This window comes from Streptomyces sp. NPDC029292 (assembly GCF_055569295.1).
This window is the reverse complement of the sequence record NZ_JBVHXR010000012.1, coordinates 1-56,196: the sequence shown is the minus strand read 5'-3', so window position 1 is coordinate 56,196 and position 56,196 is coordinate 1. Positions and strand designations below refer to the sequence as shown.

Below are 56,196 nucleotides of genomic sequence, written 5' to 3'. Positions count from 1 at the left end.
CCGGCTCCGCATCCGGCGAGCGGCCGTCCGGGGGACCGGAATTCCTACGTCGACGCCGCTACGAAGGTGTGGGCCGCCTTGTCGTGCCAGCACTGGCGCCACGGCTTGTCGAACAGGCACCACAGGACGCCGATGACACCGACCCCGAGGACGCCCGGGACGCTGTAGACCAGCCAGCGGCGCAGGGCCAGGCCGAAGGACGGGGGTTCGTGGCCCTCGATGTCGCGCACCTCGATGCCGCACAGCTTCTTGCCGAGGGTGCGGCCCCACTTGGCGGTGGGCAGCGCGTCGTACAGGACGCCGAACAGGAGCAGGACGGCGAGGACGATCCCGAGGTAGCCCGCCGTCGTGCCGTCGAGCAGCCACACCGTGACGGTCTCGCCGGAGAGCTTCGCCGCGTCGATCTTGTCGTTGATGTGGTCGAGCGCCTTGGTGCCCAGCGGCACGGCGGCCGCGGCGGTGACACCGGCGATGACGACGGTGTCCACGAGCCGGGCCGCCAGCCGCTTGCCGAGGCCCGCGGGACGCGCCGCGGACTGCCTGCGCGCGGCCGCCTGGAACACATCGTCGACCGGCGGCTTCCACGGCGTGACGGGCTGCCCCTCGTCGGCCGGGGCACCCGCGAGCCGGTGCACCTGCTGGGCCCAGGAGGGCTGTCCGCCGCCGGGGCCGGTGGTCATGGGGGTGGAGCCGCCGCCCTGTTGGGGGACTGCGGGGGTGGAGGGCACGGAGGGGGCCTGAGCGGCGGCTGCCTGGGCCGCTGCGGCTTGGGCAGCCTGCCCGGCGCCGAAGCCGCCCGCAGCCGGTGCGCCGGATGCGGCGGCCGGGCCCGTGCTCCCGCCCTGCGCCCCGCGCTGCTGCGCCGTGCGCGGGGAGAGCGCACGGAAGGCCATGGTGCCCTCGGAGGCGAGGGGGTCCTGGGCGCCGGGGGTGCGGGTGGGGTGACCGGCGCCCGCGGCCGGGCCCGTGCCCGTGGGGCGGCCGGTGGCGGCGGGGTGCCCCGCACCCGCGGCAGCTCCGGTTCCGGGCGCGCCGCCCGGTCCCGCGGCTCCGGCGGGACCGGTGCCCGCGGACGAGCCCCTGCCGGTGGGGCCGCCCGCGACGGCGGAGTGCCCGACGCCCCCGGTTCCGGGCGCGCCCGTGGCCCCGGCGGACCCCGTGTTCGCTGTGCCGTCCGCGCTCTCCGGTCCTGCCGGCCGCACCGGGCCCGTGGGGCGGCGGAACACCACGGTGCCGCCGGACGCGGGCGGCTGCGGGCCGTTGCCGGAGTCCGTGGGCGGGATCGTCGCGGTGCCGTCCGTGCGGGAGGACTCGCCGTCGGGCTGGACGACGTCGTCGACCGGTTGCGCCGCGCGCGGGATGCGCGGGTCGGCGCCCTGGGGCGCGCCCCAGGACACGTGGCGGTCCTGTTCGCCGCCGAAGCCGGACTGCTGGGAGCGGTCGGCGCCCCACGCGGTCGCGGGCTCGGGCCTGCTGCCGTGCTGGGCCTCGGCGGGGTTCACCCGGGGCTGGGGGTCCTCGTCGAAGAAGTGGGGGCCCGTCTCCTCCGCCGGAGCGGGCGCCGGAGCGGGCACGTGTGCGGTGCGCACGCCGGGCGGCGGCGCGAGCGGTTCGCCGTCGGACGGCGCCGGCCGGCTCGTACCCGGTACCCAGGCGGCACCGTTCCAGTACCGGACATATCCAGGAATGGAGGGATCCGGGTAATACCCTTCGCGGGGCCTGTCGTCACCGGGTGCCGGGGTTGGGGCGCTCATGTCCGTCGTCCCGTATCTGCTCGGGGGTCGTGTTGAGCCTCCACATCTATCAGACCGGCGCACCGGTCACTGCCGCTCCCGCCGTACCCACCCCTTTCGAGCAAGGTTCCGCCACCTCTTGCGGGCCCAGTTGCGGGGCTGTCCGAGAAGGGGCGGAACCCGCTTCGAAAAATATTCTCCGAACCCGCGTAATGGTTCCGGAGCAACGCGCTCTCCACTTGCACGGGCCCGCCCACAGGGCCCCGTACCGGAAAGGAAGCGCACCGACATGCACACCGTGGTGGAACGCGAGCTCAAGTTCAAACTCGTCCTGTCGCCCGAACGCAGCATCCCCGTCCCGGCGCGGCTCAGCTACCGCACCGACGACCCGTACGCCGTCCACATCACCTTCCACATCGGCTCCGACCATCCCGTCAGCTGGACCTTCGCCCGCGAACTGCTGGTGGAGGGGGTGTTCCGGCCGTGCGGGCACGGTGATGTGCGGGTGTGGCCGACGAAGGTCGCGGGCCGCAGCGTCGTGCTGATGGCGCTGAGCTCGCCCGCCGGCGACGCGCTGCTCGAGGCGCCCGCCGCGCAGGTGTCGGCCTGGCTGGAGCGCACCGTGCGGGCGGTCCCCCCGGGCTCCGAGGCCGAGCAGCTCGGCATAGACGACGGCCTCGCCGAGCTGCTCGCGCCGACTCCGGCCGACGGTCTGTGGCTGCTCGATCCGTGGCCGTCGGACGAGTCCAAGGACGGGGAGTAGGCCTGGGTCGGTCCTCGGGTGTCAGAAGATCTTGCCCGGGTTCAGGAGCCCCAGCGGGTCGAACGCCGTCTTGATCGCCCGCTGCATCTCCACGCCCACCGGGCCGATCTCGCGCGCCAGCCACTCCTTCTTCAGGACGCCCACGCCGTGCTCGCCGGTGATCGTGCCGCCGAGTTCCAGGCCGAGGGCCATGATCTCGTCGAAGGACTCGCGGGCGCGCCGGGACTCGTCGGGGTCCAACGCGTCGAAGCAGACCGTGGGGTGGGTGTTGCCGTCGCCGGCGTGCGCGCAGACCCCGATGGTCAGGGAGTACTTGTCGGCGACGCGCTCGATGCCTTCGAGCATGTCGCCGAGCCGGGAGCGCGGCACGCACACGTCGTCGATCATCGTCGTGCCCTTGACCGCTTCGAGCGCGGTAAGCGACAACCGCCGTGCCTGGAGGAGGAGTTCGGACTCGGCCGCATCCTCCGCCGGGACCACCTGCGTGGCGCCCGCGGCCTCGCACAGGGCGCCGACCGCGGCGAGGTCGGCCGCCGGGTCGTGGGTGTCGAAGGCGGCGAGGAGGAGGGCCTCGGTGGTCTCCGGGAGGCCCATGTGGGCCAGGTCGTTGACGGCCTTGACCGTCGTACGGTCCATGAGTTCGAGGAGGGAGGGGACGTGGCCGCCCTCCATGATCCGGCAGACGGCGTCGCAGGCGGCCCGCGCCGACCCGAACTCGGCGGCCAGCACCAGCTGCTGGGGCGGCTGCGGCTTGAGGGCCAGGATCGCCCGTACGACGATGCCGAGCGAGCCCTCCGATCCCACGAACAGGCGCGTGAGGTCGTACCCGGCGACGCCCTTCGCCGTACGGCGGCCGGTGGACATGAGCCGCCCGTCGGCCAGCACCACATCCAGACCGAGGACGTACTCGGCCGTCACCCCGTACTTGACGCAGCACAGGCCACCCGAGGCCGTGCCGATGTTGCCGCCGATCGTGCACATCTCCCAGCTGGAGGGGTCCGGCGGGTAGTACAGGCCGTGTTCGTTCACGGCGCGGGAGAGCGTGGCGTTGATGACGCCGGGCTCGACGACGGCGATGCGGTCGACGGGACTGATCTCAAGGATCCGGTCCATCTTCACCAGGGACAGCACGATGCAGTCGTCGGAGGCGTTGGCGGCGCCGGACAGGCCGGTGCGGGCGCCCTGCGGGACGACGGGGACGCGCAGCTCGGTGGCGGTGCGCATGACGTGCTGGACCTGTTCGACGGTGCGCGGAAGGACGACGACGGCCGGGGTGCCCGCCTCGCAGAAGCTCGCCATGTCGTTCGCGTACGAGGCCGTGATGTCCGGGTCGGTGAGGACGGCTTCGGCCGGCAGGCCGCTCAGCAGGCGGTCCACGAGGTTTCCGGTGGCTTCGTCGCGCGGGGCTTCGATACGACTCATGATCACAGCGTCGCACCCGGGGCCATCGGTGTGAACCCCGTCCGCGGAACCCTTCGCGTGCCGGGATGTGGTCGTCGTATTGACGCACAGTGAGCGGCATGGAGATCGAAGAGCGACAGCCGGTTCTCAGCGGGCTGCATCCCCAGGAGCCTTCCGGGCCGCGCCGCTCCCGCGTCCTGAAGCGCGCGCTGATCGGCGTGGTCGCGGGCTGTGTCGTACTCGGTGGTGTGCTGGTGCTGCTGCCCTCGGTGCCGGAGACCGCGGCGCCGCCCGCGCCGCCCGCGCCGCCCGCGCTGGGCCCGCTCGCCCAGACGAAGACGGCGGTGAGCGCCATGGTGCCCGTCGCGCTGCCCGATCTGGCGGCGCTCATCAAGGACCATGAGGCCCATCTGCGGGCCCATCCGCGTGACGGGCAGGCGTGGGCGGTGCTCGGTACGGCGTACGTGCAGCAGGCGCAGCGGACCGCGACGCCCACGTACTACCCGAAGGCCGAGCAGGCGCTGCGTACGTCGCTGGACGCCCGGCCGGAGGGGAACGTGGAGGCGATGGAGGGCCTCGCGGCGCTCGCCGACGCGCGCGGGGACTTCCAGGCGGCCAAGGATTGGGGCGAGGAGGCCCTGGAACTGGCGCCGAAGCGGTGGACGACGTATCCGCTGCTGCTCGACGCGTACACCGGCCTCGGGGATTACAAGGCCACCCGCGAGACCCTCGACGACCTGCTGGAGCTGAACAAGGGGCCGACGGTGATGGCGCGGGCCTCTCAGGTCTACCGGGACCGCGGCTGGCGTGAGGACGCGGCGGCCGCGCTCACCGACGCGGCGGCGAGTGCGCGGACGCCGTCCGAGCAGGCGGCCCTTCTGCAGCAGGCCGGTGCGCTGGCGTGGGAGCGCGGGGATGCGGAGCAGTCGCTGCACTACTACGAGGCCGCGCTGCGCACCGCCCCCGACGAGCACGGGGCCCTCGCCGGGAAGGGGCGCGCGCTGGTGGCGCTCGGGCGAACGGCGCAGGCGCTGCGCGCGTACCGGTCGGCGCTCGCCGGGCGGCCCGAGCCGCGGTACGCGCTGGAGCTGGGTGAGCTGTACCAGAAGCTGGGGCGCGTCAAGGACGCGCGCGCGCAGTACGACCTGCTGCTGGAGCGGGTGCGGCAGGAGAGCGCCGGCGGTGTGGACGACGAGCTGATCCTCGGGCTCTTCGAGGCGGACCACGGCGACCCGATGGTGGCGGTGCAGCGGCTGCGCGCCGAGTGGGAGCAGCACCCCGGCATTCCCGTCGCGGACGCGCTGGGCTGGGCGCTGCACCGGGCCGGGGACAACGAGGAGGCGATCAAGTTCGCCACGAAGGCGATGGACACGGAGCACGGGGGCGGCGTCCGCAGCGCCCTGTACGCCTATCACCGGGGCCAGATCGAACGCGACCTGGAGCGCACCAGCTCGGCTCGCCGCCACCTCGCCGAGGCCCTCCGGATCAACCCGTACTTCTCCCCGCTTCTTGCTCCCTTGGCCAAGCAGGCGCTGACGGCACTGGGCGATCCTCCGGCGGTAGCGCCGGGTGAGGAGCCGGACGACTCCTCGGAGCAGGCCACGCCGGAGCAGCCGCAGCCACAGCCACAGCGCGCGCCGGCCCCCGCGCCGAGGCCCTCGGGGTCCCGTTGAGCGCGGGGGCGCGGCCCACGTTCAGACCGCCGCCGTTCCGATCAGTGCGTTGCGGGTGATCAGTTCCGCGAGTTCCGGCTCGGTCAGGGACTCCGTGTCCGCGGGGCGGCGCGGGAGGACCATGTAGCGGGTCTCGGCGCTGGAGTCCCAGACCGAGATGTCGGTGGTGGCCGGGAGGGTGAGGCCGAACTCGGCGAGGACGGTGCGGGGTTCGCGGACGACTCGGGAGCGGTAGGACTCGGATCTGTACCAGCTCGGGGACGGGCCGAGGAGACGGAGGGGGTAGCAGGAGCAGAGAGTGCAGACGACGACGTTGTGGAGCGACTCCGTGTTCTCCACGACGCGCAGCCGCTGGAACGAGCCCTCCATGAAGCCGAGTTCGCGGACCGCGGCCGTGCCGTCGGCCAGGAGGCGGGACTTGAAGGCCGGGTCCACCCAGGCGCGGGCCACGACGCGCGCCCCGTTCGCCGGGGACGAGCCCGCAAGGAACGCGTCGATCACCTCGTCCAGCGCCCCGCCCGAGATCACCCCCTTCTCCTCCAGGAGGGTCTCCAGGCGTCGCACCCTCCGGGAGATCAGCGCGTCGTCGTGGTGGTCACCGCTCATCCGCCCGGTCCTCTTCCAAATAGCTTTCCCACAGGTCCAGTACGACGTCGTGCTCGCCCTCGCCCCACAGCTCGCGCGCCGCGAACCGGACCGCGTACACCTGCTCGACGGGCGCGTCGCCGCGGCCGGCCGAGCTGACGTCCGCGAGCGGGGCCCGGCCCTCCGGTTCGACCACGACACCGCGCTTGCCGCGCGCGTAGCGCGGGAGACGTGTGTGGTGCGGCGGGTCGTGGCGGTACGTCCGCACGCGCGCGCCCGGCGCGAAGCGGTCAGTCATCGGATTCGCCCGCCACGAGGTCGAGTTCACCGGGCGCGATGACCCCCTTGCGTTCCAGCAGCGCGCAGATCGCGCGGAACCATCGCTCGTAGTACGACGCCGCGAGGTACTCCGCGGGCGGCATCGACTCGATGGCGTCCCGGAACTCGTTCGTGTTGAACAGCCCTTGCGCGCGCAGGGCGTTGAAGAGGCCGACGACCCGGGCCTCCCAGTCGGCGTGGAAGGGCTCGGTGTCGTCGGTGGTGTCGACGGCGCCAAAGCCCTGCATGCCGCCCACGTCGTTGATCCTGGCCATGCGGCCAGACTATGACTCCGGGGGCGTCCGCGGCTTGTAGTAGAGCGAGAACCTGCGGGCTCCCGCGTCGCCCGAGGCGAGCCCCAGGTACAGCCGGGGGCCGCCCTGGCGCCGGACCGCGAGGCCCTCGGGTTCGCGGTAGTCGAGCGAGTACCCGGCCTCGGTCCGCTCCTGCTGGAGCAGCTTGCCGGTGCGGATGTCGAGACAGGAGAGGTAGGCGTTGCCGTGGCCCGACCGCGGGTTGGTGGCGTCGTCGTACGCCGTGCCCGCGAGCTGGTAGAGGTGGTCGCCGTGCAGGGCGTAGCCCTGGAAGGGGACCTTGGAGTCCGGGTGGGCGCCGGTCTGCGGGAAGTCGGCGAGGTGGGTCGAGTAGTCGCCCGCGACGAAGGTGTCGAGGTCGTAGACGCGGTAGCGCGCCTTGCCCTTGAGGCGGTGGCGGACGGCGATGCGGTTGCTCGCCATGCAGACGGACGGCTGGTTGTTGATGGAGCCCGGGATCGGGAGGCGCACCTTGACCTTGTCGAGGGTGCGGGTGACGCCGTCGACGAAGCGGAAGCGGGTGACGCCCTTGCCGTATCCGTTCACCGCCCGCGCCTCGGTCCAGATCCAGACCGTGCCGTCGGAGGCGTTCTGGACGCCGATGCTCACGCCGTGCCCGAAGCGCGGCAGGTACATGTGGCCGAGCCGGTTGCCCTCGTAGTCGAGCCTGGTCAGGCACAGGTTGCCCTGTTCCCTGCCGCCCGGCGCGACCTGAAGGACGTACAGCCGCTTGTTCACCTCGTCGAAGGCGAAGGACTGCAGAACCGTCCCCTCCTGGAGCGTGGCCTTCTTCCACAGCCGGCGGACGGCCGGTGTGGCGAGGTCTATGTGCCCCTCGGCGGTGGTGGTGCCGGCCGGTGTCTCCCCCATGAGGCCCTGTCCTCCCATGTCCTGTGGGCGCCCGGACGGCGTCCACAGGACCTGAGAGTCCCAACCGGCCTTCTACGGTTGCAAGTTCAGCGCGCCGAAGCGCGCTGATCCACAGCTGACCTACAGGTTGCCCCGCTTCTCCTGCTCCCGCTCGATCGCCTCGAACAGCGCCTTGAAGTTGCCCTTGCCGAAGCCCATCGAGCCGTGCCGTTCGATGATCTCGAAGAAGACGGTGGGACGGTCCTGGACCGGCTTGGTGAAGATCTGGAGCAGGTAGCCGTCCTCGTCGCGGTCGGCGAGGATCTTCAGCCCGCGGAGCGTTTCGACGGGGACCCGGGTGTCGCCGACCCACTCCCCCAGGGTGTCGTAGTACGAGTCGGGCGTGTCCAGGAACTTCACCCCGGCCGCGCGCATGGTGCGTACGGTCTCGACGATGTCGTTCGTGTTCAGCGCGATGTGCTGGACGCCCGCGCCGCCGTAGAACTCCAGGTACTCGTCGATCTGGGACTTCTTCTTGGCGATGGCGGGCTCGTTGATCGGGAACTTGACCTTCAGGGTCCCGTCGGCGACGACCTTCGACATCAGCGCGCTGTACTCGGTCGCGATGTCGTCGCCCACGAACTCCTTCATGTTCGTGAAGCCCATGACCTTGTTGTAGAAGGCGACCCATTCGTTCATGCGGCCGAGCTCGACGTTGCCGACGCAGTGGTCGATGGCCTGGAAGGTGCGGTGGGCGGGCGGCTCGACGATCGGCTGGGCGGGCACGAAGCCGGGGAGGTAGGGGCCGTCGTAGCCGGTCCGCTCGACCAGGGTGTGGCGGGTCCTGCCGTACGTGGCGATCGCCGCGAGGACGACCGTGCCGTGCTCGTCCTTCAGCTCGTACGGCTCGGCGAGCGAGCGGGCGCCGTGCTCGACGGCGTACGCGTACGCGGCGCGCGCGTCCGGGACCTCGATGGCGAGGTCGACGACGCCGTCGCCGTGCTCGGCCACGTGCTCGGCAAGGAAGTGGCCCCAGGCGGTGGCGGCCTTGATGACGGAGGTGAAGACGAAGCGCGCCGAGCCGTTCTCGAGGACGTACGACGCGGTCTCGCGGCTGCCGTTCTCCGGTCCGGAGTAGGCGACCAGCCGCATGCCGAAGGCGGTGGAGTAGTAGTGCGCGGCCTGCTTGGCGTTGCCGACGGCGAAGACGACCGCGTCCATTCCCTTGACCGGGAAGGGGTCTGCCTGCCGGGCGGTGTCGGGAGTGTGGTGGGTGGTCTGAGTCATGGCGGCAGGCTCCCTCCGTTCCGCAAGGTGCGCAATAGTTTGGAAATCAGCTGGGCAATGTGCTCAGCGTGAGGCCCGTCCCTCCGGGCTTTCTGTACAGGATGACCATCTCGGAGACCCGTATGGCGATCGATCATTTGGATGCCCGGCTCATCGTGCTGCTCGCCGAGGAGCCGCGCATCGGCGTGCTGGAGATGTCCCGGCGGCTCGGGGTGGCGCGCGGCACCGTGCAGGCGCGGCTCGACCGGCTTCAGTCGAACGGAGTCATCCGGGGATTCGGGCCGCAAGTGGACCCGGCCGCGCTCGGGTACCCCGTCACGGCGTTCGCGACCCTCCAGATCCGGCAGGGGCAAGGTGCGGACGTACGGGCGCACTTGGCGACCGTCCCGGAGGTCCTGGAGCTGCACACGACGACCGGCAGCGGGGACATGCTGTGCCGTCTGGTGGCCCGCTCGAACGCCGATCTTCAACGTGTGATCGACCGGGTTGTCGGTTTTGATGGCATCGTCCGGGCCTCCACGGCGATCGTCATGGAGAACCCCGTTCCGCTGCGGATCATCCCGCTGGTGGAGCAGGCGTCGGGAGATTCCTGACGCTCGGGTGATCCCGGGCCGTCGAGGGTGAGGTCCGGTGCTGTGTCTTCCCGAGGGACAACCCCCGGACCTCCGGCCGAAAGGCAGGTCGTCCGGAGCGGCTTTGCGAGGTGAATTTCAGTGAACTTCTGGGAGTTCCTGAGCAGCCGCCATCAGCAGCTGCTCACGGACGCGTACCAACACGCCAGCGTGGTCTTCCAGTGCATGGTCGTCGCGACGGCCATCGGCGTAGTGATCGGCGTCGCCACCTACCACAGCGAGTGGGCGGGGAACCTCGCCACGACCACCACGTCCACCCTGCTGACCATCCCGTCGCTCGCCATGATCGGTCTGCTCATCCCGATCGTGGGCCTGGGTGTCCCGCCGACCGTCATCGCGCTGACCCTGTACGGGCTGCTGCCGATCGTGCGCAACGCGATCGTGGGCCTGCGCGGGGTCGATCCCTCGCTCGTGGACGCGGCGACGGGCATCGGGATGTCGCGGCTCGCCCGTCTCGTGAGGGTCGAGCTGCCGCTCGCCTGGCCGCCGATCCTCACCGGCATCCGGATCTCCACACAGATGCTGATGGGCATCGCGGCGATCGCGGCGTACGCCTCCGGACCCGGCCTCGGTAACGAGATCTTCCGCGGCATCGGCTCCCTGGGCAGCAGGAACGCGCTCAACCAGGTGCTCGCGGGCACGCTCGGGATCATCATCCTGGCGCTGCTGTTCGACGCCGCGTACGTCCTCATCGGACGGCTGACCATCCCGAGGGGGATCCGTGCCTGAGTCCGCGTCCACCACTGGCGCCACGATCGAGCTGGAGAACCTCACCAAGCGGTATCCGGGCAGCCGCGATCCCGCCGTGGACAGCGTCAACATGGAGATCGGCGCGGGCGAACTGGTCATCTTCGTGGGCCCGTCCGGGTGCGGGAAGTCCACCACCCTGAAGATGATCAACCGGCTCATCGAGCCGACGAGCGGCCGCATCCGCATCAACGGCGAGGACGTCACCGACATGGACCCGGTGAAGCTGCGCCGCAAGATCGGCTACGCGATCCAGTCCTCCGGGCTCTTCCCGCACATGACGGTCGCCCAGAACATCGCACTGGTACCGAAGATGGTCGGCTGGCCGACGTCGAGGATCAAGTCGCGGGTCGAGGAGATGCTTGACCTGGTCGGGCTCGATCCCGCCGAGTTCCACGGACGCTATCCGCGCCAGCTCTCCGGCGGTCAGCAGCAACGCGTGGGCGTGGCACGGGCGCTCGCCGCGGACCCGCCCGTGCTGCTGATGGACGAACCCTTCGGGGCGGTGGACCCCATCACGCGCGACCACCTCCAGGACGAGCTGATCCGGCTCCAGCGCGAGCTGCACAAGACGATCGTCTTCGTGACGCACGACTTCGACGAGGCCATCAAGCTGGGCGACCGGATCGCGGTCCTGCGCGAGCGCTCGCACATCGCGCAGTTCGACACCCCGGAGGCGATCCTCACCAACCCGGCCGACGACTTCGTGTCCGGGTTCGTCGGCGCGGGGGCGGCGCTGAAGCGGCTCAATCTCACCCGCGTACGGGATGTGGAGGTCACCGACTATCCGACGGTGACCGTCGACGACCCGCTCCAGGAGATCTTCAACAAGCTCCGCTCCAGCGGTACGAACGAGATCCTGCTGCTCGACAAGCGGGGCCGCCCCTACAAGTGGCTGCGGCGCGGCGACCTGATGCGCGCCAAGGGCTCACTGGCGCGGGCGGGCACGCTGGTGCACGACACGGTGACCCGGGACGCCACGCTGCGGGACGCCCTGGAGGCCGTGCTCACGGACAACACGGGCCGGGTGGCGGTCACCGGGCGGCGCGGCGAGTACATCGGCGTCGTCGACATGGAGACGCTGATGAACTCCGTGCACGAGCTGCTGGAGGCCGACCGGCTCGATGCGATGGAGCACCAGCACGAGCTGGAGGAGGCGCGCGCCCAGCAGACCCACGTCGAGCAGGAGGGTGTCGACGGCGGGGAGGTGAAGGCGTGAACGGTCCCAAGGCACCGCTCGACGCGGACAGTTCGCGCCCCGAGGGCGAGCACGACGTCAAGGGGCTCGCGTTCCGCGACGAGGGCGAGGCCGAGCAGGAGGCCCCGCCGCCGGTCGTCACGCTCAAGCCCCGGATCACCTGGCAGAAGCTGACCATCCTGCCGGTGGTCATCGCGGCCCTGCTGCTCGCCACCTGGATCTGGTTCCAGCAGGCGCACCTCGACACGATCTCCGAGAACGCCCTGTCCAACGGCCAGGTGTCGAAAGCCCTGTGGCAGCAGATCCAACTCACCGTGATCTCCACGTTCTTCGTGCTGATCATCGCGATCCCGCTGGGCATCCTGCTCACCCGCAAGGCGTTCCGGAAGGCCACCCCGATCGCGATGACCTTCGCCAACATGGGGCAGGCCACCCCGGCGATCGGCCTGCTGGCGCTGCTGGTCATCTGGCTCGGCACCGGCCAGAAAGCGGCCCTGATCGGCATCACCATCTACGCCATCCTGCCGGTCCTCTCCAACACGATCGCCGGGCTGAAGGCCAACGACCCGACGCTCCTGGAGGCCGCGCGCGGCATCGGCATGTCGTCGCTCGGCGTCCTGTCCCGGATCGAACTCCCGCTGGCCGTACCGCTGATCCTCGCCGGGGTGCGGACGGCCCTCGTCCTGAACGTGGGCACGGCGACCCTCGCCACCTTCGGCGGCGGAGGCGGTCTCGGCGTCCTCATCACCACCGGAATCACCACCCAGCGCATGCCGGTGCTGGTGCTCGGCGCGATCCTCACGATCGCGCTCGCGCTGCTCGTCGACTGGCTGGCCTCGCTGGCGGAACTGCTGCTCAGGCCGCGCGGGCTGGAGGCGGGCTCATGAGGCGCTTCGTGACATGCGTGGTCGCCGGTGGGCTGCTGCTGGCCCCCGGCTGCGGGCTGACCAGCGGCTCCCCCATGGTCGACAACGTCAAGCCCGGCTCGATCGGGCAGGGCGAACCGCTCAAGGGCGCCCACCTGACCGTCACCTCCAAGGAGTTCACCGAGCAACTGATCCTCGGCGCGATCATGGGCATCGCCTTCCAGGCGGCCGGCGCGGACGTCCTCGACCGCACCGGCATCCAGGGGTCGATCGGCGCCCGCGAGGCCGTGAGGAGCGGCGACGCGGACGGCATGTACGAGTACACGGGCACCGCCTGGATCACCTACCTCGGCAACAGCACGCCCATCGCCGACCCGCTGAAGCAGTGGGAGGCGGTGCGGGACTCCGACCTGAAGAACGGCGTGACCTGGCTGCCGCCCTCAACTTTGAACAACACCTACGCGCTCGCCATGAACCAGGCCAACTTCAAGAAGTACGGCACGAAGACGCTGTCGGACGTGGCCGCGCTGTCCAAGTCGAACCCGGGCGCGGTCACGCTCTGCGTGGAGAGCGAGTTCGCCAACCGGGCCGACGGGCTGCCCGGCATGGAGAAGGCGTACGGGATGGACGTGCCCGCGAAGAACATCACGCAGATGGACACCGGGATCATCTACACCCAGGTGGCGAAGGGGAGTTGCACGTACGGAGAGGTGTTCACCACCGACGGGCGCATCAAGTCGATGAACCTCGTGGTGATGCAGGACGACAAGAAGTTCTTCCCCAACTACAACGCCGCTCCCGCGATCAACTCCAAGGCCCTGAAGAAGTATCCGGCGATCGCGGAGGTCCTCGACCCGGTCACCAAGAAGCTGAACAACGCGGTGGCGCAGGAGTTGAACGCGAAGGTGGACGTGGACGGGGAGGATCCGCATCAGGTGGCGTTGGACTGGATGAAGCAGGAGGGGTTCGTCAAGGAGGGTTGAGGGCCCCCCGCGGCGAGGCGGAGGGGACCAGCCGGCTCCCAAAGAAGACGTTGCAAAGAAGTCCTTGCAAGGATTTCTTTGCAACGCTACCTTTGTACTCATGACGGAGCACGAAGAACGGAACCAACGGCGGCTGGACGCCCGCTCGCTGCGCGGCCTCGCGCACCCGCTGCGGATGCAGTTGCTGGACGCGCTGCGGCACCACGGCCCGGCCACCGCCTCCCAACTGGCGGCGCGGCTCGGCGAGTCCAGCGGCGCGACCAGCTACCACCTGCGCCAGCTCGCCGCCCACGGCTTCGTCGAGGACGCCCCGGAGCACGGCAAGGGGCGGGAGCGCTGGTGGCAGGCGGTGGACCAGGCGCTGGTCTTCGACAGCGCCGAGTTCAAGGACGCCGGCCCGGAGGTGCGGGGACTGGCCGAAGTGTTCCTGCACGAGGTCGCCGGCACCCACGCCCGCGAGCTGTCCACCTGGCTCGGCACCCGGGGCGACTGGGCCGAGGCATGGTCCCGCTCTTCCGACATGAGCGACGCGACGCTACGGCTGACGCCGGAGCTGGCCGGCGAGCTCATCCACAAGATGCACGAGCTGATCGACGGCTACCGGGACCTCGTCCCCGACAAGGACACTCCCGAGGCCGAGCAGGTACGCATCCACACGCACCTCTTCCCCATCAACAAGGATTGAGAGGCTCCACCATGTACAACGAGACCCTGCTGGCCCAGCACCACACCGCCGACCTCCGCGCCCAGGCCGACGCCCACCGCCTCGCCACCGAGGCCAAGCCCCCGCGCGAACTCCGCACCCGCCTCGGCTGGACCCTCGTAGAGGTGGGCCTGCGTCTCGCCGCCGCGCCCAGGATGGCGGTCGCCCACTAACAGCTCGGAACCGAGCCCTTCCCCTTCTCCAGGGCCACCAGGGAGTCCACCGCACCCTTCAGAGTGGTCACCGGAACCAGCCGCAGCCCCTTCGGCAGCTCCGACTTCGCGTCCGAGCACTCCGCCTTCGGGACCAGGAAGACCGTCGCGCCGTCGCGCCGGGCGGCCTGGGTCTTGAGGGCGACGCCCCCCACCGCGCCGACCGTGCCGTCGGCGTCGATCGTCCCCGTACCCGCGACGGTGCGGCCGCCCGTGAGGTCGCCGCCACTGCCGTCGCCGTCCAGCTTGTCGATGATGCCGAGCGTGAAGAGCAGACCGGCACTGGGCCCGCCGACGTCGGCAAGCTTGAGCGTGACCTTGACGTCGTTCTTCTCGTGAAGGTACGAGAGCGCCGCCTCGGTGGCCGTGTCCTGGGACTTCTTCATCTCGTCCGCGTTGTGCTGCTCGATCTCCTTGACGCTGTCACCACTGGGGTAGACCGAGTCGCGCGGCATCACCGCACGGTCGGTGCGGAACCAGCTGTCGAGCACGTCGCCGAGGCCGACGTGCGCGTCGGGGCCCGTCGCCTCGATCGTCGTCATCCGCAGCTGTCCCTTGGTGTCCCGCGTGGGCGCCCCGGCGATGGTGATCACCGGGTCGCCCTTGTTCTCGCCGAGGACGTTCGCCGTCATGCCGGGCTGCGTCAAGGAGAAGGGCAGCGGCGCGAACACCGCCGTGGCGAGCAGAGCCACGACGGGGAGGGCGCAGACGGCGACGGCCTTGGGGCGCGTGAGGCGAGAGAGCACGGGATCAATCTAACGCGAGGGCGCGTTTCGGCCGGGGGCCGGTCAGCGCACGCTCCCTCCGTACACGTCTCGCCTCGCCGTCGTGAAGCGCCGCAGGGCATCCGGCAACGGCTCGACACCGATGCCCGGCGTGCGCGGCACCGGCAGATGGCCGTCCGCCAGGACGAAGGGCTCGGTGATGTCCTCCGCGAAGTAACGGCTCGAGGCGGAGGTGTCGCCGGGGAGGGTGCAGCCGGGGAGGGCGGCGAGGGCGAGGTTGGGGGCGCGGCCGATGCCCGTCTCCAGCATGCCGCCGCACCACACCGGCACCCCGTGCGCGTGCGCGACGTCATGGATGCGGCGGGCCTCCAGATAGCCGCCGACCCGGGCGGGCTTCACATTGACGACCCGGCACGCGTCCATCGCGATCGCGGACGCGGTGTCGCGGGCGCTGTGCAGCGACTCGTCGAGACAGACGGGGGTGGCGATGCGCTTCTGGAGCTGGGCGTGCGCGTGGAGGTTGTTCTCCTCCAGCGGCTCCTCGATGAGCAGCAGCCCGAACGCGTCGAGTTTCCGCAAGTGTTCGGCGTCCGCCAGCGAGTACGCCGTATTGGCGTCGACCTGGAGCGGCAGCGCGTCCCCGAAGCGCTCGCGCACGGCCCGTACGGGTTCCAGGTCCCAGCCGGGTTCGATCTTCAGCTTGATGCGGACGTAGCCCTCGGCGAGGTAGCGCTCGACGTCGTCAAGGAGCGCCGGGACGGAGTCCTTGATGCCGACGGAGACTCCGGCGGGTACGCGGTCGTGGACGGCACCGAGGTAGGTCGCGAGCGGCATGCCGTGGGCGCGCAGCTCGGCGTCGAGCACGGCCGTCTCCAGTGCCGCCTTGGCCAGCTCATGCCCCTTGATCTTGGCCATCGCGGGGGCGAGCGCGGCGGCGGTGAGGTCGGGAAGGGCGGCCACGCGCGGCAGCAGAAAGTCACGGAGCACGATCTCGGCACCGGCCACGAACTCCGAGCAGTACAGCGGCTCGGGGTCGGCGGCGAACTCCGACCAGCCCTCGGCCACGTCCGTGACGACGTGGAGGAGGAAGGTGTCCTTCGTCGTCATGGTCCCGAAGGACGTACGGAAGGGGGTGACGAGAGGGAGGGCGATGTGGACGACTTCGACGCGTTCGAGCTTCATGCGGGGGTGTTCTCCTCTGTGGCGCGGGTCAGCCCCGTGGCTCCGGTCAGTCCTGTGGCGCCGGTCAGTCCCGTGGCGCGGGTCAGGGTGTACCAGCCGTCCCGGGACATCGCCGTGGCGGTGAACCCTTCGGCGAAGGCCTCCGTGAAGACTTCCCGGACTGCGTGCCGCCAGCGCAGCGCGAGCAGCGGATCGGCGGCGCGCAGCTTGACGATGTCGTCCGGGACGCGGCACCAGACGCGGCGTTCGTCGAGGTCGCGGCGGGCGAGGGGGGCGCCGTCGGGAGCCCTGTGGGTGGCGGGCGCGCCGTCGCGGTCCTCCTCCGGTACGGCGGTCCGGGGCGCGGCGAGATCCCAGGTCACCGTCAGCCGGTCGCTCTCGTCGCCGTCGTTCACGCCGTCGGCCATGGGCCCGTAGAAGTCGACGAGGTACTCCGTGCCGGTGGCGCCCAGCTTGACCAGGTTGAAGCGGGCGTTGCGGCCGACCAGCGGGTCGAAGGTCCAGCGCATGGTGCGGGCGCCGCGCTCCAGGGCCCAGGCGCGCTGGGCCTCCTTCACGGCGTGTCCGACCCCGCGGTCGGAGGCGGCGGCCGCGGCCACGAAGGAGTACACGTCCGCCCCGGCGGGCGGCCCGAAGACGGCCACGGAGGCTCCGGCCAGCCGGGTCCCGTCGTAGGCGGCGTGCACCGCGCCGCCCGCGTGGACCAGGCTGTGCAGCACCTCGGCCGGGTACGGCGGGGTGCTGCGCGGGGTCTGCCAGACGTCGCTGAAGAAGTCGGTCACGGCGGCGATGCCGGTGACGTCGTGGACGGTACGGAGGGTGACGCCGGCCGCGCGGGCGGCGTCCGCCGCGAGATCACGTACGCCGGTGGCTCCTGCCCTGCCTGTCATGCCTGTCATGGGTCGAGTCTCGAAGCTCGTGGCGGCGCTCACGTTGTGCATCAGGACAACACACGCGTACGTTCCTGATGAGATCGGCCAACCCGATCACCCACCACCCGAGGAGAAACCGTGGACGCCTGCACTCTCGGCGACCTGCTGGACGTCATCGGCGGCCCCTCCGTACGCCTGCACACCGCGCCCGCCGGGCTCACCGTGCCCGTCACGGAGGCGCTGCTGTACGACGCCCACGCGCCGCTTCCCCGTGCGCCCGGCGCGCTGCTGCTCGCGGTCGGCGTGCGGGCGTCCGCGGCGGGGCCGCTGGCGCGGGCCGCGGCGGAGGCGGGGATGAGCGGGCTCGTCGTCCGCGGCCCCGACGGACCGCTCGCGGAGGCGGAGTCCGCGGGCGTGGCCCTGCTGTCCGTGGACGAGGACGCCGCCTGGCACCACGTACACCTGCTGCTCGCCTCGGCGATCGGCGCCCGCCCCTCGGCCCCCGGAAGCGGGCTCGGGGACCTCTTCGCCCTGGCCGACGCCGTCGCCGCGGCCGTCGGCGGCGCCACCGCCATCGAGGACCCGCGCCAGCGGATCCTGGCGTACTCCACCGTGCCGGGCCAGCCCGTCGACGAGGACCGCAGACAGGGCATCCTCGGCCTCCAGGTACCGACGAGCCCGGAGAACTCGGAGCAGTACCGGGTGCTGTTCGCGGCGGAGCGGCCGGTGCGGTTGCCGGCTCTGGGGGGCGGTCCGGGCGCTGGCCCGGGCGGCGGCGCCACGAGCGGGGCCCACCCCGGCCACCCCGCCCACCGCGCCAACCTCCCCCGTCTCGCCATCGCCGTTCGCGCCGGAGGTGAGACCCTCGGGTCGCTCTGGGTGGTGGACGACGGGAATCTCGCGCCGGATGCGGAGGAGGCGCTGGCGCAGGGGGCGTCCACGGCGGCGCTGCTGCTGTTGCGGGCGCGGGCCGCGCAGGAGCTGGCCCGGCACCAGAACGGGGACCTGTTGCGCCGGCTGCTCGACGGCACCGCCGACCCGGCCGGCGCGGCCCACCGCCTGGGCATGGGCCTCGGCCCGGACGGCGGCCCGGCGCCGGTGCGCGTGGCCGCCTTCGTGCTCGACTCGGCGGTCTCGGCGGCGGACGTCGAGCAGACCGCGCTACGACTCCTGGACCTCGTACGTCTGCAGTGCGAGGCGCGCTACGGGCGGCACGCCTGCGTCCTCGTCGACGGTGTGGTGTACGCGCTGCTGCCCGCGCTCGGCGAGCGCGGCGGGGCCCGTGAGCCGCAGGGACGCGCCGGTGTCGAGAGGGCATGGGGGTCCCCCCGCGCGAGCGAAGCCGAGCGTGGGGGAGCGCGGAGGCCCGAAGGGCTGAGCACGGTCGGTCGCTCGACACCGGCTGGAGCGCCCCGGAGGCGAACAAAAAAACACAGCCACAAGCAGCTCGCGGAGGACATCGTGGGGCGGGCCGGGCAGGCGCTGCGGGTGCCCGTACGGGCGGGGTTGGGCGATGTCGTGCCCGGACTCGCCGAGGTGACCGCGTCGCGCGACGACGCGGACCTGGTGCTGCGCGTCCTCGGGCCGCAGCTGCCGGTGGCGTCCGTGGCGGAGGTACGGCCCCGGGTCACCCTCCTCCGGCTGACCGAAGTACTCGGCGAGCGGCGGGAGTTGAGCGCCGGAGCATGGCGGGAAGTCCTCGCGTACGACACCGAGCACGGCACCGACTACGGCCGCACCCTCGTCTCCTGGCTGGACGCGGGCTGCGACATGGCGGGCGCGGCACGGCTGCTCGCCGTGCACCCCAACACCTGCCGCTACCGCCTCAAGCAGGCACAGCAGCAGCTTGGGATCGACCTCGACGATCCCGACGAACGGCTGGTGCTGTGGCTGCAGTTGAGGACGCTGGCGGGGCTCACGGCGTCAGCAGCCAGCTCCTGAGCCGCTCCTCGCACTCGCGCAGCTGCGCCACCGGCACGTACTCCCCCGCCGTGTGCGCCAACACCGGGTCTCCGGGGCCGTAGTTGAGCGCCGGTACGCCGAGCGCGGCGAACCGTGCGACATCGGTCCAGCCGAGCTTCGGGCGGGGTTCCGCGCCCAGCACGCCGACGAGCGAGGCGACGGCCTCCTGGGCGAGCCCGGGCTGGGCGCCGGGGACGACCTCGGTGACCTCGACCTCGTACTCCGGAAAGAGGTCCCGCACGTACGCCTCCGCTTCCTCTGCCGAACGGCTCGGCGCGAAGCGAGAGTTGACGGTGATCACGCACGTGTCGGGTACGACGTTGCCCGCGACCCCGGACCGCACGGCGACGGCGTTCAGTCCTTCCCGGTACTCGAGCCCGTCGATCACCACCCGCTCGGGCGTGTGCTCGGCGAGGCGCTGGAGGACCGCCCCGGCCCGGTGCGCAGCGTTCACGCCCCGCCACGCCCGCGCGGTGTGCGCCCGCTCCCCGCGCACCGTGATGTCCGCCATCAGCACGCCCTGGCAGCCCGCCTCGACGCCCGCGTCGGACGGCTCCATGAGGATCGCGAGGTCGGCCTTCAGCAGGTCCGGGCGTACGGCGGCGATCGTGCCGAGCCCGTTGCGGTCGCCCTCGACCTCCTCGCACTCGTAGAAGACGTACGTGATGTCGCGCGTCGGAGCGGGGACGGTGGCCGCGAGGCGCAGGGCCACGGCGACCCCGCCCTTCATGTCGCAGGCGCCGAGGCCGTGCAGGAGGTCGCCGTCCAGCCGCGCCGGCAGGTTCCCGGCGGCCGGAACCGTGTCCAAGTGGCCCGCGATCACCACCCGTTCGGGGCGGCCGAGGTCCGTGCGCGCGACCACCGAGTGGCCGATACGGTCGACGGTGAGGTGCGGGAGGGAGCCGAGCGCCGCCTCGACGGCGTCCGCGAGCCGGGCCTCCTCGCCGCTCTCGGAGGGGATGTCGACGACGGCGCGGGTGAGGGCGACGATGTCGGTGGCGAGGTCGAGAGCCGCGTCACGGTCGGGGGAGGTCATGCGGTTTCCTGGATGTCGGGCTGGTGTTCGGGCTGGAGTCCGGGCTGCTGGTTGAGCCTGGAGTGCTTGATCCCGTACAGCCAGTAGATCACCAGGCCGACCGCCATCCAGCCGCCGAACGCGACCCAGGTGTCCGTCCCCAGGCTGAACAGCATGTACACGCAGAAGCCCACACCCAGCAGCGGCGTCACCGGCGAGAAGGGCACCCGGAAGGAGCGGGACGCCCCGGGGCTGCGGCGGCGCAGCAGGACCACGGCCAGGTTGACCAGCATGAAGGCGAAGAGCGTGCCGATGCTGGTGGCGTCGGCGAGGCTGCCCAGCGGGACGAGCGCGGCGAGCACGGCGATGAAGCCGGAGACGATGACGGTGTTGGCGCGCGGCACCCCGGTGGTGGGGTGCACCTTGGAGAACAGCGGCGGCACCAGCCCGTCCCGGGACATCGCGAAGAGGATGCGGATCTGTCCGTACTGCACGGTGAGCACGACGCTCGTCGTGGCGACGACCGCGCCGATGGAGAGCAGGATCGGCCAGAGACTGCCCCCGCCCACCGCCTGCACGAGCACCTCGCTGAGCGTGGCCTCCGTGCCCGCGAACTTCTGCCACGGCATGGCACCGAGCGCGGCGACCGCGACGACGACGTACAGCGCGGTGACCAGGACGAGGGAGAGGATGATCGCGCGCGGCAGGTCGCGCTGCGGATTCTTGGCTTCCTCCCCCGCCGTCGAGGCGGCGTCGAAGCCGATGTAGGAGAAGAAGAGCGAGGCGGCGCCCGCACTCATCCCGGCGGTGCCGAGCGGGAAGAGCGGGGTGAAGTTCCCGGCACGGAAGGCGGTGAAGGCGACCGCGCAGAACATCACGAGGGCGGCGATCTTCACGGCGACCATGATGGTGTTCGCGACGGCGCTCTCCTTCGCACCCCGCAGCAGTACGACCATCGAGAGGACGACGATGGCGGCGGCGGGGATGTTGAGGACACCGCCGGCACCGGGCGGCGCGCTGAAGGAGTCGGGCAGGGTGACCCCGACGGTCAGGTCCAGCAGCTCATTGACGTACTGCCCCCAGCCCACGGCCACGGCGGCGACGGACACCCCGTACTCCAGGATCAGACACCAGCCGCAGACCCAGGCGACCAGCTCGCCGAGGGTCGCGTACGCGTAGCTGTACGAGGAGCCCGAGCCCGGGATCATGCCCGCCAGCTCGGCGTACGACAGCGCGGAGAAGAGCGCGGTCACCCCGGCGAGCACGAACGACACGATGATCGCGGGCCCCGCCTCGGGAACGGCCTCCCCGAGCACCACGAAGATGCCGGTACCGAGCGTCGCCCCCACGCTGAGCAGCGTGAGCTGCCCGACCCCCATGGTCCGCTTGAGCGGACTCCCGGCGGCCTCGGCCACCAGCGAGCCCACCCCTTGCCGTCGGGTGAGCCGCGCCGCCCGCCCGCCCGCACGACCACCATCCGGCCGCGTACGGACCGCCTCTGTCTCCGTGTCCACGCCGTGCTCCCTCCGCCATTCCGCCATCAGTGCCCTGATGATGCGGAGGACGGGGCAACAGGCGGTGGGAACATCGGCCAGAGATGGACGGGGGGATTTGGCGGGTCGGCCAAAGCCGGGGGGTGAGTGGAAACATGGGCCGCAGCCGCCTTGGCTGTGGGCCACCGTGCCGCCGGGGCGACGCCCGTCCCAAAGAGAGCGGCACCCTGCAAGCGCAGGTGAGCGCACCCGCCCCGAGCTCAGCGCCGACGCCGACGCCGGGCAACCTCCCGAAGGCACCTCAGCGCAACGCGTCAGCAACCTCGCGGGCGGCGTCCATGACCCGCGGCCCCACCCGCTCCGGCACGGAGTCCGCGAGCATGACCACACCCACGCTGCCCTCGACACCCGTCACACCGATGAGAGGAGCCGCGGCCCCACTGGCCCCCGCCTCCAACTCCCCATGCGTGAGCGTGTACCCGGGCTCACCCACCGGCGCCTGCCGGGCGGCAAGAATCGCGCGCCCCGCGGCCCCCCGGTCCAGCGGATGCCGGAACCCGGCGCGATAGGCGACGTGGTAATCCGTCCACGTCGGCTCGACGACGGCCACGGCAAGCGCCTCGGTCCCGTCGACAAGCGTGAGATGAGCAGTCGCCCCGATGTCCTCCGCGAGCGCACGCAACGCCGGCAGCGCGGCCTCCCGTACCAGCGGATGCACCTGGCGGCCGAGCCGCAGCACGCCGAGCCCGACCCGGGCGCGGCCACCCAGATCACGGCGTACGAGTGCGTGCTGCTCCAACGTGGCGAGCAACCGGTACACAACGGTCCGGTTGACTCCCAGTTTGTTCGAGAGCTCGGTGACGGTCAGCCCGTGATCGGTGTCGGCGAGCAGCTTGAGGACGCGCAGTCCTCGATCGAGCGTCTGAGAGGTCTCCGCGGTCACGACGCCCACTCCTTAGTGGTGAGGTCGACGGCCCCCTCGCGGCGGTTGCGTCACCGAGTCCCGTCGGCGACGCGCTTCAGAGGCCGCCGATCGGCTGGCGGCCCGGGTTCTCCCGGGCTCAGTCGCTTCACGGCTGCGCTCCGCGGCGGCGCTGCCACGGGGCGTGTGCGTAGCGGGACAGTAGCGAGCCGGTTCGCTCAGCGGAAGCCTCCGTCCAGAATCCGGGCAGTGCCTGGTCCGGACCGACTTCGTTTGCCCCCATACGTACGGCGCACGACACTCGGCGTGCACCACCCCTGCACACAGCGCACACGCCGCGAGCCGTGGCTGTACCGAGAGGTACAGCGCCCGCACTCCTCGGTACAACCCCCTGTACCGAGAGGTACACCGCCCCCTCTCGACACACTCGCGTCAGATACAGCCCCGCACAGGCACAGGCACAGGCACAGCGTCACCGCATCCGGGTGGCCCACTCCTGCACCTTGGCGATCCGCTGCCGCAACTGCCCCGCCGTGGCCTCCGCGCTCGGCGGTCCGCCACACACGCGCCGCAGCTCGGTGTGGATCACACCGTGCGGCTTGCCGCTCTGATGGACGTACGCGCCCACCATGGTGTTGAGCTGTTTCCTGAGCTCCAGCATCTCCTTGTGGGAGACCACCGGGCGCCGCTCGGCGGGCAGTTCGAGAAGATCCGCTTCCTCATCCGGCTTCTTGCGGCTGTGCGCGATCTGCCGGGCCTGCCGCTTCTGGAGCAGGAGCTGGACCTGGTCGGGCTCCAACAGCCCCGGAATTCCCAGGTAGTCCTGCTCCTCCTCGCTCCCCGGGTGGGCCTGCATCCCGAACTCGGCGCCGTCGTACAGCACCCGGTCGAAGACGGCCTCGGACTCCAGGGCCTCGAAGGAGAACTGCTCCTGCTCCCCGGTGTCCTCGTCCTGCTCCCGGTTCGCCTCGTCCATCTCCTGCTCGGACTCGGCGTACGGGTCCTCCTCGCCCTCCTTCTTGGGCTTGTCGAGGACGTGGTCGCGCTCGACCTCCATCTCGTTGGCGAAGCCGAGGAGGTCGGGGACGGTCGGGAGGAAGACGGACGCGGTCTCGCCGCGCCGCCGGGAGCGTACGAAGCGTCCGACGGCCTGGGCGAAGAAGAGAGGGGTGGAGATGGTGGTGGCGTACACGCCGACGGCGAGCCGCGGCACGTCGACGCCCTCGGACACCATCCGCACCGCGACCATCCACCGGTGGTCGCTGTGGCTGAACTCGTCGATGCGGTTCGAGGCGCCGGTGTCGTCGGACAGGACGAGGGTCGCCTTCGTGCCGGTGATCTCGCGGATCAGCTTGGCGTAGGCGCGGGCCGAGTCCTGGTCGGACGCGATGACCAGGGCACCCGCGTCGGGAATGCCCTTCCTGACCTCGGTCAGCCGCTGGTCGGCGGCGCGCAGCACACTCGGCATCCACTCGCCGCGCGGGTCGAGCGCGGTGCGCCAGGCCTGCGAGATGGCGTCCTTGGTCATGGGCTCACCGAGCCGCGCGGCGATTTCGTCGCCCGCCTTGGTACGCCACCGCATGTTGCCGCTGTAGCTCAAGAAAATGACAGGCCGCACGACCCCGTCGCCGAGGGCGGACCCGTATCCGTACGTGTAATCGGCGGAGGACCGCCGAATCCCGTCATTCCCTTCTTCATACGTCACGAAGGGAATGGGGTTGGTGTCGGACCGGAAGGGCGTACCGGTGAGCGCGAGCCGACGAGTGGCGGGCTCGAAGGCTTCGAGGCAGGCCTCACCCCACGACTTGCTGTCACCGGCGTGGTGGATCTCATCAAGAATGACGAGGGTCTTGCGCTGCTCGACGCGATTGCGGTGCAGCATGGGCCGCACACCGACACCGGCGTACGTCACGGCGACGCCCTGGTACTCCTTGCTGAGCGGTCCCGCGCTGTACTCGGGATCCAGCTTGATCCCAATCCGCGCGGCCGCCTCCGCCCACTGCTTCTTCAGATGCTCGGTGGGCGCGACCACGGTCACCTGCTGCACGACATGGTGGTGCAGCAGCCAGGACGCGAGCGTCAGCGCGAACGTCGTCTTGCCGGCGCCGGGCGTGGCGACGGCCAGGAAGTCGCGCGGCTGTTCCTGGATGTACTTCTCCATCGCCCCCTGCTGCCAGGCACGCAGTTTGCCCGCGGTGCCCCAGGGGGCGCGGCCGGGGAAGGCGGGTGAGAGGTGATGCGAGGAGGAGTTTGTGGCGGCGGTGGTAGTCACGGTCTCCGTGTATGGGGTCGAGCGGCTCGGCTACGTATGACAACCGGGCCACCCTACCGGCGACCCGGATGTGTCAACGCGCGGACGACACCGGGTCACCCGTGGATGGGACTGAGGTCACATCGCCTCGTGCAGGGCCCTCAACCGCAGGGCGACCAGCCCCACGTCCTCCAGGCTGCCCGCTGCCACCTCAATGACGAGCTTGTACGCCCCGTCCTGGTCGACGTCGAGCATCTCAGTGCCGTTGAAGTCGAGGAAGACGACCGTGCACATCCACGCCATACGCTTATTTCCGTCCACCAGAGGATGGTTCACGGCAAGCGAATGAAGCAGTGCGGCAGCCTTCTCGAAGAGGTCCGTGTACGCCTCGACGCCGAACATCTGCGACTGGGGACGGTGGACGGCCGAGCTGAGCAGACCCAGGTCACGCACGGCAACCTGCGTCTGCTCCCCACACGCCAGCTCCGCCAGGTCCAGGACCTCCTGGACCGTGAGGTACTTCATCTACTCCCCCAGCCTCCGCAGCAGGTCAGCCTGACCCGCCGCGTACTTCGCCCCCAGACGACGGACCGTGGCCCGATCCGCCTCCTGCTCCAGATACCGGTCGATCGCCTGGAGCACTATGGCGTGCATGCTGCGCCCCTCCTCCTCGGCACGCAGCTTGAGCGCCTCCTGCTGGTCGTCGCGCAAACGGAGATTCATAGCCATACCACGACGGTACCACTAGTGGGGCCAAAGTAGTACCAGCTCACCTTGCTCTCACTCGCGTAGTCACCCACGCCCCCACCAGCGCCACCCCCGCCATCGGCAGGAACACGACGGCGAAGGCGGCGGCATGGGAGCCGTCGGCCGACGCGGTGACGGTGTGGGCCACCGTGCCGCCGCCCAGCGCCGCGAAGGCCGCACCGCCCGCCGCCAGCAGCAACGCGTTGGAGAGGCCGTCGGAAATCTGGAGGGCGGCGGAGTTGGCCCCGGTCTCCTCCGGCGCCGAGAGGCGCAGCAGCAGCACGCTGGTCGAGGCCGTCACCAGCCCCATGCCGAAGCAGCCGAAGCCCCAGGCCAGGGCGACGATCCACACCGGCACGGCGTGGATCAGCACGCTGGGCACGGTAGCGATGGCGGCCGCGAGCAGCACCATGCCGAGGAACATCAGCCGGGCCCGGTACGGCTCCATCCGGGGCCGCGACTGCACATACGATCCCAGTGCCCAGGTCCCGCCGGCCGCCGCGAGCGAGAACCCGGCGAGGGTCGGTGACAGCCCCCGCTGGGTGACCAGCATGAGCGGCACGAAGGACTCTGCGGCGATGAAGGCACCGGCCGCGACCCCGCGCAACAGCACCACCGACGGCAGCCCGCGCGCCGCCCGGTACGTGCCGCGCGGCAGCAGCCCGAGGACGGCCGGCCCGAGTAGCGCGGCGCCCGCGGCGGCGGGGAGGAGCGAGAGCCATCGCAGATCCTGGGCGGCGTACTGGAGGAGCCCGGCGCCCAGCGAGATCCCGAGCGCGAGCCGGATGCGCCGCCGGTCGAGGGGCGCACGCTCCTCGGGACCGCCCGGGCCTGATGTCAGCCGCCGGATCTGCGGCAGCGCGAGCGCCAGTGGAAAGACGACCAGCACCGGTATCCCGATGAACACCCAGCGCCAGCCGAGGTGTTCGGTGACCGTGCCCGCGATGAGCGGTCCGACCACGGACGGAATCACCCAGCCCGCCGCGAACGCCGCCATGATCGCCGGGCGCAGCCGCTCCGGGTAGGCCCGCGCCACGACGACGTACAACGCGACGACGACCAGCCCGCCGCCGAGCCCCTGCACCGCCCGCCCGAGGATGAACACCCACATGGCTCCGGCGGTCCCGGACAGCAGCAGCCCTGCCGCGAAGGCCCCGATCCCCGTGGTGAGCGACGCCAGCGGCCCGTCCCGGTCGGCCCACTGCCCGGCGAGCACCATCCCGAACAGACTCGTCGTGAAGTACGCCGAGAACGCGAACGCGTACAACGACACCCCGTCGAGCTCCCGAGCCGCCACGGGCATCGCCGTCCCCACGGCCGTCGCCTCGAAGGCGATCAGCAGCTCCACGAACACAATCCCGATGCTGAGCGCCCGGTAGGGACGGCTCAGCACACCACCCTCCCCACCTTCGGCGGGAACCGTCGTGGCATCACGTGCTTCCAGGGGTGTCATGGCGGCCAGCGTAAGAGGCACAACTCGCGCCGACTCCTGTCCGAAGTCGGTGATCAACTACGCCTTTGGTCGTACGCCCAGCACCGCCCCTCCGACCGCCCGGCGGTTCATGAACGGCGTATGGCAGTCCCATTGCAGCGCCCGCGCACCCCTTGAGCCCCGCCCATGCCCCCGCCTACGGTCAACCCATCAGGTTCGGAACGAGTGAGCCGTGCCGCACCTGAGATTGGCCGTGTGCCCGAGTGGCTTAGGGACTCGCCTGCAAAGCGAGGTACGTGGGTTCAATTCCCGCCACGGCCTCCGGAACGGTATCGGCCGTCCTCGTCCCAGGGGGCGGCCGATCCGCGTTTTACGCGTACAGCGTCCCGCCCGCCTGGTCCTCGAATATCTCCGGCCAGTACCGCCAGCCGTCGTCGCCGGGCAGGGCCGGGGCCGGGGTCGTGTCGCAGGCGACGGGATCGACCGTGGCCAGGGTTTCGGTCATCGTCGCGGCGAGCTGTTCGTAGGAGTCGGTGAGGTCGTGGGCCGCGTCGATCGTCTTCTCGCGGTGCAGCAGCCAGAGGGTGAAGGCGAGCGTGGAGATGTCGGCGTTGAGCGGGCGCAGGGTGATGTCCGGCTCGCTCCAGGCGAGGACCGCGCCCGTGGTGCCGTCCACCACGAGGCTCGTGTCCTCCAGCAGGTAGCCCAGGCGGATCAGGCGGTCCGCGGCGGCGGGGAGTTCGTCGGCGGAGAAGACGCCGGGGCGCTCGTCCGCGTAGTACTCGCTGAGCGCCGGGAGCGGCACCTCCGTGTCCAGCTGGAAGAGGAGACCGTCCTCGGGCAGGCCGGTCTCGCGCAGGAAGCGGCGCGTCGGCTCGTGCGCGAGCGCGGGCGGGAAGTCGACGTCCTCGAAGCGCATGATCTCGCCGGCGCCGAACTCCTCGTCCAGCAGCCGCTTCGGGAGGTCGAGGACGAGTCCCTCGCCGGGGCCCGCGATCCGGGCGAGCGGACGGATCAGCGCGGCCATCCGCCAGTACGGCGGGACCTCGTCGCCCGCGTCCTCCTCGAAGACGGCGGCCAGCCGGTCCGACGCCTCCGTGACCGCCTTCGTGCCGAAGCGGCCCTCGTACGACGCGAACTGCCCGCGGGGATCCGTCAGTTCCTCCGTGGCCGCCGCGAAGCGCAGCAGCGCCTGCAGCGAGGGGGCCAGGGGCGACAGGTCCATCAGGGCGGGGTTCCGCGACAAGTACGTCGTGCGGACCTCCCCCATCGCCCCGTCCAGCACGATCGACTCCAGGTCCCTGTCGAGGGTCCGCAGCGCTCCTATGACCAGCTGGTCCCGCAGCTCCCCGGCGAGTCTGTCCGCGTCGCCCGCCAGGTCCGCGATCCTGCGCAGCCCGTGCTCGCGCAGTGCGCCGAAGCCCAGCAGCGTGCCGTCGGACGGCAGTCCGGGCCCCGTCAGCCGGCGCCGCGTCCCCGCGTGCGTGACGTACGGATCCAGCTCGTCGTCGGTCAGTGTGATCGCGCCGACGACGTCGGTGTCAGTCGTGCTCATGGTCCCCCCGCGCATGTGAACGCTTCGTGCTTCCCCCAGGCGGGAACACCGCGGCGTCCCACGGCAGTTCCCCACTGACCGAGAACCATACGCCGCACCACTGACAACGCCAGAAACACGCAGGAACAGGCCGCCCACACCCGGGAAACAGGCGCGGTGCAAGCGCCGCACAGGCGCCCGGCACAGCCCGGAAGCACCCGGGGTCAGGCCACCCGGGCCCGCTCCCGCCCCGCCACGATCGCGTCCACCGTCTCCGCCACGGTCAGCTCGGAGCTGTCCAGCCACAGCCCGATCCGCGGGGTCTGCGAGCGCAGCCCCCGGTCGAGTTCGTCGACCGTCCACGCCCCGTATCCGGTCTTCGCCCGCCCCGCCTCGCGCGCCGCGACGGCCTCGGGACGGGGGGTGAGGACGACGACGTGCAGCGGCCGGGTGCGGAACAGGCCGACGTACGCCGTCAGTTGCTCGCCGAGGACGACGTCCTGCACGACGGCCGTGAATCCGGCCCCCGCGTACGCGTCCGCCGTGGCCGCCGACAGCCCGTACCGCAACCGGAGTTGGGCCTCGGCCTCGTCTTCGGCGCCGGGCTCGTACTCCTGGCGCCCCGACACGATCATCCGCCGGAACACATCGCCCCGTACATGCGCCGCCCGCGGCAACCTCATCGCCAGCGCCTGCGCCACGGTCGACTTCCCGGCCGCCATGATGCCGGTGATCACCACCACGCCGTCCATCAGCGCACCTCAGCTGAAGTAGATGCCGCCGACGACGACCACCACGGCCGCCAGCAGGAACAGCAGCACCCAGATCAGCAACTTCCCGACGCTCGGCGGCGGTTCGTAGCGCGGCTGCTCGGGTTCGTGGCTCATCGGCTCGTCCGGCGCGCTCACGACCCCGTCACCACCGCGGCCTGCGGCCGGATCGGCAGCCGGTTGACCGGCCGTCCCGTCGCCGCCCGTACGGCGGACGCGACCGCCGCCGGGGAGGTCACGACCGGCACCGCGCTGACCGCCTTCGCGCCGAAGGGGGCGACGACGTCGCGCTCCTCGACGAGTTTGACGATGCGGATGTCGGGGGCGTCCAGAGCGGTGGGGAGGGCGTACCCGGTGAGGTCGGGGTGGCGGACCAGGCCCCGTGCCGTACGGAGGTTTTCGGTGAGCGCGGCGCCGATGCCCTGCGTGACGCCCGCCTCGATACGGGCCGTCAGCTGCGCCGGGTTGAGGATCCGGCCGACGTCCTGGGCGAGTGCCAGTTCCACGACGCGGACCGAGCCCAGCTCGATATCGACGTCCACGACCGCGCGGATCGCGCAGAAGGCGAGGCCCACGAAGGCGTCGCCCTGGCCCGCGCCGTCCAGTGGTTCCGTCGGATGCGGGCGGCACTGCGCGGTGGCCCACAGCTCCTTGCCGTCCATCGCCTCGGTGACGGTGGTCGACAGGACACCGTCGTACGACGTGATCTTGCCGTCGGTGATCTGGAGCAGCTCCGTGGACATGCCGAACTTGTGCGCCAGGGGCTGCAACAGCTGCGTACGGACCATTTTCGCGGCGCGTTCGACCGCTCCGCCCGACACCCACGTGTGGCGGCCGCGGCAACTCGGGCCCGCGGGCGGCTGGTCGGTGTCGACCGGTGCCACGTGCACCTCGTCGATACCGAGGGTCTCCTGGACGATCTGCCGGGCCAGCGTGGTGAAGCCCTGGCCGGTCTCGACGGCCGCGCAGAGCACCGTGGCGACGCCGTCGTGGACCTTGACCGTGGCCGTCGAGACCTCGTCCGCGCCCTCGGCGCCGAGCATGTGGACCATGCCGAGGGCGTAGCCGACACCGCGGCGCACGGCGCCGGGTTCGCCCGCGCCTTCGGGGCCGCCCGGGAGCAGCCACTCGTCCTCGGGGGTGTCCTTGGGGAGGGCGGGGAGCGGGAAGTCCCGTACGGCTTGGAGCAGTTCGGCGACCGGAGCGGGGCATGTCACCGTCTGCCCGGTAGGCAGCACATCCCCCGTGGCCATCGCGTTGCGCAGGCGCAGCTCGGCGGGGTCGATGCCGAGCTTCTTCGCCAGCTTGTCCATCTGGGCCTCGTAGGCGGCGCAGACCTGCAGGGCGCCCTCGCCGCGTACGTGCCCCGAAGGCGGGTTGTTGGTGCGCACGACCCAGCCCTCGATGAAGGCGTTCGGGACGACGTACGGGCCGCAGGCGAAGGAGACGGCGGCGGCCAGGGACTCGGCGGACGTGTCGGCGTAGGCGCCCGCGTCGAGCAGGATCTGCGCCTCGACCTTCACCAACTTGCCCTCGGCGTCCGCGTGGTGGCGGTAGCGCAGAAGCGTGGGGTGCCGGTGGGCGTGGCCCAGGAAGGACTCTTCGCGCGTCGCGGTGAGCTTCACCGGACAGCCGGTCTTCAGGGCGAGCAGGCCGAGCGGGAGCTGGAAGCCCTGGTCCTCGCGGTCGGCGGTGGCGCCGGGGACGCCGGTGACGACGACCTTCACGCGCTCGGGTTCGAGGCCGTAGCAGGCGGCGGCCGTGTCGCGGTCGGTGTGCGGGTCGGTGGAGGCCACGTAGAGCTCGACTCCGCCGTCGGGGCGGGGCACGGCGAGACCGGCCTCCGCGCCGATGGGGGCCGGGTCCTGGCGGCCGATGCGGTACTGGCCCTCGACGACGATCTCGCCGGCCGCCTCCGGGTCGCCGTGGCGCAGCGGGATGTGCCGGATCAGGTTGCCGTCGGGGTGCAGGGGTTCGGCCTCGAAGGCCTGCTCCGGGTCGGTCACCGCGTCGAGTACTTCGTACTCGACGATGACGGCCGCGGCGGCCATCCGCGCGGTGTCCGGGTGGTCGGCGGCGACGGCCGCGATGGGCTCCCCGTGGTGGCGTACGACCTCGGAGGCGAACACCGGGCGATCGGCCCTGCCGCGGCCGTGCAGCGCGCTGCCTGGCACGTCCTCGTGGGTGATGACCGCCCGTACGCCGGGCATCTCGCGCGCGTGGCTGGTGTCGATGGACACGATGCGCGCGTGCGGGTGGGGCGACCTGAGCACGGCCGCCCACAGCAGGCCCTCGGCCCACAGGTCGGCCGCGTACGGAAAGGTGCCCTCCGTCTTGGCGCGGGCGTCCGTGGCGGGCAGCGAGACGCCGAGCCCGTGCGGCAGGGGTTCGGGGCCGGTCTCGGGTACCGCGGGTGTCGCGGTGGCGGCTTCGTTGCTCACGCCTGGCCTCCGTCCTGGCCGTACGGCTGCTCATGCGGCGCTTGGGGGTCGTACGGAGAAGTGTTCTCGAAGGCCGACGGGTTGACCCCGCCCGCGCCCGGGCCCGCCTGGTGCGGGATGCGCGCCTCGTCCGGGTCGTGCGACGACGCCGATTCGGCGGCGGACGCGGCGTGCGCCTCGCGTTCGGAGACGACCTCGCGTACGGCGTCCAGGACCCCTCGGTAGCCCGAGCAGCGGCACAGGTTGCCGCACAGCGCCTGGCGGGTCTCCAGCTCGGTCGGCGCGGGGTTGCCCTCCAGGAGGTCGTGCACGGTCATCGCCATGCCCGGTACGCAGAAACCGCACTGCACGGCGCCGCACTTGGCCAGCGCCCGCTGCACGTCCGAGGGCTGTCCGTCGGCGGCCAGGCCCTCGACGGTGCGTACCTCGCTGCCCGCGGCGGTGACGGCGGGCACCAGGCAGGACGCCACGAGCCGCCCGTCGACCTGCACGTTGCAGGCCCCGCACTCGCCCTGCGAGCAGCCGTCCTTGGCGCCCGCCAGGCCGAGCCGCTCGCGCAGCACGTAGAGCAGCGATTCGCCGATCCAGGCGTCGGACACGGGGCGGTCGGCGCCGTTGACGCGCAGGACGTAGGAGGCGAGGGGGTGTTCGTCGTTCGGGGCCGGGGCGGAGGTCTCCGCGTCCTGCGCCGCTTCGGCGGCGGCGTCCGCGTCGGACTCGGCTTCCGGGTCCTCGTGCGACTGGTCCTCGTACGCCGGGTCCGGTTCGGGCGCGTCGGAAGCCTCAGCGGCGGCGGGCGCGTGCCCGGCGACCGACTCAGGAGCCTCGTGAGCGGGCTCGGCGGCCTGCTGGACGGCCTGCGCGGGGGATTCCGCATGCGGCTGCGCCAACGGCTCCGCGAACGTCTCAGCGGCCGTTTGACCCGGCTCGGCGGACCACGCCTGTCCAATGGCCTCCGTCGCCCAGGGCGCGGCCGCGCCGCCGGGGAGCGTGGCGGGCGGCGTGCCACCCCACTGCTCGACGAGCGCCGAGGTGGTGAACTCGCCCGATTCGTCCGGAAGGTCACCACCGGCCACCGGAATCGACCACTGTCCGGTCACGTCGTGACCGGGGTGCACACCGGCGGCGCTCTCCGGTACGGCGGCGGCCTCGCCGAAGTCCCACTGCCCGGTGGCTCCCGAGTGGTACGCGAACCCGTCGTGCGCGGCTTCCTGGGGTGCGGCTCCCTGGTGCGCGGCGTTCGGGTCCGGCCACTGGACGGCCTCGGCCGGCACGGCCCACGTCCCCGCGGCCGCGGGGTCCGTCGCCGCGGGTGTCGTGGGGGCCACGGTGATCTGCGGGGGCACATAGCCGTGGCCGGGTGCCGCGAGCGGGCTGTCCCGGTCGGCGAGCAGGGCCTCGATGCCGCCTTCGGGGAGCTTGACGAAGGCGGTGGCGCCGTCGTCGTAGTCTCCCTGGGGCAGCGGATCCCATCGGCCGCCGCTCTGCGGGGTGCCCTCTCCGTGCTGGTCGTCGGTCACGAAAGTGCCCTCCCCAGTGCTCGTCGGGCCAGCGCGGCGACGGTGCGCCGCAGGTGCAGTACGGCGGGCGGAAGCTGTTGCACGGAGCCGTCCTCGGCGGGGACGGGGTCGGGGATGCAGGCCGCGGCGACGTACTCCCCGAAGGCGGTGAGCGCCTCGGGCACGATTGCGCGGTTGTTGTCCCAGTCGATCAGCTGGGCGACCCACGCCTCGGCGTCCAGGGGCCGCAGCGGCATCGGCGCTATGGCCCCGACGGCGCACCGCACTCCGCGCCGCGCGGGGTCGAGGACGACCGCCACGGACGCGATGGCGCGCCCGGGTCCGGTGCGTCCGGTCGCCTTCAGGAAGACCTGCGGCGCGTGCAGCAGCGGCACGCGCACGAAGCCGATGAGTTCTCCGCCGCGGAGCATCTCCACGCCCGCGAGCAGGTGCGAGACGGGGATCTCACGGCGGGCTCCGCCCGGGCCCGCGATGATCAACGTGGCTTCCAGGGCGGCCAGTACGGGCAGCGCGTCCCCGGTAGGGGCGGCCGACGCGATGTTGCCGCCCAGGGTGCCCGCGTTGCGGATCTGCGGCGGTCCGGCCGCGCGCGCGGCGGCGGCGAGCGCCGGGATGAGGGCCGCGAAGTCGGGGCGCCCCATACGGGCGTGCGTGAGGCCCGCGCCGAGCAGCGCGTGGCCGTCCTGGTACTGCCAGCCGCGGATCTCGCTGATCCGGCCGAGGCCGACGAGCGCGGCGGGCCGCAGCTGTCCGGAGTTGACCGCGGCCATGAGGTCGGTGCCGCCCGCCACGGGAACGGCGGCGGGCATGGCGGCCAGAGCCGCGACTGCCTCGTCCAACGAGCCGGGCAGCGTCACGGCCTGCGCCGCCTGCGGTGCGTGCGTGGTCAAACCGGCTGCCCCTTCCCGCTGCCCCACCTGGTCCCACCTGTGCTGCCGTACGGTACGTGCTGACAGGGCGGACGTGGCAACTCTGGCACATCTTCCCCGGCCCTCGACGCGGGGGTCCGCTAGGAGGCATTCGCCCCTCTCACCAGGGAGATGGCCCGTTTTCATATGGCATCACCGGTGAGCGCCGATTGACGCTCTTCGGTGACCCTTGGGTGCCTTTTTCCTTGTGGGGGTCATGGTCACGGGGAGAACACCCCGGGACACGCCGCTCGGGAGTCATCTCACACGTTCGGGGGCGCACCCTCGATCGGGCGTCCGAGCACACCGGGTCGCCGCTGCCACGGAAGGGGGCCCGTAGGAGGCCGGTAGGCCACTCCGAGGGCGTCAAGTCGCCCGTAGTGGGCGGTCAACCGCCGCTCGAAGTCGGCGAAGTCCCGTTCGGCGGGGGCGGGCAGGCTGCTCCAGGCGACCTCGGCGAAGGCCGCGAGCCGCGGGAACGTCTGGTAGTCCACGCGCGCGTGGTCCTCCATCGCCTCGGTCCACACGTTGGCCTGAGTGCCCAGCACATGCCGCGCCTCGGCCTCGGTGAGCTGCGGCGGAACGGGCTCGAAGCGGTAGACGTCCTCCAGGGTGCGGACGTAGCCGATGGGCACCGGCTCGTCCTCGCCGCCGTCCTGACGGTGGTCCAAGTACACATGCTGCTCGGGGCACATGACGACGTCGTGGCCCGCGCGCGCGGCCGTGATGCCGCCCTCGTAGCCGCGCCACGAGGACACGGCGGCCCCCGCGGCCAGCCCGCCCTCCAGGATCTCGTCCCAGCCGATCAGCCGACGCCCGTGCGCGGAGAGCCAGTTGTCGAAGTGCCGGACGAACCAGGACTGCAACGCGTCCTCGTCCGCGAGCCCCAGTTCCTTGATGCGCGCCTGCGCCGTCGGCGACTGCCGCCACTGGTCCTTGGCGCACTCGTCGCCGCCGATGTGGAGGAACGCCGAGAACTCGGCAGCGTCCGCGGGGAACAGCTCCAGGACTTCCTCGAAGACCCCCTCGTAGAAGCGCAGGGCGGTGTCAGTGGGGGCGAGTACGTTTTTGGAGACGCCCCAGTCGTCCCAGACGGTCAAGGAGGTCGTGTCGATGACGTCGATGTTGCCCAGTTCCGGATACGCGGCGATGGCGGCCTGCGAGTGGCCCGGGATGTCGATTTCGGGGACGACGGAGATATGCCGCTCGGCCGCGTACGCGACGATCTCGCGGATGTCGTCCTGCGTGTAGAAGCCCCCGTGCGGCTTCTCCTCCCACAGCGGCGAGGCACGATGGCCGAATTTCGTGCGCGCCCGCCAGGACCCGACCTCCGTCAGCTTCGGGTACCGCTTGATCTGGACACGCCATCCCTGATCGTCGGTGAGGTGGAAGTGGAAGACGTTGAGTTTGTGCGCGGCCAGCAGGTCGAGATGGCGGAGGACTCCGTCCTTGGGCATGAAGTGCCGGGAGACGTCGAGCATGAGGCCGCGCCAGCGGAATCGGGGGCTGTCCTCGATCGTCACCTGGGGGAGATCCCAGTCCCGGTCCGGCCGCACCGGAGCCCGTCGGTAGGCGTCGGGGCCGAACAGCTGCCGGAAGGTCTGGGCGCCCCAGAAAACCCCGGCGGCGCTGCCCCCCTCGATGCGGCGGGCGTATCCGTCGATGACAACGCGATATCCCTCGGGGGCGAGTTCCGGATCGATGCCGAGGACGATGCGGTTCTCGGTGTCGTGGCCGTCGGCCAGCGGATACCCGGTGGCCGCGCCCAGCGTGGAGCGCAGCCAGCGGGCCACTCCCTCGGTGCCGGGCCGCGCCTCGATCGTCGTCTCCGCGTCCAGACTCTCGTATCCGGGGCTGGGCAGTGACCAGTAAAGATCCCGCGGTGCCGGAATCAGTTCCGTGCCGTCCGTCATGCCATCAGTCCTTTACCGCTCCGCCGAGGCCGGAGACCAGTCGTCGCTGTACGAGTACGAAGAAGATCAGCACCGGAATCGTCATCACCGTAGAGGCCGCCATCACGCCGCCCCAGTCCGGCTCGTCCGGCTTGTAGAAGACAAGGAGGGCCATCGGCAGGGTCGACTGGGAGGTGTCGCTGATGATGAAGGACTTGGCGAACAGGAAGTCGTTCCAGGCCGAGATGAAGGAAAAGACACTCGTGGCCACCAGCCCCGGGAAGACGAGCGGAAAAAGGATCTGCCAGAGGAATCGCGCGCGGCTCGCCCCGTCGAGGTACGCGGCCTCCTCCAGCGCGTCCGGAACGGCCTTCACAAATCCTCGCAGCATCCAGATCGCGAAGGGCAGCGAGAAGGCGATGTGCGGCAGGATCAGCGAGCCCAGGGTGTTCAGCTGACCGACGTCCCGCATCAGGAAGAAGAGGGGGATCGTCAGGGCCTCCACGGGCACCATCTGCGCGACCAGGAACATGATCAGCAGGGTGGTCCGGAAACGGAAGCGGAATCGGGTGACCGCCGTCGCCGCGAGAAACGCGATCAGCGCGGAGACGACGACCACGGAGCAGGCGACGACAAGACTGTTGAGGAAGTAACGGCCGAATTCCTGCTGCCCGAAGACGCGCCGGAAGGAATCCAGGGACGGGGACAGAGTCCAGGGCCGGGGTTCGGTGGACTCGATCTCTCCCGCCGGTTTGAAGGCGCTCAGCACCATCCAGTAGAGCGGGAAGGCGACGACGGCCGCGATCAGCAGCGCGGACACCTCGGCGGCGAGCCGCCAAGGACGCCGCGGACGCCACGGACGCCGTACGAAACCACGTACGAGACTCACAGTTCCTCCCCCTGCCTGCGCAGCAGCCGCAGATAGACCAGCGTGACCGCCAGCAGAATCACCAGCATCACCACGCCGATCGCCGAGCCGAGGCTGTACTGCGAGGAGGCGAACGCCTTCTGGTACGCGTACACGTTCAGCACGAGGTTCTGTCCGGCGATGCCGCCGCCGTTGGTCATCACATAGATCTGCGTGAAGACCTTGAAGTCCCAGATGACCGACTGGATGGTGACGACCACCAGGATCGGCCGGAGCATCGGCGCGAGCACCGAGCGCCAGATCCGCCACTGCGAGGCGCCGTCCAGGGCCGCCGCCTCCAGCACCTCACCCGGTACGGCGCGGATCCCCGCGTACACCGTCACCATCACGAACGGGAAGGAGCACCACACCACTTCGAGCAGGACGAGTGCGAAGGCGCTGTAGCGCCCGTACGTCCATGAGTGGTCACCGATCCCAAGGACCCGGTTGACGGGGCCGAAGTCGGGGTCGAAGAGGAACAGCCAGACCGTGGAGCCGGTGATGGCCGGGGTCGCCCAGGCACCGAGCCCGGCCAGCATCAGCGCCAGCCGGGGCACGGCCCGTACGCGGGTGAGGAGCACGGCGAGCGCGCAGCCGGCGGCCAGCGTGGAGACCACGCAGGCCGCCGCGAACACGACGGTCGCGAGCAGCACCTGCCAGAACTGGTCGTCGGCGAAGAGCGTCGCGTAGTTGCCGAAGCCCTGGAAGGTGGTCGGCTCGCCGCCGCTGACCTGCGCCTGGGTGTACTCCAGGAACGAGATCAGGCCGAGCTGGTAGACGGGGTAGACGAGCAGCCCGCCGATGACGAGGAGGGCGGGGGCGAGATAGAGCCAGGGGGTCCAGCCGCCCTTCCCGCGCGGAGACTTGCCGGTCACGGCTCCGCGACCTCGGCGTCCGGGCCCGCGGGCATCCGCCTTGGTGACCGTGCCCCGCTCGGCAAGCGTGTCTTGCGTCGCCATCCGCTCAACCCGCGGAGCTGAACGCGTCGTTCATCTTCTTCGCCGCGTCCTTGGAGGCGGCCGCCACGTCCTTCTTGCCGCTGACGACCTCCTGGAACATCGTCGGCAGAACGAGCGACGCGTCGATCTGGGCCCAGGCTGGCGAGGCGGGCACGAATTTGGCGCCCGCGGCGAGGGTCTTGACGAAGGGGGCGACGAACGGCTCCTTGGCCGCGACCTCGTCCCGCACATCGGTGTACGTCGGCAGGAAGCCCATCGCGTCGAAGAGCTCGCCCTGGGTCTTCTTCGACGCCAGCTGCTTCATCAGGTCGACGGCGAGCGTGCGGTGCGAGGTGCTCTTCAGGACGCCGATGTTGTTGCCGCCCGCGAACGCCGGGGCGATCTCGCCCGCCTTCAGACCCGGCAGCGGTACGACGGCGTACTTGCCCTTGACCTTCCCGGCCTCGATCGCCGCGTGGCTGAAGTCGCCGCCGATGGCCATGCCCGCCTTGCCCGAGGCGAAGGCCGTCACCGTGTCGTTGCCGCCCATGCCCGCGCACTTGGCGGCCGGACAGTTGTCGTCGCCGAAGAGCGACGTGTAGGCCTTGATGCCCTTCTGGGCGTCCGCGCTGTCGATGGCGGAGGCGTACGAGCCGCCCTTGCCCTGGGCGAGTTCACCGCCGTTGGACCAGATGAACGGCATCGCGCCGTACGTGTAGGCGCCGCCGACCGCGAGGCCGTACAGGTCGGGCTTCGCCGCATGGATCTTCCGCGCGGTGTCCGCCAACTCTGCCTGTGTCTTCGGGACTTCGAGGCCCAGTTCCTTGAGGACGTCGGTGCGGTAGTAGAGGGCACGTACGCCGACGAAGTACGGGGCGCCGTAGATCTTCCCGTCCACCGTCACCGACTCCCTGGCCGTCGGGTCGGTGTCCTTGGCCTCGCTCCAGCCGGTGAAGTCCTTGGTGACGTCCGCGAGTCCGCCGTCCTTCACATAACCGGCCGTGTCCGTGTTGCCGTACTCGATGACGTCCGGAGCGCTCTTCGGGTCGTTGAAGGCGGCCTTGATGCGCTGGGCGCGGGTCTCGACGGGGATGTACTCGATGGTGACCTTGGTGCCCTTGTGGGCCTTCTTGAAGGTGTCGACGGCCGCGTTGACGACCTTTTCCTTCGGCGTGTTGTTGACCTCCTGGAAGAGCCAGACACGCAGGGTGCCGGTCTTCTCGTCCTTGCCGGAGGAGGAGTTGTCGGAGGTCTGGGGGGCGCAGGCGGTGGCGACGACAAGGGCCGCGAGGGCGGCGGCCGTTCGGACAGGGAGCTTCGTCGAGAACTTCATCGAGCATCCTCCGATGGGAGTGTGTTGCAACATACGCAATGGCGGTTTCGCTCTGCACAACACACCGGAGGTTAGGGAGTGCATGAACATGCCCACAAGAGGTCTCAACCACTCTGTGACCACGGGAAGCACTCCGTGCAACGCCCGGGCACGACAAAACCGCGGCACCCCGCACCGGGATGCCGCGGTCCTGCTCCGTCCACGCGACGGGCCGCCCCTCAGGGCGCGGGCACGCTACTTCTTGTCGTCACCCTTGCCCTTGTCGCCGCCGGCGCCCATGGACTCGTAGATCTCCTTGCACATGGGGCACACGGGGTACTTCTTCGGGTCACGGCCCGGGACCCATACCTTGCCGCAGAGGGCCACGACGGGCGTGCCGTCGAGGGCGCTCGCCATGATCTTGTCCTTCTGGACGTAGTGGGCGAAGCGCTCGTGGTCGCCGTCACCGTGCGACACCTGCGGCGTCGGCTCTACGAGGGTCCCCGTCCCAGTACCTCGCTGGGGCTGGGTCTCAGGCTCAAGAGTGCTCATAACAGCCAAGGGTACTGAAGCCCGCACGCATCAGTTGAGCGAAGGGTCGTCCGGATACGTGGCCACCATCGCGAGTTCGTTGCGCTGGCGGCGCAGGACCTCGCGCCAGAGGCGTTCCGGGGACGGGGAGGAGACGTCTCCCGGTTCGGATTCGACGACGTACCAGGCACCCTCGACGAGTTCGTCCTCCAGCTGTCCGGGGCCCCAGCCCGCGTATCCGGCGAAGATTCTCAGGGAGCCGAGGGCCGCGGCGAGCAGCTCCGGCGGGGCCTCCAGATCGACGAGGCCGATCGCGCCGTGCACGCGCCGCCAGCCGAGGGGCGCCCGCTCGCCGGACGCGCCACCGCCCGGGATCACCGCGACGCCCAGCGCCGAGTCCAACGACACCGGACCGCCCTGGAAGACGACGCCGGGTTCGCCGGCCAGGTCCGCCCAGGCCTCCAGGATGTCGCCGACGTCCACCGGGGTCGGCCGGTTGAGGACGACACCGAGCGAGCCCTCCTCGTCGTGGTCGAGGAGCAGCACGACCGCGCGGTCGAAGTTCGGGTCCGCCAGGGCGGGCGTGGCCACGAGCAGCCGCCCTGTGAGCGAGGACACCTCGGTCATGCCAGACATGATCCCGCATCTTCCCGGTGCGGGGGGAGGCAATACCGGTACCGATGTGAGCGCAGCCATGAACAAAAGGAGTGGCCTGGTGGGGCCTCGTTCGAGGGTGGTGGTGGGAGACGGAAGGGCGCACGGGTGCGACTGGAGCGCACACCGGTTTCGGTTACCCCATGTGTCCGATTCGGAACGGTTCGTGTTGTGGCAAAGCTATGACGCAGCCGGGTGGCACATGGGCTTACTGAAGGGGGGTAGGCGGCCATTACCCTTGCCCTTCGGCTCCTGTACGACGGGCACGCCGACGACACACCCCTGCCCAACTCATCGGAACGCGAGATACATGACCGTCAACGACGATGTCCTGCTTGTCCACGGCGGAACTCCGCTTGAGGGCGAGATCCGTGTCCGTGGTGCGAAGAACCTCGTACCCAAGGCCATGGTCGCCGCCCTGCTGGGCAGCGCTCCGAGCCGGCTGCGCAATGTCCCCGACATCCGGGACGTGCGTGTCGTACGCGGGCTGCTGCAGCTGCACGGGGTGACGGTCCGTCCGGGAGAGGAGCCGGGCGAGCTGGTGCTCGACCCGTCGCACGTGGAGAGCGCGAACGTCGCCGACATCGATGCCCACGCGGGCTCGTCGCGCATCCCGATTCTTTTCTGCGGTCCGCTGCTGCACCGCCTGGGGCACGCGTTCATCCCGGGTCTGGGCGGCTGTGACATCGGCGGCCGTCCCATCGACTTCCACTTCGAGGTGCTGCGGCAGTTCGGCGCGAAGATCGAGAAGCGGGCGGACGGCCAGTACCTGGAGGCTCCGCAGCGGCTTCGCGGTACGAAGATCCAGCTGCCGTACCCGTCCGTCGGCGCGACCGAGCAGGTGCTGCTGACCGCCGTTCTGGCGGAGGGCGTCACCGAGCTGTCCAACGCGGCCGTGGAGCCCGAGATCGAGGACCTCATCTGCGTACTGCAGAAGATGGGCGCGATCATCGCCATGGACACCGACCGGACCATCCGCATCACCGGTGTCGACTCGCTCGGCGGCTACACCCACGCGGCCCTCCCGGACCGCCTGGAGGCCGCCTCCTGGGCTTCCGCGGCGCTGGCGACCGAAGGCAACATCTACGTCCGCGGCGCCCAGCAGCGCTCGATGATGACGTTCCTGAACACCTACCGCAAGGTCGGCGGCGCCTTCGAGATCGACGACGAGGGCATCCGCTTCTGGCACCCGGGCGGCCAGCTCAAGTCGATCGCCCTGGAGACGGACGTCCACCCCGGCTTCCAGACCGACTGGCAGCAGCCCCTGGTCGTCGCCCTGACGCAGGCGACCGGCCTCTCGATCATCCACGAGACGGTGTACGAGTCCCGCCTCGGCTTCACCTCCGCGCTCAACCAGATGGGCGCGCACATCCAGCTCTACCGCGAGTGCCTCGGCGGCTCGAACTGCCGCTTCGGCCAGCGCAACTTCCTCCACTCGGCGGTCGTTTCGGGCCCCACCAAGCTCCAGGGCGCCGACCTGGTCATCCCCGACCTGCGCGGCGGCTTCTCGTACCTCATCGCGGCCCTGGCGGCCCAGGGGACTTCGCGGGTGCACGGCATCGACCTCATCAACCGCGGCTACGAGAACTTCATGGAGAAGCTGGTGGAGCTCGGCGCGAAGGTGGAGCTGCCGGGCAAGGCTCTCGGATAAGCGGATCAGCGCGTACGACGATGGGGCGGCCCCCGGTGAAGGGGGCCGCCCCATTGGCGTACTGCTCTGCCGTGCGCCGTCCCGTGACGCGGGCGGCGTAGGCCTTACTTGCCCTTGGCGGCTTCCTTGAGCTTGCTGCCCGCGGAGACCTTCACGCTGTAGCCGGCCGGGATCTGGATCGGGTCGCCGGTCTGCGGGTTGCGCGCGGTGCGAGCGGCACGGTGGGTGCGCTCGAAGGTCAGGAAGCCGGGGATGGTGACCTTCTCGTCGCCCTTGGCGACGATCTCGCCGACGGTCTCGGCGAACGCGGCCAGAACGGCGTCGGCGTCCTTGCGGGTCACCTCGGCGCGGTCGGCCAGCGCGGCCACCAGCTCACTGCGGTTCATGTTGTTACTCCCGTGTTCTTCTTGCTGTTGAGGCGTGCCACGCGGCGGAGCCGCATATCGGGCACAGTGAAGCCGATGCTGCCAGGGTCCTCGGTAGGTCCCCGGACCCGGGTCCGTCGCCAGACCCTCGCGCCCGAAGACGCATCCTGCCCCCACCTGCGGCGGGAAAGCCAATCCGGCACCCCCGGGAGTCACACGAACACCCTTGGGAGTCACACGAAAAGGCCTGGAAGGCCTGAGCCTGGCCGCCACGATAAAGGCGGCCACAGGCGCCGCGTCCACGACGCGCCGGGGTCTCAGGCGGTCGTGGCGCCCGTCACAGCGGCGTGAACATCAGCACTCACGCGGTGTTGTTGCCCGCCTCCGTCACCCCTGCCGCCTTCGCGGCGTTGCGCACCGCTCCGGCGACCGCGCCCGCGACCTTGTCGTTGAAGACGCTCGGGATGATGTAGTTCGGGTTGAGTTCGTCCTCGGTCACCACGTCCGCCAGGGCGGCCGCGGCGGCCAGCATCATCTCCGTGTTGACCGTACGCGACTGGGCGTCCAGGAGGCCACGGAAGACGCCCGGGAAGACCAGGACGTTGTTGATCTGGTTGGGGAAGTCCGAGCGGCCGGTGGCGACAACTGCCGCCGTCAGACGGGCGATTGCCGGGTCGACCTCGGGGTCGGGGTTCGCGAGCGCGAACACGATGGCACCCTCGGCCATGGCGGCCACGTCGTCGCCGTCGATGACGTTCGGGGCGGAGACACCGATGAACACGTCGGCGCCGCGCACGGCCTCCTTCAACGTGCCCGTGAGGCCCTCGAGGTTGGTGTTGTCGGCGATCCAGCGCAGCGGCGAATCGGAGGCCGCGTCCACCAGGTCCGCGCGGTCCGCGTGCACGACGCCGTGGATGTCGGCGACGACGGCGTTCTTCACGCCCGCGGCGATGAGCAGCTTGAGGATGGCCGTACCGGCCGCGCCCGCGCCGGACATGACGACACGGATGTCGCCGATGGCCTTGCCCGCGACACGCAGGGCGTTCGTGAGGGCGGCGAGGACGACGATCGCGGTGCCGTGCTGGTCGTCGTGGAAGACGGGGATGTCGAGGGCCTCGCGCAGCCGGGCCTCGATCTCGAAGCAGCGGGGCGCGGAGATGTCCTCCAGGTTGATGCCCGCGAAGCCGGGGGCGATCGCCTTCACGATCTCCACGATCGCGTCGGTGTCCTGGGTGTCCAGGCAGATCGGCCAGGCGTCGATGCCGGCGAAGCGCTTGAAGAGGGCCGCCTTGCCCTCCATGACCGGGAGGGCGGCCATCGGGCCGATGTTGCCCAGGCCCAGCACGGCCGAGCCGTCCGTCACGACCGCAACGGAGTTGCGCTTGATGGTGAGGCGGCGGGCGTCCTCGGGGTTCTCGGCGATCGCCATGCACACGCGGGCCACACCCGGCGTGTAGATCATGGAGAGGTCGTCACGGTTGCGGATCGGGTGCTTGGACTGCATCTCGATCTTGCCGCCGAGGTGCATCAGGAACGTACGGTCCGAGACCTTGCCCAGCGTCACGCCCTCGATGCCGCGCAGCTGCTCGACGATCTCTTCGGCGTGCGCCGTGGAGGTCGCCGCGATGGTGACGTCGATCTGGAGCTTCTCGTGGCCGGAGGCGGTCACGTCGAGGCCGGTCACCGAGCCTCCGTGGGACTCGACGGCCGTGGTGAGCTGGGAGACCGCGGTTCCGCTCGCGGGCACCTCCAGCCGGACCGTCATCGAGTAGGAGACGCTGGGCGCCGTTGCCATGGCCGACTTCCTCTGCTTTCACCGTGTACCGCGTGTACTGCGCTCGTACTGCTGGAGCGCTGGTATGCCGTCCGATCGTCGCACCTACCGTCGAGTACGCGGTAGCCGCCCCGGATTGCGAACGTTTTGTTCGCGCGTAAACGGGCACTTTCGGAAAACTACTTCCACCATACGAGAAGTCTGGGCGCAGCAAAAGAGGCCCACGTCACGGGGTGACGTGGGCCTCTCCTAGTTCAATGACACCGACCCGCCATGCTCGCCTCGCGGCAAGTGGTCGCTCGTAGCGACGAAGGTTGGGCCCGGGGGCTTGGATCGGGCCGGTGTCACGTCAACGGTAACAAACGATCCCCGTAAGGCAATTCCCGCCCCGAGAGTTCAATGGAGAGTTCATGTGAGCGGGGCGGGGCGGCCGGGAGGGCGGGAGAGCGCGGCCCGCCTCAGTCCCGGAGCAGATCCGGCACCCCGCTCCCATCGGGCTCGTCCCGTTCGCACGACACGACGGTCAGCTGCTGAGTGGCCCGGGTGAGCGCGACGTACAGCACACGCAGCCCCGCGGGTGACTCGTCGGCGATCTCCGCGGGAGATACGACGATCGTCGCGTCGTACTCCAGTCCCTTGGCCTCCAGGCTGCCGAGCGCCACCACACGGTCGCCGAGCCCGGCAAGCCAGCGGGCGGCCTCCTCGCGCCGGTTCATGGCGACGACGACGCCCACGGTGCCGTCGACGCGGTCGAGGAGATGGGCGGCCTCGGCCCGTACGGTCTGCGCGAGGGAGTCCCGTGGGCCGGTGCCGTGTCCCTTGTCCGTCGCCACAAAACGCGGCTCGACACCCGTGGACCGTACGGCGGACGGGGACTGCGATCCCGGCATGGCGAGGGCGAGGACCTTGGCGGCCAGCTCGGCGATCTCGGCGGGGTTGCGGTAGTTGACGGTGAGGTTGAAGCGTCGCCGGGGGCGGGTCCCCAGGGCCTCGTCCCGCGCCTCCGCGGCCTCGTCGGGGTCGGACCAGGACGACTGGGCCGGATCCCCCACGACGGTCCAGGTGGCATGGCGTCCCCGCCGCCCGACCATCCGCCACTGCATGGGCGTGAGGTCCTGCGCCTCGTCGACGATGACGTGCGCGTACTCGGTCCGCTCCTGCGCGAGCCGCTCGGCGCGCTCGCGCTGCGACTCCTCGCGTTCGGGCATGAGCTCTTCGAGGCCTGTGAGCTGGTCGAGCGGGTCGAGGTCACGCCGCTTCTTGGGCCGGGCGGGGGTGCCGAGGATGGCGTTCAGCTCGTCGAGCATCGCCACGTCGTGCACGGAGAGCCCGTCCCGCTTGAGCGAGCGCGCCACCCGCCGCGCCTCACCGGGGTTGAGGATGCGCCGCGCCCAGCGCCCGAGCCGCCGCTCGTCGGCCATGGCGGCCAGCACGCCGCGCGGGGTCAGCTCCGGCCACCACGCGTCCAGGAACGCGATGAAACTGTCCTCGGACGTGATGTCCTCGTCGAACGACGACCGCAGCTCGGCCGCCAGCTCCGGGTCCGTGTGCCGCGTCCCGGCCCCCGACCGCGCCCACAGCGCGTCGAGCAGCAGCTTGCGGGCGCGCGGACGCAGCAGGTTGACGGGCGCGGTCCCGCTGAGCACGTTGTGCTTGATGCGGTCCAGCTCGGCGGCCTCCAGTTCCAGGCGACGCCCGAAGGCGACGACGCGGAGGCGGGTGGGCACCGTCGCGGGGCCCTGCGGCTCGGTTTCCTCCTCGCCGAAGGCGAGCTGCTCGGAGCCGCCCGCGGCGTGCTCCGCGCCCACGGATGCCTGCCCGGCGCCCCCGTTCCGGGGGGAGCGCGAGGGCCCGGCGTCCGGCGCCGGTTCGAGGGCGCCCCGCGCCGCCTTCCGCAGCACCTTCAGCATCCGGTACGAGCCCTTGGCGCGGGCCACGGCCGGGGAGTCGTACAGGGTGGCCTCCGCGCCGTCGACGAGCGAGCCGATCGCCCGGATGGCGACCTGGCCCTCCTCGCCGAGGGACGGGAGGACGCCCTCGGTGTAGGCGACCAGCAGAGGGGTCGGGGAGACGATGAGGATGCCGCCCGCGTAGCGGCGGCGGTCCTGGTAGAGGAGGTACGCCGCCCGGTGCAGGGCCACCGCCGTCTTGCCCGTGCCCGGTCCGCCCTCGACGTACGTCACCGAGGCGGCGGGGGCGCGGATCACCAGGTCCTGCTCCGCCTGGATCGACGCCACGATGTCGCGCATGGTGTGGCTGCGGGCCTGGCCGAGGGCCGCCATCAGCGCACCGTCGCCGATCACCGGGAGTTCCCGGCCGTCGAGGGTGGCTTTCAGCTCCGGACGCATCAGGTCGTCCTCGACACCGAGGACCTTGCGCCCCTTGGACCGGACGACCCGACGACGTACGACCCGACCCGGATCGACCGGCGTCGAACGGTAGAACGGCGCGGCGGCGGGCGCCCGCCAGTCGATCACCAGCGGCGTGTAGTCCACGTCGAGGACGCCGATACGGCCGATGTGCAGCGTCTCCGCGATCTCGGCGGTGTTGTCCGCACGGACCGCGCCCTCGGCCGGTTCGACGGCCGTGTACGCGCCGTCCGGCCCCTTCTTGCCGTCCTTCCCGAGGAGCAGGTCGATCCGTCCGAAGAGAAAGTCCTCGAACTCGTTGTTGAGGCGGTTGAGGTGAATTCCCGCCCGGAACACCTGGGCGTCCCGCTCCGCGAGCGCCCCCGGCGTCCCGACCTGACCGCGCTTGGCGGCGTCGTTCATGAGGAACTCAGCCTCGTGGATCTTCTCCTCGAGGCGCCGGTAGACCCGGTCCAGATGTTCCTGTTCGACGCTGATCTCCCGATCCCGTACGGAGTCGTCCTTGACGGAGACGTCGCCTACGGATTCATGGACCGAGCCGAGCGCGGTTTCCTGCTGAGCCTGAGCGGCCACCGGGCCCCCTTCTGACGTGCTGGGCAGCCGTCAACCGTACGCGAAGGGGGGCCCGGAGGCTACGCGCGCGCTCCGGGTTCGCTCACGCGTTCACCTCCACGAGCCGCTTCCCGTCGAACGTCATGACCTCGAAGTGGTCGATCTCGTTCGGCTTGAAGGCGGCGCCGCCGTGCACGTAGAGCGGGGATTTCGCCTCTTCCGTCTTGGCGTTCGGGATGCCGTAGCCCCATTTCGGGACCGCCCAGGAGGTCACCGTCTCGCGCTCGCCGTTCTTGCCCACGGCGATCAGGGAGCACTTGAGCGGGCCCTTGACGTTCTTGAGCTGGAGGACGGCGTGGGTGCCCCAGTCCTTCTTCTCGACGGCGACGACGGCGTTGACCTTGGTGCTCGGGTCGGTGGCTTCCGTCTTGTCGGTCATGACCTGGAAGGCGGCCTTGGCGGGGCTGGTCTCCATGGGCATGGCCTGGTTGCTGCCGGTGTCGTTGCCGCTGTTGACCGCCATCACCGTCAGCGGACCGCCGATGATCAGCGCGGCCGCGGCCGCCACCAGGTACATCCCGCGCCGGCGCTTGAGGGCGCGCCGCTCGGACACCTCGTCGACCAGCCGTTCCGCGAGCCGCGGGCTCGGGCGGGCGGCCAGGGACTCGCCGATGGCCGGGGTGCCCTGGGAGGCGGGCAGATCCGCGAGCGCGGCGAGCATCGGCTCCATCCCGGCGAGCTCGTCGAGCTGCTGAGCGCACCATTCGCAGGTCGCGAGGTGAGCCTCGAAAGCGGTTGCTTCGGCGTCGTCGAGAATCCCGAGGGCGTAGGCGCCGACGGCCTCATGAATGTCACCGGGGTTCTGCTGTCCCCGTGGACCCTGCATGGCTCCTGGACCACCCGTTCCGTATCCCCCGTATGCGTTGTTCATGCCGTCACCCCCCGCTCCTCCAGCGCCAGCTTCATCGACCGCAGGGCGTAGAACACCCGCGAGCGCACGGTGCCGCTGGGGATGCCGAGCGTCTCGGCCGCCTCATTGACCGTACGCCCTTTGAAGTACGTTTCGACCAAGACTTCCCTGTGAGCAGGGGTCAGGTCGTCCAGCGCGTCCGACAGTGTCATCAGCCACAACGCCTTGTCGATCTCGTCCTCCGCGGGGATGACCTCCAGCGGCGACGGGTCCACCTCCTGCGGCCGGGCCTGCCGGCTGCGGTGGCCGTCGATGACGATGCGCCGGGCAACCGTCACAAGCCAGGGGCGTACCGAACCGGTCGCACGATTGAGCTGACCGGCGTTCTTCCAGGCACGGATGAGCGTCTCCTGCACGACGTCCTCGGCGCGCTGCCGGTCTCCGGCGACCAGCCGCAGGACATAGGCGAGGAGGGGTCCCGCGTGTTCCCGGTACAGCGCACGCATCAGCTCCTCGTCGGGTTCGGTCGACGAGGGCTGGGACATGCGATGTCGGGCCCTTGGCCTTCGTTCATCAGCCACGGCGGAATCCTTGCGCACGCCTACCTCCGGTGTCCGGGGGTTCCCCCAGTCGGTCGCTCATCTCCGGGTACGTGCGTAGGCGGGCGTGTGTTCAAAGAGGTCGCACATATTTCTTGGTCGGGGTGTGAAGAGGGTTTCTTGATCACTCCGTGCGGTCGGGGCGTCACATTCGGATGGGTTGGGGGTGGGGTCCGGGGCGGTCCCGGATGGGTTCCGGGCGGGTCCCGGATGGGTTCCGGGTGGGTCCCGGGCAGGTCCCGGATAGGTTCCGGGCAGTCCCGGATGGGTTCACGCGCGGGCGAGGGCCGCCCGGCGCCGGTGCCGGGCCACGCGCTCCCGGTTGCCGCACACCTCACTGGAGCACCATCGTCGGCGCCGGCCCCGCGAGGTGTCGAGATAGACGATCGGACAGTTGTCCCCCTCGCACTGCCTGAGGCTCGCCCGCGCCACCGGATCGGTGAGCAGATCGAGGGCGTCCCGGGCGACGACGGAGAGCAGTTCATCGCAGCCGGGCGGGGTGCGCAGCCGGCGGTGCAGCGAACCGTCGTCCGCGCGGACGGCCCAGGGCGCGGGCGGGGTGGCCAGCGCGACCGCGTTGACGCGGGCGAGCGCCGTGCCGGCGGGCCGCGCGTCCAGTTCGCCGCGCACCAACTGCGCGATGTGTCCGCGCAGTTCACAAAATCTCAGGAGCCAGGAGGTGTCCGCCTCCAGCGGCGTGCCCGGGGGCACCAGGCCGGACGCGGCGATCCAGGCGCGCAGCCGGACGGCCGAGTCGAGCCGTTCCTCGGGATGGGTGGTCGCCGTCAGGTCCAGGCAGATCCGCCCGGAGTCGAACCGCAGCTCGTACGAGGCCGTGGCCATGCCCGATGCCATGTGCCTGTCACCGCCTTGGGGTTACCGCCGTGAGGGGTCGGTGAGGTGTCAGCGAAAGGTGCCTGCGGGGGTCGTACCCCCTACAGTGCATGCCCGCACGCGCGGCCGGAAGACTCAGTACCGCTCATGTCCTGGACGCGTGCTTATGCGGCCGCGCGCCTGAGCCATGTCACCCGTGCCACGGCGTCGGTTGACTGAAGGACATGACAGACAACAGCACGGGGCGGCGTACGACCGCCGGAGGTGTACTGGGTGCGGCCACGGTCGCGATGGGCCTGATCGCCGGGGTCTTCTACATTTTCGCCTGCGACGTCATGCCGTCACTGGCCCGCAGCGACGACCGGGTCTTCATCGAGGTCATGCAGAACATCAACGACGTGATCCAGAACCCGGTGTTCTTCCTGAGCTTCATGGGCGCGCTGGTTCTGACGGCGATCTCGGCCTGGCAGCTGCGCGGCTCGCCGTACCGGTGGTGGGTGTTCGCCGCCCTCGCCGCGTACGCGCTCGCCTTCCTCTTCACCGTCGTCGTGAACATCCCGCTCAACAACGACCTCGCGGACGCGGGCGACCCGGCGAAGATCGCCGATCCGGCCGCCGTACGCGAGAAGTTCGAGGACACGTGGGTGGCGTGGAACGTCGTACGGGCGCTGCTGTCGACGCTGGCGCTGGCGTGCCTGGCCCGTGCGCTGCTGCTGTACCGGCGACCGTAGAACCTGTCTCCGATCCCCGGTCCGGCGCAGGCTCTACACGTCGGCGTACTTGGAGTCCGCGGCCGGGTCGAGTGCGAGCCGGTAGCCGCGCTTGACGACGGTCTGGATGAGCTTGGGCGCGCCAAGTGCCGTACGCAGCCGGGCCATCGCCGTCTCCACGGCATGCTCGTCCCGCCCGGCTCCCGGCAGCGCGCGCAGCAGCTCGGACCGGGCCACCACCCATCCCGGCCGCCGCGACAGGGCCCGCAGCAGCGACATCCCGGCGGGCGGTACGGGCCGCAGCGCCCCGTCCACCATCACCGCGTGCCCGCGGATCTCCACCCGGTGCCCGGCGATGGGCAACGTCCGTGCCCGCCCCGGCAGTTCCTGGCACAGCAGCTGTACGAGGGGGCCGAGCCGGAAGCGTTCGGGCTGGACCGTGTCGATGCCGTGCGCTTGCAGCGGCAGGGCGGTGACCGGGCCGACGCAGGCGGGGAGCACGTCGTGGTGGAGGGCGGCGAGCAGCTCGGGCAGCAGGCCGCGGTCCTCCGCCCTGGACAGCAGGGAGGCGGCGGCGGGCGCGCTGGTGAAGCTGAGCGCGTCCAGGCCGCGGGTGACCGTCGCGTCGAGCAGCCGGTCGACGGGGCCTATGTCCTCCGGCGGCATCCACCGGTACACGGGGACGCCGACGACCTCGGCTCCCGCGGCCCGCAGCGACTCCACGAACCCGGGTACCGGCTCGCCGTGCAGCTGGATGGCGACGCGGCGGCCTTCGACGCCCTCCTCCAGGAGCTTGTCGAGCACCTCGGCCATGGACTCGGAGGAGGGGGACCACTCCTCGGTCAGCCCCTGGGCCCTTATGGCGCCCTTGACCTTGGGGCCGCGGGCGAGCAGCTCGACACCGCGCAGCCGCGCGAGCAGATCCTCGCCGAGCCCCCACCCGTCGGCGGCCTCGACCCAGCCCCGGAAGCCGATGGCGGTGGTGGCCACCACGACATCCGGTGCCTCGTCGATCAGCTCCTTGGTGGCGGCGAGCAGTTCGCCGTCGTCGGCGAGCGGCACGATGCGCAGGGCGGGCGCGTGTACGACGGAGGCGCCGCGGCGCTGGAGCAGCGCCCCGAGCTCGTCGGCCCGGCGCGCGGCCGTCACGCCCACGGTGAACCCCGAGAGGGGGCCGTGATCTGGTCGGGCCGGTCGCTGCTGTTCGTCGTACATGGCTCGGCTCTCGTCTCGCGCTCGTCGAGTCGTCGTGCATGGGGTGGTGCGGTGGTGCGGTCGTGCGCCCAGGCAGTGCGCTCGTACGTCTGGGTGGTGCGGTCGTGCACCCGGGTTGTGCGCTCGTGAAGGTGCGGCTGACCGAGCCTGTCAACGCCCCGTGACAGGCTCGGATCAGCTTGATGTCGCTGGTGTTACGTCACACCTTGGCGTAGCTGAGCTGCGCCTTCGCCTCCTTGGCCGCCGCGGCCGGGGCTCCGGCGGCGGCCGGGCGGCGAAGGTATACAGCCCAGGTGACCGCGAAGCAGACCGCGTAGAAGGCGAGGAAGGTGACGAAGGCGCCGGTGCCGGAGCCGTAGGAGAGGAAGGACTGCCGGAAGGCGAGGTTGATGCCGACGCCGCCGAGCGCGCCCACCGCGCCGATGAGCCCCATGGAGGCGCCGGAGAGCCGACGCCCGTACAGGGCGGCTTCCTCCCCTTCGAGTCCCTTGGCGAGCGCCTTGGCCTGGAAGATGCCGGGGATCATCTTGTACGTCGACCCGTTGCCGAGCCCGCTGAGCACGAACAGGACCACGAAGACGGCGACGAACAGCGGCAGCGACTTCTGCATGGAGGCGAAGACGAGGATGGCGGTCGCCGCGGCCATGCCGATGAAGTTGTAGAGGGTGATCTTCGCGCCGCCGTACCGGTCGGCGAGCCAGCCGCCGACGGGCCGGATCAGCGAGCCGAGCAGCGGACCGATGAAGGTGAGGTACGCCGCCTGCAGGGGCGTACGCCCGAACTGGACCTGGAGCACCTGTCCGAAGGCGAACGCGTAGCCGATGAACGACCCGAACGTGCCGATGTACAGGAAGGCCATGATCCAGGTGTGCGCGTCCTTCGCGGCGTCCTTGGCGGCTCCGGTGTCGTTCTTCACGGACGAGATGTTGTCCATGTAGAGCGCGGCGAGGGCGGCGGCGACGAGGATGAGCGGGATGTAGATCCCCAGCAGGACCCTCGGCCCGCCGCTCGCCCCGATGATGGCGAGCGCCACGAGCTGGATGACCGGCACGCCGATGTTGCCGCCGCCGGCGTTGAGCCCGAGCGCCCACCCCTTCTTCTTCAGCGGGAAGAAGGCGTTGATGTTGGTCATGGAGGAGGCGAAGTTCCCGCCCCCGATCCCGGCGAGCAGACCGATGACGAGGAAGGTGGAGAAGGAAGTCCCCGGCTTCATGACCACGAACGCGGCGATCGTCGGGATCAGCAGCAGGCTGGCCGACACGATCGTCCAGTTCCGCCCGCCGAAGATCGCGACCGCGAAGGTGTAAGGCACCCGCACGACCGCCCCGACCAGCGTCACCATGGACGTCAGCATGAACTTGTCGGCCGGGGTGAGCCCGTACTCGGGCCCCATGAAGAGCACGAGCACGGACCACAGGGTCCAGATCGAGAACCCGATGTGCTCGGACAGCACGGAGAACAACAGATTCCGGCGTGCGACCTTCTCGCCGGTCTCGTTCCAGAAGGCCTCGTTCTCCGGATCCCATTCCTCGATCCAGCGGCCTCCCCTGCTCCGTGCGGGGGCTGTACTAGGGGCTGTCATGACGCCTCCACGGTTCTCCGGTGCGGTGCGCGTGTCGTACTTGGGGATGACAACCGAAGGTAGGGAGGGCGCGTTTCCGGCCTGTGCCTGTGGGTGACCGGAAAGGAACTTTGCTCTCACTCGGGCGGGGATGGGTCGGTGAGGACGAGACCACGCGCGAAGGCGTCGAGGCCGGGGAGAGCGGCGTAGAGCTGTCCCAGTTCGTTGGTGAAGGCGAGCAGCTGGACGTCGACGGCGGGCTCCCCCGTACGCCAGTGGTAGGCCAGGACTCCCAGGACGGCATCGGGGTCCTGCGGGTCGTCGGGGTCCTGCGGGTCGTGGGGATTCAGCGGCACGAAGCGGAGGACGCGCATCCCGTCGCCGAGGTGGTCGGTGGCGAAGTCCTCCCTGACCGGCATCCTCCCGGTCGCCTCCTCGTACTCGAGGGATCCGGAGTAGTACTAGGCGGCCGCCACGTCGTCGTGCTCCGGCTGCCAGAAGCCCACGAAGACGGGCACGGGCGGCTTGCGCAGATCGGGCCAGTACAGGAGGTGGAAGTGCGCGGGCACCAGGTCGAACAGCTGGGCGCAACTGTCCCGGATCTGGTCGGCGACGCGGGAGTGCAGGTCGTCCGCGATGTTCTGGTGCCTACTGCTGCGGGGGCTGGCCGTAGGGGTTGGGGTGCGGCTGACCGTACGGGGCGGGCTGCGACTGCGGTTGTCCGTACGGCTGTTGGGGTTGCTGCGGCTGCGGCTGCTGGGGCTGCTGGGGTACGGCGCCGGGCTGGGCATAGGGGCCAGGGGCCGCCTGCTGGCCGTAGGGGGACGGAGCGGGGGCCTGTTGCCCGTACAGGCCGGGGGCGGGCGGAGCGTACTGGCCGGGGGCATACGGGCCTGGGGCCTGCTGGCCGGGGGCGTACGGGGCAGGGGGCTGCCGGCCGGGGGCGTACGGGCCAGGGGGCTGCTGGCCGTGCGGGCCCGCGATCTGCTGTGCGTACGCCGTCGGCGGCAGATACCGCACCCGGCCGCCCTCCTCCGTCACCGGCGCGAACCCGGCGGCCTGCAATCGGGCCGCGAACTTGGCGTTGCGCTTGCGCGTGACGGGGAGGCCGATGGCGATGGCAGCCATGAGCACCGCCCACAGAATGCCCGCCACGGTGAAGGCGGTGGAGTCCCCACCGGCCCGGACCCCCAGCACGACACACCCGACGGTGACGCCGAGGGCCCCATACAACATCCGCTTCTCGGCGTTCTTCCCGGTCAGGTCGAAGTTGATCCGCGCCTTGAGCAGTTCATGCGCGTCGGGGATGACGGGCGGGAGGGACTTGGGCTCCCCGTCCCCGGCCTGCGGAAACTGCGCCCAGTTCTGCGCGGCCCGCGCCTGGGCCTGCGGACTGGGATCGGGCACGATGAGCATCACGAGCGCGTTGTTCCGCCCACCGCCCTGCCGTACGTCCGCGTACTCGTACCCGAACTGCTGGGCGATGAAGGCGAGCCGGGCCAGCTTCTTCACGGAGGCTATGGGGCTGGTGAGCTGAACCGGCTCCCCACTCGCCATCAACTGGAACATCTTCCGTACCTGCCGCTTACTCACCGCGCCAACTCCCCGTCCAGCCAACAGCCTTCACTTACGCAACCGCACTACGGTGCCATGCCCGCATACGTCTGCAAAACCGGGGGAGCGCCCACTTGACTCGGGCTTGACGGGGCCTTGGCGCGCCTGCGGCTTCTCGCACAGGTTTCGGCCGTCGGCGGCGGCACGTTGCATGATCATGCAGAATGTTGCATAGTCTTGCCATGTCCAAGGTCCTCACCTCCCTCCCGACCGGCGAGCGCGTCGGCATTGCCTTCTCCGGCGGGCTCGACACCTCGGTCGCCGTCGCCTGGATGCGCGACAAGGGCGCCATCCCGTGCACGTACACCGCCGACATCGGTCAGTACGACGAGCCCGACATCGCGTCCGTGCCCGGTCGCGCCTCCGCGTACGGCGCCGAGATCACCCGGCTCGTCGACTGCCGTGCCGCGCTGGTCGAGGAAGGGCTGGCGGCGCTCGCGTGCGGCGCGTTCCACATCAGGTCGGGCGGCCGCCCGTACTTCAACACCACGCCGCTGGGACGTGCCGTGACCGGCACGCTGCTGGTGCGGGCCATGCTCGAGGACAGGGTGCAGATCTGGGGCGACGGCTCCACGTTCAAGGGCAACGACATCGAGCGGTTCTACCGGTACGGGCTGCTCGCCAATCCGCACCTGCGGATCTACAAGCCCTGGCTGGACGCGGACTTCGTCACGGAGCTCGGCGGCCGCAAGGAGATGTCGGAGTGGCTGCTCGAGCACGGGCTGCCGTACCGGGACTCGACGGAGAAGGCGTACTCCACGGACGCCAACATCTGGGGCGCCACGCACGAGGCCAAGACCCTGGAGCACCTCGACACCGGCATCGAGACGGTCGACCCGATCATGGGCGTGCGTTTCTGGGACCCGTCGGTGGAGATCGCCACGGAGGACGTGACGGTCGGCTTCGACCAGGGTCGCCCGGTCACCATCAACGGCAAGGAGTTCGCCTCCCCGGTCGACCTCGTCATGGAGGCCAACGCGATCGGTGGCCGGCACGGTCTGGGCATGTCCGACCAGATCGAGAACCGGGTGATCGAGGCCAAGAGCCGCGGCATCTACGAGGCACCCGGGATGGCCCTGCTGCACATCGTCTACGAGCGTCTGGTCAACGCGATCCACAACGAGGACACCGTGGCCGCGTACCACAACGAGGGCCGGCGGCTCGGCCGGCTGCTCTACGAAGGCCGCTGGCTGGACCCGCAGGCGCTGATGGTGCGCGAGTCACTGCAGCGCTGGGTCGGCGCGGCGATCACCGGCGAGGTGACCCTGCGGCTGCGGCGCGGCGAGGACTACTCGGTCCTCGACACCCGGGGCCCGGCGCTCAGTTACCACCCGGACAAGCTCTCCATGGAGCGGACCGAGGACTCGGCGTTCGGCCCGGTGGACCGGATCGGCCAGCTCACCATGCGGAACCTGGACATCGCCGACTCCCGTGCGCGGCTCGAGCAGTACGCGGGCCTGGGCATGGTCGGCACCGCCCACCCGACGCTGATCGGCGCCGCGCAGGCGGCCTCGACCGGTCTGATCGGCGCCATGCACGAGGGCGGCGCCGAGGCGATCGCCTCGCGCGGCGAAGCCACGGCCGAGGAGGCGGCCGAGGAGACGATGCTGGACCGCGCCGCGATGGAGTCCGGCACGGACTGAGACCAGTCACCGGTCGTACGCACCTGGGCAGCGGGGGGGGGGGGGGGGGGGGGGGGGGGGGGGGGGGGGGGGGGGGGGGGGGGGGGGGGGGGGGGGGGAGGAGGAGGGGGGGGGGGGGGGGGTGTTT

The 56,196-nt window shown here is 70.8% G+C and carries 51 protein-coding genes, 1 tRNA gene and 1 pseudogene; 14 read left to right on the top strand and 39 right to left on the bottom strand.

Annotated features, from left to right (window positions below):
* Nucleotides 1-44: 44 nt before the first annotated feature.
* Nucleotides 45-1,754: an RDD family protein gene (locus ACZ4WS_RS25285; protein WP_467983605.1), complete on the bottom strand. Its 1,710-nt coding sequence runs from the start codon at nt 1,752-1,754 to the stop codon at nt 45-47.
* Nucleotides 1,755-2,022: 268 nt separating this feature from the next.
* Between ACZ4WS_RS25285 and ACZ4WS_RS25280 the strand changes: the two genes are divergently transcribed.
* Nucleotides 2,023-2,496, top strand: coding sequence for an SsgA family sporulation/cell division regulator (locus ACZ4WS_RS25280; RefSeq protein WP_467983603.1), 474 nt, complete (start codon nt 2,023-2,025; stop codon nt 2,494-2,496).
* Between the two features lie 21 nt (nt 2,497-2,517).
* Here ACZ4WS_RS25280 and ACZ4WS_RS25275 read toward each other — a convergent pair whose 3' ends face one another.
* On the bottom strand, nt 2,518-3,924 hold the full coding sequence (locus ACZ4WS_RS25275) for an FAD-binding oxidoreductase (protein WP_467983601.1): 1,407 nt from the start codon (nt 3,922-3,924) through the stop codon (nt 2,518-2,520).
* 92 nt (nt 3,925-4,016) lie between these two features.
* On the opposite strand from ACZ4WS_RS25275, the gene ACZ4WS_RS25270 reads away from it, so the two are divergent.
* On the top strand, nt 4,017-5,570 hold the full coding sequence (locus ACZ4WS_RS25270) for a tetratricopeptide repeat protein (RefSeq protein WP_467983600.1): 1,554 nt from the start codon (nt 4,017-4,019) through the stop codon (nt 5,568-5,570).
* A gap of 21 nt (nt 5,571-5,591) precedes the next feature.
* On the opposite strand, the gene nthA is transcribed toward ACZ4WS_RS25270, so the two are convergent.
* The 5 genes from nthA to hppD form a co-directional block, all read right to left on the bottom strand.
* Nucleotides 5,592-6,176: a nitrile hydratase subunit alpha gene (gene nthA, locus ACZ4WS_RS25265; protein ID WP_467983598.1), complete on the bottom strand. Its 585-nt coding sequence runs from the start codon at nt 6,174-6,176 to the stop codon at nt 5,592-5,594.
* Entirely contained in the window at nt 6,166-6,453 is a 288-nt protein-coding gene (locus ACZ4WS_RS25260) for an SH3-like domain-containing protein (protein WP_467983596.1), read from the bottom strand. Before ACZ4WS_RS25260 ends, nthA begins: the two co-directional genes overlap by 11 nt.
* Nucleotides 6,446-6,748, bottom strand: coding sequence for a hypothetical protein (locus tag ACZ4WS_RS25255; RefSeq protein WP_467983594.1), 303 nt, complete (start codon nt 6,746-6,748; stop codon nt 6,446-6,448). The genes ACZ4WS_RS25260 and ACZ4WS_RS25255 overlap by 8 nt, the downstream gene beginning before the upstream one ends.
* Nucleotides 6,749-6,757: 9 nt before the next feature.
* On the bottom strand, nt 6,758-7,657 hold the full coding sequence (locus ACZ4WS_RS25250) for a phage baseplate protein (protein WP_467983592.1): 900 nt from the start codon (nt 7,655-7,657) through the stop codon (nt 6,758-6,760).
* Nucleotides 7,658-7,777: 120 nt separating this feature from the next.
* The gene (hppD, locus tag ACZ4WS_RS25245; RefSeq protein ID WP_467983590.1) at nt 7,778-8,923 is read right to left on the bottom strand and encodes a 4-hydroxyphenylpyruvate dioxygenase; all 1,146 of its coding nucleotides are present in this window, start codon (nt 8,921-8,923) and stop codon (nt 7,778-7,780) included.
* 122 nt (nt 8,924-9,045) lie between these two features.
* On the opposite strand from hppD, the gene ACZ4WS_RS25240 reads away from it, so the two are divergent.
* The 7 genes from ACZ4WS_RS25240 (at nt 9,046) to ACZ4WS_RS25210 (ending at nt 14,225) form a co-directional block, all read left to right on the top strand.
* A complete protein-coding gene (locus tag ACZ4WS_RS25240) occupies nt 9,046-9,516 on the top strand; it encodes an Lrp/AsnC family transcriptional regulator (RefSeq protein ID WP_467984008.1) in 471 nt (156 codons plus the stop codon).
* A gap of 120 nt (nt 9,517-9,636) precedes the next feature.
* The gene (locus tag ACZ4WS_RS25235) at nt 9,637-10,284 is read left to right on the top strand and encodes an ABC transporter permease (RefSeq protein ID WP_467983588.1); all 648 of its coding nucleotides are present in this window, start codon (nt 9,637-9,639) and stop codon (nt 10,282-10,284) included.
* Nucleotides 10,277-11,521 carry a betaine/proline/choline family ABC transporter ATP-binding protein gene (locus ACZ4WS_RS25230; protein WP_467983586.1) on the top strand — a complete coding sequence of 415 codons (1,245 nt, stop codon included), beginning with the start codon at nt 10,277-10,279 and terminating at the stop codon, nt 11,519-11,521. The genes ACZ4WS_RS25235 and ACZ4WS_RS25230 overlap by 8 nt, the downstream gene beginning before the upstream one ends.
* Nucleotides 11,518-12,387: an ABC transporter permease gene (locus ACZ4WS_RS25225; RefSeq protein WP_467983584.1), complete on the top strand. Its 870-nt coding sequence runs from the start codon at nt 11,518-11,520 to the stop codon at nt 12,385-12,387. The genes ACZ4WS_RS25230 and ACZ4WS_RS25225 overlap by 4 nt, the downstream gene beginning before the upstream one ends.
* Nucleotides 12,384-13,349 (top strand): glycine betaine ABC transporter substrate-binding protein, encoded by a 966-nt coding sequence (locus ACZ4WS_RS25220; protein WP_467983582.1) that lies wholly within the window; start codon nt 12,384-12,386, stop codon nt 13,347-13,349. Before ACZ4WS_RS25225 ends, ACZ4WS_RS25220 begins: the two co-directional genes overlap by 4 nt.
* A gap of 100 nt (nt 13,350-13,449) precedes the next feature.
* Entirely contained in the window at nt 13,450-14,034 is a 585-nt protein-coding gene (locus ACZ4WS_RS25215; protein WP_467983580.1) for an ArsR/SmtB family transcription factor, read from the top strand.
* Nucleotides 14,035-14,045: 11 nt separating this feature from the next.
* On the top strand, nt 14,046-14,225 hold the full coding sequence (locus tag ACZ4WS_RS25210; protein WP_467983579.1) for a hypothetical protein: 180 nt from the start codon (nt 14,046-14,048) through the stop codon (nt 14,223-14,225).
* Here the strand turns inward: ACZ4WS_RS25210 and ACZ4WS_RS25205 are convergent.
* From ACZ4WS_RS25205 to ACZ4WS_RS25195, 3 genes are read right to left on the bottom strand one after another with little or no spacing between them, the layout of a single operon-like run.
* Nucleotides 14,222-15,010, bottom strand: a complete 789-nt coding sequence (locus tag ACZ4WS_RS25205; RefSeq protein ID WP_467983578.1) for a S16 family serine protease — start codon at nt 15,008-15,010, stop codon at nt 14,222-14,224. The two genes, ACZ4WS_RS25210 and ACZ4WS_RS25205, sit on opposite strands and share 4 nt — an antisense overlap.
* 42 nt (nt 15,011-15,052) lie before the next feature.
* Nucleotides 15,053-16,171 carry an o-succinylbenzoate synthase gene (gene menC / locus ACZ4WS_RS25200; RefSeq protein WP_467983576.1) on the bottom strand — a complete coding sequence of 373 codons (1,119 nt, stop codon included), beginning with the start codon at nt 16,169-16,171 and terminating at the stop codon, nt 15,053-15,055.
* Nucleotides 16,168-17,070: a chorismate synthase gene (locus tag ACZ4WS_RS25195; RefSeq protein WP_467983574.1), complete on the bottom strand. Its 903-nt coding sequence runs from the start codon at nt 17,068-17,070 to the stop codon at nt 16,168-16,170. The genes menC and ACZ4WS_RS25195 overlap by 4 nt, the downstream gene beginning before the upstream one ends.
* 111 nt (nt 17,071-17,181) lie before the next feature.
* Between ACZ4WS_RS25195 and ACZ4WS_RS25190 the strand changes: the two genes are divergently transcribed.
* Nucleotides 17,182-18,984: a PucR family transcriptional regulator gene (locus ACZ4WS_RS25190; protein ID WP_467983572.1), complete on the top strand. Its 1,803-nt coding sequence runs from the start codon at nt 17,182-17,184 to the stop codon at nt 18,982-18,984.
* On the opposite strand, the gene dapE is transcribed toward ACZ4WS_RS25190, so the two are convergent.
* The 7 genes from dapE to ACZ4WS_RS25155 all read right to left on the bottom strand — a co-directional run bounded on the left by dapE (nt 18,959) and on the right by ACZ4WS_RS25155 (nt 26,886).
* Nucleotides 18,959-20,041 (bottom strand): succinyl-diaminopimelate desuccinylase, encoded by a 1,083-nt coding sequence (gene dapE / locus ACZ4WS_RS25185; RefSeq protein ID WP_467983571.1) that lies wholly within the window; start codon nt 20,039-20,041, stop codon nt 18,959-18,961. The genes ACZ4WS_RS25190 and dapE overlap by 26 nt on opposite strands.
* The gene (locus ACZ4WS_RS25180; protein ID WP_467983569.1) at nt 20,038-21,561 is read right to left on the bottom strand and encodes an amino acid permease; all 1,524 of its coding nucleotides are present in this window, start codon (nt 21,559-21,561) and stop codon (nt 20,038-20,040) included. The genes dapE and ACZ4WS_RS25180 overlap by 4 nt, the downstream gene beginning before the upstream one ends.
* A 253-nt stretch (nt 21,562-21,814) precedes the next feature.
* On the bottom strand, nt 21,815-22,456 hold the full coding sequence (locus tag ACZ4WS_RS25175; protein ID WP_467983567.1) for an IclR family transcriptional regulator: 642 nt from the start codon (nt 22,454-22,456) through the stop codon (nt 21,815-21,817).
* Nucleotides 22,457-22,907: 451 nt separating this feature from the next.
* On the bottom strand, nt 22,908-24,707 hold the full coding sequence (locus ACZ4WS_RS25170) for a DEAD/DEAH box helicase (RefSeq protein WP_467983565.1): 1,800 nt from the start codon (nt 24,705-24,707) through the stop codon (nt 22,908-22,910).
* A 117-nt stretch (nt 24,708-24,824) separates the two neighbouring features.
* Entirely contained in the window at nt 24,825-25,211 is a 387-nt protein-coding gene (locus tag ACZ4WS_RS25165; RefSeq protein ID WP_467983563.1) for a type II toxin-antitoxin system death-on-curing family toxin, read from the bottom strand.
* Nucleotides 25,212-25,409 (bottom strand): Arc family DNA-binding protein, encoded by a 198-nt coding sequence (locus tag ACZ4WS_RS25160; RefSeq protein ID WP_151470956.1) that lies wholly within the window; start codon nt 25,407-25,409, stop codon nt 25,212-25,214.
* A gap of 46 nt (nt 25,410-25,455) precedes the next feature.
* Entirely contained in the window at nt 25,456-26,886 is a 1,431-nt protein-coding gene (locus ACZ4WS_RS25155; RefSeq protein WP_467983561.1) for an MFS transporter, read from the bottom strand.
* Nucleotides 26,887-27,114: 228 nt separating this feature from the next.
* On the opposite strand from ACZ4WS_RS25155, the gene ACZ4WS_RS25150 reads away from it, so the two are divergent.
* Nucleotides 27,115-27,186, top strand: a tRNA-Cys gene (locus tag ACZ4WS_RS25150).
* Between the two features lie 49 nt (nt 27,187-27,235).
* Here the strand turns inward: ACZ4WS_RS25150 and ACZ4WS_RS25145 are convergent.
* The 12 genes and pseudogenes from ACZ4WS_RS25145 to ACZ4WS_RS25090 form a co-directional block, all read right to left on the bottom strand.
* Nucleotides 27,236-28,420: an SUKH-4 family immunity protein gene (locus ACZ4WS_RS25145; RefSeq protein ID WP_467983559.1), complete on the bottom strand. Its 1,185-nt coding sequence runs from the start codon at nt 28,418-28,420 to the stop codon at nt 27,236-27,238.
* Nucleotides 28,421-28,812: 392 nt separating this feature from the next.
* A pseudogene (locus ACZ4WS_RS25140) lies at nt 28,813-29,082 on the bottom strand (phosphotransferase); the annotation flags it as partial.
* 78 nt (nt 29,083-29,160) lie between these two features.
* Entirely contained in the window at nt 29,161-29,307 is a 147-nt protein-coding gene (locus ACZ4WS_RS25135) for a hypothetical protein (protein ID WP_467983558.1), read from the bottom strand.
* Nucleotides 29,304-31,610 (bottom strand): xanthine dehydrogenase family protein molybdopterin-binding subunit, encoded by a 2,307-nt coding sequence (locus ACZ4WS_RS25130; protein WP_467983556.1) that lies wholly within the window; start codon nt 31,608-31,610, stop codon nt 29,304-29,306. The genes ACZ4WS_RS25135 and ACZ4WS_RS25130 overlap by 4 nt, the downstream gene beginning before the upstream one ends.
* Nucleotides 31,607-33,130 carry a (2Fe-2S)-binding protein gene (locus ACZ4WS_RS25125; RefSeq protein ID WP_467983554.1) on the bottom strand — a complete coding sequence of 508 codons (1,524 nt, stop codon included), beginning with the start codon at nt 33,128-33,130 and terminating at the stop codon, nt 31,607-31,609. Before ACZ4WS_RS25125 ends, ACZ4WS_RS25130 begins: the two co-directional genes overlap by 4 nt.
* Nucleotides 33,127-34,020 (bottom strand): FAD binding domain-containing protein, encoded by an 894-nt coding sequence (locus ACZ4WS_RS25120; protein ID WP_467983552.1) that lies wholly within the window; start codon nt 34,018-34,020, stop codon nt 33,127-33,129. The genes ACZ4WS_RS25125 and ACZ4WS_RS25120 overlap by 4 nt, the downstream gene beginning before the upstream one ends.
* A 281-nt stretch (nt 34,021-34,301) precedes the next feature.
* The gene (locus tag ACZ4WS_RS25115) at nt 34,302-35,951 is read right to left on the bottom strand and encodes a beta-N-acetylhexosaminidase (RefSeq protein ID WP_467983549.1); all 1,650 of its coding nucleotides are present in this window, start codon (nt 35,949-35,951) and stop codon (nt 34,302-34,304) included.
* 4 nt (nt 35,952-35,955) lie between these two features.
* On the bottom strand, nt 35,956-36,819 hold the full coding sequence (locus tag ACZ4WS_RS25110) for a carbohydrate ABC transporter permease (RefSeq protein ID WP_467983547.1): 864 nt from the start codon (nt 36,817-36,819) through the stop codon (nt 35,956-35,958).
* The gene (locus ACZ4WS_RS25105) at nt 36,816-37,796 is read right to left on the bottom strand and encodes a carbohydrate ABC transporter permease (protein ID WP_467983545.1); all 981 of its coding nucleotides are present in this window, start codon (nt 37,794-37,796) and stop codon (nt 36,816-36,818) included. The genes ACZ4WS_RS25110 and ACZ4WS_RS25105 overlap by 4 nt, the downstream gene beginning before the upstream one ends.
* A 4-nt stretch (nt 37,797-37,800) precedes the next feature.
* Nucleotides 37,801-39,108, bottom strand: coding sequence for an extracellular solute-binding protein (locus ACZ4WS_RS25100; RefSeq protein ID WP_467983544.1), 1,308 nt, complete (start codon nt 39,106-39,108; stop codon nt 37,801-37,803).
* A gap of 234 nt (nt 39,109-39,342) precedes the next feature.
* Complete coding sequence (locus ACZ4WS_RS25095; protein ID WP_467983542.1) at nt 39,343-39,639, bottom strand: DUF3039 domain-containing protein; 297 nt, start codon at nt 39,637-39,639, stop codon at nt 39,343-39,345.
* 30 nt (nt 39,640-39,669) lie between these two features.
* Nucleotides 39,670-40,245 carry a YqgE/AlgH family protein gene (locus ACZ4WS_RS25090; protein ID WP_467983541.1) on the bottom strand — a complete coding sequence of 192 codons (576 nt, stop codon included), beginning with the start codon at nt 40,243-40,245 and terminating at the stop codon, nt 39,670-39,672.
* A 337-nt stretch (nt 40,246-40,582) separates the two neighbouring features.
* Here ACZ4WS_RS25090 and murA point away from each other — a divergent pair, with 337 nt between their 5' ends.
* Nucleotides 40,583-41,923 (top strand): UDP-N-acetylglucosamine 1-carboxyvinyltransferase, encoded by a 1,341-nt coding sequence (gene murA, locus ACZ4WS_RS25085; protein ID WP_467983539.1) that lies wholly within the window; start codon nt 40,583-40,585, stop codon nt 41,921-41,923.
* A gap of 104 nt (nt 41,924-42,027) precedes the next feature.
* On the opposite strand, the gene ACZ4WS_RS25080 is transcribed toward murA, so the two are convergent.
* From ACZ4WS_RS25080 to ACZ4WS_RS25055, 6 genes are all read right to left on the bottom strand, one after another.
* On the bottom strand, nt 42,028-42,309 hold the full coding sequence (locus ACZ4WS_RS25080) for an HU family DNA-binding protein (RefSeq protein WP_007382399.1): 282 nt from the start codon (nt 42,307-42,309) through the stop codon (nt 42,028-42,030).
* Nucleotides 42,310-42,649: 340 nt separating this feature from the next.
* On the bottom strand, nt 42,650-44,083 hold the full coding sequence (locus tag ACZ4WS_RS25075) for an NAD-dependent malic enzyme (protein WP_467983537.1): 1,434 nt from the start codon (nt 44,081-44,083) through the stop codon (nt 42,650-42,652).
* 437 nt (nt 44,084-44,520) lie between these two features.
* The gene (locus ACZ4WS_RS25070; RefSeq protein ID WP_467983535.1) at nt 44,521-47,004 is read right to left on the bottom strand and encodes a HelD family protein; all 2,484 of its coding nucleotides are present in this window, start codon (nt 47,002-47,004) and stop codon (nt 44,521-44,523) included.
* A gap of 82 nt (nt 47,005-47,086) precedes the next feature.
* The gene (locus ACZ4WS_RS25065) at nt 47,087-47,869 is read right to left on the bottom strand and encodes an anti-sigma factor family protein (protein WP_467983533.1); all 783 of its coding nucleotides are present in this window, start codon (nt 47,867-47,869) and stop codon (nt 47,087-47,089) included.
* A gap of 41 nt (nt 47,870-47,910) precedes the next feature.
* Nucleotides 47,911-48,438 carry a sigma-70 family RNA polymerase sigma factor gene (locus tag ACZ4WS_RS25060; protein WP_467983531.1) on the bottom strand — a complete coding sequence of 176 codons (528 nt, stop codon included), beginning with the start codon at nt 48,436-48,438 and terminating at the stop codon, nt 47,911-47,913.
* Between the two features lie 324 nt (nt 48,439-48,762).
* On the bottom strand, nt 48,763-49,347 hold the full coding sequence (locus ACZ4WS_RS25055) for a CGNR zinc finger domain-containing protein (protein ID WP_467983529.1): 585 nt from the start codon (nt 49,345-49,347) through the stop codon (nt 48,763-48,765).
* A gap of 203 nt (nt 49,348-49,550) precedes the next feature.
* On the opposite strand from ACZ4WS_RS25055, the gene ACZ4WS_RS25050 reads away from it, so the two are divergent.
* The gene (locus tag ACZ4WS_RS25050; RefSeq protein ID WP_467983527.1) at nt 49,551-50,057 is read left to right on the top strand and encodes an anthrone oxygenase family protein; all 507 of its coding nucleotides are present in this window, start codon (nt 49,551-49,553) and stop codon (nt 50,055-50,057) included.
* 33 nt (nt 50,058-50,090) lie between these two features.
* Here the strand turns inward: ACZ4WS_RS25050 and ACZ4WS_RS25045 are convergent, their stop codons facing one another.
* The 4 genes from ACZ4WS_RS25045 to ACZ4WS_RS25030 all read right to left on the bottom strand — a co-directional run bounded on the left by ACZ4WS_RS25045 (nt 50,091) and on the right by ACZ4WS_RS25030 (nt 54,405).
* The gene (locus tag ACZ4WS_RS25045; RefSeq protein ID WP_467983524.1) at nt 50,091-51,251 is read right to left on the bottom strand and encodes a uroporphyrinogen-III synthase; all 1,161 of its coding nucleotides are present in this window, start codon (nt 51,249-51,251) and stop codon (nt 50,091-50,093) included.
* Between the two features lie 199 nt (nt 51,252-51,450).
* A complete protein-coding gene (locus tag ACZ4WS_RS25040; protein ID WP_467983522.1) occupies nt 51,451-52,833 on the bottom strand; it encodes a nitrate/nitrite transporter in 1,383 nt (460 codons plus the stop codon).
* Nucleotides 52,834-52,949: 116 nt separating this feature from the next.
* Nucleotides 52,950-53,231 (bottom strand): hypothetical protein, encoded by a 282-nt coding sequence (locus ACZ4WS_RS25035; protein ID WP_467983520.1) that lies wholly within the window; start codon nt 53,229-53,231, stop codon nt 52,950-52,952.
* A gap of 229 nt (nt 53,232-53,460) precedes the next feature.
* Entirely contained in the window at nt 53,461-54,405 is a 945-nt protein-coding gene (locus ACZ4WS_RS25030) for a hypothetical protein (RefSeq protein ID WP_467983518.1), read from the bottom strand.
* Between the two features lie 203 nt (nt 54,406-54,608).
* On the opposite strand from ACZ4WS_RS25030, the gene argG reads away from it, so the two are divergent.
* The gene (gene argG / locus ACZ4WS_RS25025; protein ID WP_467983515.1) at nt 54,609-56,069 is read left to right on the top strand and encodes an argininosuccinate synthase; all 1,461 of its coding nucleotides are present in this window, start codon (nt 54,609-54,611) and stop codon (nt 56,067-56,069) included.
* Nucleotides 56,070-56,196 lie beyond the last annotated feature (127 nt).

Coding starts and splice junctions, on each gene's coding strand:
- ACZ4WS_RS25285 (WP_467983605.1), bottom strand. CDS start 1,754: ATGAGCGCCCCAACCCCGGCACCCGGTGACGACAGGCCCCGCGAAGGG.
- ACZ4WS_RS25280 (WP_467983603.1), top strand. CDS start 2,023: ATGCACACCGTGGTGGAACGCGAGCTCAAGTTCAAACTCGTCCTGTCG.
- ACZ4WS_RS25270 (WP_467983600.1), top strand. CDS start 4,017: ATGGAGATCGAAGAGCGACAGCCGGTTCTCAGCGGGCTGCATCCCCAG.
- nthA (WP_467983598.1), bottom strand. CDS start 6,176: ATGAGCGGTGACCACCACGACGACGCGCTGATCTCCCGGAGGGTGCGA.
- ACZ4WS_RS25260 (WP_467983596.1), bottom strand. CDS start 6,453: ATGACTGACCGCTTCGCGCCGGGCGCGCGCGTGCGGACGTACCGCCAC.
- ACZ4WS_RS25255 (WP_467983594.1), bottom strand. CDS start 6,748: ATGGCCAGGATCAACGACGTGGGCGGCATGCAGGGCTTTGGCGCCGTC.
- ACZ4WS_RS25250 (WP_467983592.1), bottom strand. CDS start 7,657: ATGGGGGAGACACCGGCCGGCACCACCACCGCCGAGGGGCACATAGAC.
- hppD (WP_467983590.1), bottom strand. CDS start 8,923: ATGACTCAGACCACCCACCACACTCCCGACACCGCCCGGCAGGCAGAC.
- ACZ4WS_RS25240 (WP_467984008.1), top strand. CDS start 9,046: ATGGCGATCGATCATTTGGATGCCCGGCTCATCGTGCTGCTCGCCGAG.
- ACZ4WS_RS25220 (WP_467983582.1), top strand. CDS start 12,384: ATGAGGCGCTTCGTGACATGCGTGGTCGCCGGTGGGCTGCTGCTGGCC.
- ACZ4WS_RS25215 (WP_467983580.1), top strand. CDS start 13,450: ATGACGGAGCACGAAGAACGGAACCAACGGCGGCTGGACGCCCGCTCG.
- ACZ4WS_RS25210 (WP_467983579.1), top strand. CDS start 14,046: ATGTACAACGAGACCCTGCTGGCCCAGCACCACACCGCCGACCTCCGC.
- menC (WP_467983576.1), bottom strand. CDS start 16,171: ATGAAGCTCGAACGCGTCGAAGTCGTCCACATCGCCCTCCCTCTCGTC.
- ACZ4WS_RS25195 (WP_467983574.1), bottom strand. CDS start 17,070: ATGACAGGCATGACAGGCAGGGCAGGAGCCACCGGCGTACGTGATCTC.
- dapE (WP_467983571.1), bottom strand. CDS start 20,041: ATGACCTCCCCCGACCGTGACGCGGCTCTCGACCTCGCCACCGACATC.
- ACZ4WS_RS25180 (WP_467983569.1), bottom strand. CDS start 21,561: ATGGCGGAATGGCGGAGGGAGCACGGCGTGGACACGGAGACAGAGGCG.
- ACZ4WS_RS25165 (WP_467983563.1), bottom strand. CDS start 25,211: ATGAAGTACCTCACGGTCCAGGAGGTCCTGGACCTGGCGGAGCTGGCG.
- ACZ4WS_RS25160 (WP_151470956.1), bottom strand. CDS start 25,409: ATGAATCTCCGTTTGCGCGACGACCAGCAGGAGGCGCTCAAGCTGCGT.
- ACZ4WS_RS25155 (WP_467983561.1), bottom strand. CDS start 26,886: ATGACACCCCTGGAAGCACGTGATGCCACGACGGTTCCCGCCGAAGGT.
- ACZ4WS_RS25145 (WP_467983559.1), bottom strand. CDS start 28,420: ATGAGCACGACTGACACCGACGTCGTCGGCGCGATCACACTGACCGAC.
- ACZ4WS_RS25115 (WP_467983549.1), bottom strand. CDS start 35,951: ATGACGGACGGCACGGAACTGATTCCGGCACCGCGGGATCTTTACTGG.
- ACZ4WS_RS25105 (WP_467983545.1), bottom strand. CDS start 37,796: ATGGCGACGCAAGACACGCTTGCCGAGCGGGGCACGGTCACCAAGGCG.
- ACZ4WS_RS25100 (WP_467983544.1), bottom strand. CDS start 39,108: ATGAAGTTCTCGACGAAGCTCCCTGTCCGAACGGCCGCCGCCCTCGCG.
- ACZ4WS_RS25095 (WP_467983542.1), bottom strand. CDS start 39,639: ATGAGCACTCTTGAGCCTGAGACCCAGCCCCAGCGAGGTACTGGGACG.
- ACZ4WS_RS25090 (WP_467983541.1), bottom strand. CDS start 40,245: ATGACCGAGGTGTCCTCGCTCACAGGGCGGCTGCTCGTGGCCACGCCC.
- murA (WP_467983539.1), top strand. CDS start 40,583: ATGACCGTCAACGACGATGTCCTGCTTGTCCACGGCGGAACTCCGCTT.
- ACZ4WS_RS25080 (WP_007382399.1), bottom strand. CDS start 42,309: ATGAACCGCAGTGAGCTGGTGGCCGCGCTGGCCGACCGCGCCGAGGTG.
- ACZ4WS_RS25075 (WP_467983537.1), bottom strand. CDS start 44,083: ATGGCAACGGCGCCCAGCGTCTCCTACTCGATGACGGTCCGGCTGGAG.
- ACZ4WS_RS25065 (WP_467983533.1), bottom strand. CDS start 47,869: ATGCAGGGTCCACGGGGACAGCAGAACCCCGGTGACATTCATGAGGCC.
- ACZ4WS_RS25060 (WP_467983531.1), bottom strand. CDS start 48,438: ATGTCCCAGCCCTCGTCGACCGAACCCGACGAGGAGCTGATGCGTGCG.
- ACZ4WS_RS25055 (WP_467983529.1), bottom strand. CDS start 49,347: ATGGCATCGGGCATGGCCACGGCCTCGTACGAGCTGCGGTTCGACTCC.
- ACZ4WS_RS25050 (WP_467983527.1), top strand. CDS start 49,551: ATGACAGACAACAGCACGGGGCGGCGTACGACCGCCGGAGGTGTACTG.
- ACZ4WS_RS25045 (WP_467983524.1), bottom strand. CDS start 51,251: ATGTACGACGAACAGCAGCGACCGGCCCGACCAGATCACGGCCCCCTC.
- ACZ4WS_RS25040 (WP_467983522.1), bottom strand. CDS start 52,833: ATGACAGCCCCTAGTACAGCCCCCGCACGGAGCAGGGGAGGCCGCTGG.
- ACZ4WS_RS25035 (WP_467983520.1), bottom strand. CDS start 53,231: ATGCCGGTCAGGGAGGACTTCGCCACCGACCACCTCGGCGACGGGATG.
- argG (WP_467983515.1), top strand. CDS start 54,609: ATGTCCAAGGTCCTCACCTCCCTCCCGACCGGCGAGCGCGTCGGCATT.